The 56,497-nt window shown below is 46.3% G+C and carries 59 protein-coding genes and 3 tRNA genes (2 of these 62 running past the window's edge); 46 read left to right on the forward strand and 16 right to left on the reverse strand.

The genetic code is table 11. The annotated features are described in order from the left end of the window. The 15 genes from ICV89_RS04680 to ICV89_RS04750 all read left to right on the forward strand — a co-directional run. A protein-coding gene (locus ICV89_RS04680) for a CoA transferase subunit B (RefSeq protein ID WP_215310116.1) crosses the window boundary here: on the forward strand, nt 1-341 show its 3' portion. The gene continues 310 nt to the left of window position 1, outside the view; the window shows 341 of its 651 coding nt (coding positions 311-651); the start codon falls outside the window, past its left edge; it ends in the stop codon at nt 339-341. A 65-nt stretch (nt 342-406) separates the two neighbouring features. Continuing rightward, nucleotides 407-2,227, forward strand: coding sequence for an alpha/beta fold hydrolase (locus tag ICV89_RS11005; RefSeq protein ID WP_215310118.1), 1,821 nt, complete (start codon nt 407-409; stop codon nt 2,225-2,227). Between the two features lie 15 nt (nt 2,228-2,242). Next, nucleotides 2,243-4,264 carry a bifunctional (p)ppGpp synthetase/guanosine-3',5'-bis(diphosphate) 3'-pyrophosphohydrolase gene (locus tag ICV89_RS04690; protein WP_215310120.1) on the forward strand — a complete coding sequence of 674 codons (2,022 nt, stop codon included), beginning with the start codon at nt 2,243-2,245 and terminating at the stop codon, nt 4,262-4,264. Between the two features lie 19 nt (nt 4,265-4,283). After that, nucleotides 4,284-4,360, forward strand: a tRNA-Val gene (locus ICV89_RS04695). Between the two features lie 113 nt (nt 4,361-4,473). Beyond that, on the forward strand, nt 4,474-6,396 hold the full coding sequence (gene thrS / locus ICV89_RS04700) for a threonine--tRNA ligase (RefSeq protein ID WP_215310122.1): 1,923 nt from the start codon (nt 4,474-4,476) through the stop codon (nt 6,394-6,396). 33 nt (nt 6,397-6,429) lie between these two features. Next, nucleotides 6,430-6,963, forward strand: a complete 534-nt coding sequence (gene infC / locus ICV89_RS04705; RefSeq protein ID WP_370624483.1) for a translation initiation factor IF-3 — start codon at nt 6,430-6,432, stop codon at nt 6,961-6,963. A 138-nt stretch (nt 6,964-7,101) separates the two neighbouring features. Then, entirely contained in the window at nt 7,102-7,299 is a 198-nt protein-coding gene (rpmI, locus tag ICV89_RS04710) for a 50S ribosomal protein L35 (protein ID WP_046330084.1), read from the forward strand. 25 nt (nt 7,300-7,324) lie between these two features. Then, nucleotides 7,325-7,690, forward strand: a complete 366-nt coding sequence (rplT, locus tag ICV89_RS04715) for a 50S ribosomal protein L20 (protein WP_015421011.1) — start codon at nt 7,325-7,327, stop codon at nt 7,688-7,690. Nucleotides 7,691-7,720: 30 nt separating this feature from the next. Next, nucleotides 7,721-8,767, forward strand: a complete 1,047-nt coding sequence (gene pheS, locus ICV89_RS04720; protein ID WP_215310124.1) for a phenylalanine--tRNA ligase subunit alpha — start codon at nt 7,721-7,723, stop codon at nt 8,765-8,767. A 31-nt stretch (nt 8,768-8,798) separates the two neighbouring features. Beyond that, entirely contained in the window at nt 8,799-11,258 is a 2,460-nt protein-coding gene (gene pheT, locus ICV89_RS04725; RefSeq protein WP_215310126.1) for a phenylalanine--tRNA ligase subunit beta, read from the forward strand. 42 nt (nt 11,259-11,300) lie between these two features. Next, nucleotides 11,301-11,624: an integration host factor subunit alpha gene (locus ICV89_RS04730; protein ID WP_046330087.1), complete on the forward strand. Its 324-nt coding sequence runs from the start codon at nt 11,301-11,303 to the stop codon at nt 11,622-11,624. Beyond that, a complete protein-coding gene (locus ICV89_RS04735; protein ID WP_215310128.1) occupies nt 11,602-11,952 on the forward strand; it encodes a MerR family transcriptional regulator in 351 nt (116 codons plus the stop codon). The genes ICV89_RS04730 and ICV89_RS04735 overlap by 23 nt, the downstream gene beginning before the upstream one ends. 25 nt (nt 11,953-11,977) lie before the next feature. After that, nucleotides 11,978-12,054: transfer RNA gene (locus ICV89_RS04740), tRNA-Pro, on the forward strand. A 22-nt stretch (nt 12,055-12,076) separates the two neighbouring features. Then, nucleotides 12,077-12,478 carry a PaaI family thioesterase gene (locus ICV89_RS04745; RefSeq protein ID WP_215310129.1) on the forward strand — a complete coding sequence of 134 codons (402 nt, stop codon included), beginning with the start codon at nt 12,077-12,079 and terminating at the stop codon, nt 12,476-12,478. Between the two features lie 204 nt (nt 12,479-12,682). Then, nucleotides 12,683-12,967: an H-NS family nucleoid-associated regulatory protein gene (locus tag ICV89_RS04750; RefSeq protein ID WP_215310131.1), complete on the forward strand. Its 285-nt coding sequence runs from the start codon at nt 12,683-12,685 to the stop codon at nt 12,965-12,967. A 91-nt stretch (nt 12,968-13,058) separates the two neighbouring features. On the opposite strand, the gene ICV89_RS04755 is transcribed toward ICV89_RS04750, so the two are convergent. Next, on the reverse strand, nt 13,059-13,760 hold the full coding sequence (locus tag ICV89_RS04755; protein ID WP_215310132.1) for an excisionase family DNA-binding protein: 702 nt from the start codon (nt 13,758-13,760) through the stop codon (nt 13,059-13,061). A gap of 294 nt (nt 13,761-14,054) precedes the next feature. Between ICV89_RS04755 and ICV89_RS04760 the strand changes: the two genes are divergently transcribed. The 9 genes from ICV89_RS04760 to bamC all read left to right on the forward strand — a co-directional run bounded on the left by ICV89_RS04760 (nt 14,055) and on the right by bamC (nt 25,479). Continuing rightward, a complete protein-coding gene (locus ICV89_RS04760) occupies nt 14,055-16,910 on the forward strand; it encodes a 2-oxoglutarate dehydrogenase E1 component (RefSeq protein ID WP_215310133.1) in 2,856 nt (951 codons plus the stop codon). 42 nt (nt 16,911-16,952) lie between these two features. Continuing rightward, nucleotides 16,953-18,146 carry a 2-oxoglutarate dehydrogenase complex dihydrolipoyllysine-residue succinyltransferase gene (gene odhB, locus ICV89_RS04765; protein WP_215310134.1) on the forward strand — a complete coding sequence of 398 codons (1,194 nt, stop codon included), beginning with the start codon at nt 16,953-16,955 and terminating at the stop codon, nt 18,144-18,146. A gap of 11 nt (nt 18,147-18,157) precedes the next feature. Next, nucleotides 18,158-19,594, forward strand: a complete 1,437-nt coding sequence (gene lpdA / locus ICV89_RS04770) for a dihydrolipoyl dehydrogenase (protein ID WP_215310135.1) — start codon at nt 18,158-18,160, stop codon at nt 19,592-19,594. Beyond that, nucleotides 19,595-20,698, forward strand: coding sequence for a cell division protein ZapE (zapE, locus tag ICV89_RS04775; protein ID WP_215310136.1), 1,104 nt, complete (start codon nt 19,595-19,597; stop codon nt 20,696-20,698). A 9-nt stretch (nt 20,699-20,707) separates the two neighbouring features. After that, the gene (locus ICV89_RS04780) at nt 20,708-21,556 is read left to right on the forward strand and encodes a 3',5'-nucleoside bisphosphate phosphatase (protein ID WP_215310137.1); all 849 of its coding nucleotides are present in this window, start codon (nt 20,708-20,710) and stop codon (nt 21,554-21,556) included. A gap of 53 nt (nt 21,557-21,609) precedes the next feature. Continuing rightward, the gene (locus tag ICV89_RS04785) at nt 21,610-22,812 is read left to right on the forward strand and encodes a tryptophan--tRNA ligase (RefSeq protein ID WP_046330106.1); all 1,203 of its coding nucleotides are present in this window, start codon (nt 21,610-21,612) and stop codon (nt 22,810-22,812) included. 9 nt (nt 22,813-22,821) lie between these two features. Next, nucleotides 22,822-23,385: a bifunctional 2-polyprenyl-6-hydroxyphenol methylase/3-demethylubiquinol 3-O-methyltransferase UbiG gene (locus ICV89_RS04790; protein ID WP_251370915.1), complete on the forward strand. Its 564-nt coding sequence runs from the start codon at nt 22,822-22,824 to the stop codon at nt 23,383-23,385. Between the two features lie 76 nt (nt 23,386-23,461). Then, complete coding sequence (gene dapA / locus ICV89_RS04795; protein ID WP_215310323.1) at nt 23,462-24,334, forward strand: 4-hydroxy-tetrahydrodipicolinate synthase; 873 nt, start codon at nt 23,462-23,464, stop codon at nt 24,332-24,334. A gap of 44 nt (nt 24,335-24,378) precedes the next feature. Further along, nucleotides 24,379-25,479: an outer membrane protein assembly factor BamC gene (gene bamC, locus ICV89_RS04800; protein ID WP_251370916.1), complete on the forward strand. Its 1,101-nt coding sequence runs from the start codon at nt 24,379-24,381 to the stop codon at nt 25,477-25,479. 70 nt (nt 25,480-25,549) lie between these two features. On the opposite strand, the gene ICV89_RS04805 is transcribed toward bamC, so the two are convergent. Further along, nucleotides 25,550-25,738, reverse strand: coding sequence for a hypothetical protein (locus ICV89_RS04805; protein ID WP_215310139.1), 189 nt, complete (start codon nt 25,736-25,738; stop codon nt 25,550-25,552). 96 nt (nt 25,739-25,834) lie between these two features. Then, the gene (locus ICV89_RS04810) at nt 25,835-27,079 is read right to left on the reverse strand and encodes a cupin domain-containing protein (RefSeq protein WP_215310140.1); all 1,245 of its coding nucleotides are present in this window, start codon (nt 27,077-27,079) and stop codon (nt 25,835-25,837) included. 44 nt (nt 27,080-27,123) lie between these two features. Here ICV89_RS04810 and ICV89_RS04815 point away from each other — a divergent pair, with 44 nt between their 5' ends. Further along, the gene (locus ICV89_RS04815) at nt 27,124-27,711 is read left to right on the forward strand and encodes a peptidylprolyl isomerase (protein ID WP_215310141.1); all 588 of its coding nucleotides are present in this window, start codon (nt 27,124-27,126) and stop codon (nt 27,709-27,711) included. A gap of 9 nt (nt 27,712-27,720) precedes the next feature. On the opposite strand, the gene cysE is transcribed toward ICV89_RS04815, so the two are convergent. Both cysE and ICV89_RS04825 read right to left on the reverse strand, forming a co-directional pair. Next, nucleotides 27,721-28,488 carry a serine O-acetyltransferase gene (gene cysE / locus ICV89_RS04820; RefSeq protein WP_215310142.1) on the reverse strand — a complete coding sequence of 256 codons (768 nt, stop codon included), beginning with the start codon at nt 28,486-28,488 and terminating at the stop codon, nt 27,721-27,723. 28 nt (nt 28,489-28,516) lie between these two features. Further along, nucleotides 28,517-29,266: an RNA methyltransferase gene (locus ICV89_RS04825; protein WP_215310143.1), complete on the reverse strand. Its 750-nt coding sequence runs from the start codon at nt 29,264-29,266 to the stop codon at nt 28,517-28,519. Nucleotides 29,267-29,396: 130 nt separating this feature from the next. On the opposite strand from ICV89_RS04825, the gene ICV89_RS04830 reads away from it, so the two are divergent. After that, complete coding sequence (locus ICV89_RS04830) at nt 29,397-30,185, forward strand: inositol monophosphatase family protein (RefSeq protein WP_215310144.1); 789 nt, start codon at nt 29,397-29,399, stop codon at nt 30,183-30,185. Between the two features lie 13 nt (nt 30,186-30,198). Here the strand turns inward: ICV89_RS04830 and ICV89_RS04835 are convergent, their stop codons facing one another. From ICV89_RS04835 to ICV89_RS04845, 3 genes are read right to left on the reverse strand one after another with little or no spacing between them, the layout of a single operon-like run. Next, nucleotides 30,199-30,987 (reverse strand): UDP-2,3-diacylglucosamine diphosphatase, encoded by a 789-nt coding sequence (locus ICV89_RS04835; RefSeq protein ID WP_215310145.1) that lies wholly within the window; start codon nt 30,985-30,987, stop codon nt 30,199-30,201. Then, nucleotides 30,984-31,487, reverse strand: a complete 504-nt coding sequence (locus ICV89_RS04840) for a peptidylprolyl isomerase (protein ID WP_215310146.1) — start codon at nt 31,485-31,487, stop codon at nt 30,984-30,986. The genes ICV89_RS04835 and ICV89_RS04840 overlap by 4 nt, the downstream gene beginning before the upstream one ends. Nucleotides 31,488-31,532: 45 nt before the next feature. Then, the gene (locus ICV89_RS04845) at nt 31,533-32,327 is read right to left on the reverse strand and encodes a tetratricopeptide repeat protein (RefSeq protein ID WP_251370917.1); all 795 of its coding nucleotides are present in this window, start codon (nt 32,325-32,327) and stop codon (nt 31,533-31,535) included. 88 nt (nt 32,328-32,415) lie between these two features. Between ICV89_RS04845 and cysS the strand changes: the two genes are divergently transcribed. The 6 genes from cysS (at nt 32,416) to ICV89_RS04875 (ending at nt 38,260) form a co-directional block, all read left to right on the forward strand. After that, nucleotides 32,416-33,837 carry a cysteine--tRNA ligase gene (cysS, locus tag ICV89_RS04850; RefSeq protein WP_215310148.1) on the forward strand — a complete coding sequence of 474 codons (1,422 nt, stop codon included), beginning with the start codon at nt 32,416-32,418 and terminating at the stop codon, nt 33,835-33,837. Nucleotides 33,838-33,853: 16 nt separating this feature from the next. Beyond that, on the forward strand, nt 33,854-34,510 hold the full coding sequence (locus ICV89_RS04855) for a DNA-3-methyladenine glycosylase (RefSeq protein ID WP_251370918.1): 657 nt from the start codon (nt 33,854-33,856) through the stop codon (nt 34,508-34,510). 9 nt (nt 34,511-34,519) lie between these two features. Further along, entirely contained in the window at nt 34,520-35,491 is a 972-nt protein-coding gene (locus ICV89_RS04860; protein WP_215310149.1) for an acetyl-CoA carboxylase carboxyltransferase subunit alpha, read from the forward strand. After that, entirely contained in the window at nt 35,457-36,770 is a 1,314-nt protein-coding gene (tilS, locus tag ICV89_RS04865) for a tRNA lysidine(34) synthetase TilS (protein WP_215310150.1), read from the forward strand. The genes ICV89_RS04860 and tilS overlap by 35 nt, the downstream gene beginning before the upstream one ends. 83 nt (nt 36,771-36,853) lie before the next feature. After that, entirely contained in the window at nt 36,854-38,104 is a 1,251-nt protein-coding gene (locus ICV89_RS04870; protein ID WP_215310151.1) for an aspartate kinase, read from the forward strand. A gap of 61 nt (nt 38,105-38,165) precedes the next feature. Then, nucleotides 38,166-38,260: transfer RNA gene (locus tag ICV89_RS04875), tRNA-Ser, on the forward strand. Between the two features lie 68 nt (nt 38,261-38,328). Here the strand turns inward: ICV89_RS04875 and ICV89_RS04880 are convergent. The 6 genes from ICV89_RS04880 to ICV89_RS04905 form a co-directional block, all read right to left on the reverse strand. Continuing rightward, nucleotides 38,329-39,291 carry a tripartite tricarboxylate transporter substrate binding protein gene (locus ICV89_RS04880; protein ID WP_215310152.1) on the reverse strand — a complete coding sequence of 321 codons (963 nt, stop codon included), beginning with the start codon at nt 39,289-39,291 and terminating at the stop codon, nt 38,329-38,331. Nucleotides 39,292-39,363: 72 nt separating this feature from the next. After that, nucleotides 39,364-40,200: an SDR family NAD(P)-dependent oxidoreductase gene (locus ICV89_RS04885; RefSeq protein ID WP_215310153.1), complete on the reverse strand. Its 837-nt coding sequence runs from the start codon at nt 40,198-40,200 to the stop codon at nt 39,364-39,366. After that, nucleotides 40,201-40,941: an SDR family NAD(P)-dependent oxidoreductase gene (locus tag ICV89_RS04890; RefSeq protein WP_215310154.1), complete on the reverse strand. Its 741-nt coding sequence runs from the start codon at nt 40,939-40,941 to the stop codon at nt 40,201-40,203. Between the two features lie 2 nt (nt 40,942-40,943). Next, nucleotides 40,944-41,729: a citryl-CoA lyase gene (locus ICV89_RS04895; protein ID WP_215310155.1), complete on the reverse strand. Its 786-nt coding sequence runs from the start codon at nt 41,727-41,729 to the stop codon at nt 40,944-40,946. A gap of 10 nt (nt 41,730-41,739) precedes the next feature. Then, nucleotides 41,740-43,260 carry a class I adenylate-forming enzyme family protein gene (locus tag ICV89_RS04900; RefSeq protein WP_215310156.1) on the reverse strand — a complete coding sequence of 507 codons (1,521 nt, stop codon included), beginning with the start codon at nt 43,258-43,260 and terminating at the stop codon, nt 41,740-41,742. 28 nt (nt 43,261-43,288) lie between these two features. Next, nucleotides 43,289-44,281: a tripartite tricarboxylate transporter substrate binding protein gene (locus tag ICV89_RS04905; RefSeq protein WP_215310157.1), complete on the reverse strand. Its 993-nt coding sequence runs from the start codon at nt 44,279-44,281 to the stop codon at nt 43,289-43,291. 367 nt (nt 44,282-44,648) lie between these two features. On the opposite strand from ICV89_RS04905, the gene ICV89_RS04910 reads away from it, so the two are divergent. The 6 genes from ICV89_RS04910 to ICV89_RS04935 are packed head-to-tail and all read left to right on the forward strand — an operon-like array spanning nt 44,649 to nt 50,565. Next, nucleotides 44,649-45,800: a branched-chain amino acid ABC transporter substrate-binding protein gene (locus tag ICV89_RS04910; protein WP_215310158.1), complete on the forward strand. Its 1,152-nt coding sequence runs from the start codon at nt 44,649-44,651 to the stop codon at nt 45,798-45,800. Between the two features lie 46 nt (nt 45,801-45,846). Beyond that, entirely contained in the window at nt 45,847-46,779 is a 933-nt protein-coding gene (locus ICV89_RS04915) for a branched-chain amino acid ABC transporter permease (RefSeq protein ID WP_215310159.1), read from the forward strand. A gap of 2 nt (nt 46,780-46,781) precedes the next feature. After that, a complete protein-coding gene (locus tag ICV89_RS04920) occupies nt 46,782-47,924 on the forward strand; it encodes a branched-chain amino acid ABC transporter permease (protein ID WP_215310160.1) in 1,143 nt (380 codons plus the stop codon). Next, nucleotides 47,921-48,706: an ABC transporter ATP-binding protein gene (locus ICV89_RS04925; protein ID WP_215310161.1), complete on the forward strand. Its 786-nt coding sequence runs from the start codon at nt 47,921-47,923 to the stop codon at nt 48,704-48,706. Before ICV89_RS04920 ends, ICV89_RS04925 begins: the two co-directional genes overlap by 4 nt. A gap of 2 nt (nt 48,707-48,708) precedes the next feature. Then, a complete protein-coding gene (locus tag ICV89_RS04930; RefSeq protein WP_215310162.1) occupies nt 48,709-49,416 on the forward strand; it encodes an ABC transporter ATP-binding protein in 708 nt (235 codons plus the stop codon). A gap of 6 nt (nt 49,417-49,422) precedes the next feature. After that, nucleotides 49,423-50,565 carry a M20 family metallopeptidase gene (locus tag ICV89_RS04935; protein ID WP_215310163.1) on the forward strand — a complete coding sequence of 381 codons (1,143 nt, stop codon included), beginning with the start codon at nt 49,423-49,425 and terminating at the stop codon, nt 50,563-50,565. Here the strand turns inward: ICV89_RS04935 and ICV89_RS04940 are convergent. After that, nucleotides 50,562-51,899, reverse strand: a complete 1,338-nt coding sequence (locus ICV89_RS04940; protein WP_251370919.1) for an amidase — start codon at nt 51,897-51,899, stop codon at nt 50,562-50,564. The two genes, ICV89_RS04935 and ICV89_RS04940, sit on opposite strands and share 4 nt — an antisense overlap. Nucleotides 51,900-52,057: 158 nt before the next feature. Between ICV89_RS04940 and ICV89_RS04945 the strand changes: the two genes are divergently transcribed. From ICV89_RS04945 to ICV89_RS04970, 6 genes are all read left to right on the forward strand, one after another. Next, nucleotides 52,058-52,237, forward strand: a complete 180-nt coding sequence (locus ICV89_RS04945; protein WP_046330120.1) for a hypothetical protein — start codon at nt 52,058-52,060, stop codon at nt 52,235-52,237. A 1-nt stretch (nt 52,238) separates the two neighbouring features. Further along, nucleotides 52,239-52,535 (forward strand): hypothetical protein, encoded by a 297-nt coding sequence (locus tag ICV89_RS04950; protein ID WP_215310164.1) that lies wholly within the window; start codon nt 52,239-52,241, stop codon nt 52,533-52,535. A 45-nt stretch (nt 52,536-52,580) separates the two neighbouring features. After that, nucleotides 52,581-53,021: a Smr/MutS family protein gene (locus tag ICV89_RS04955; RefSeq protein ID WP_215310165.1), complete on the forward strand. Its 441-nt coding sequence runs from the start codon at nt 52,581-52,583 to the stop codon at nt 53,019-53,021. A gap of 65 nt (nt 53,022-53,086) precedes the next feature. Beyond that, complete coding sequence (locus ICV89_RS04960) at nt 53,087-53,422, forward strand: YqjD family protein (RefSeq protein ID WP_215310166.1); 336 nt, start codon at nt 53,087-53,089, stop codon at nt 53,420-53,422. Between the two features lie 6 nt (nt 53,423-53,428). Next, entirely contained in the window at nt 53,429-53,800 is a 372-nt protein-coding gene (locus ICV89_RS04965; RefSeq protein ID WP_215310167.1) for a phage holin family protein, read from the forward strand. Further along, on the forward strand, nt 53,797-54,078 hold the full coding sequence (locus tag ICV89_RS04970) for a YqjK-like family protein (RefSeq protein WP_215310168.1): 282 nt from the start codon (nt 53,797-53,799) through the stop codon (nt 54,076-54,078). Before ICV89_RS04965 ends, ICV89_RS04970 begins: the two co-directional genes overlap by 4 nt. An 8-nt stretch (nt 54,079-54,086) precedes the next feature. On the opposite strand, the gene ICV89_RS04975 is transcribed toward ICV89_RS04970, so the two are convergent. Further along, nucleotides 54,087-54,605 (reverse strand): adenine phosphoribosyltransferase, encoded by a 519-nt coding sequence (locus tag ICV89_RS04975; protein WP_215310169.1) that lies wholly within the window; start codon nt 54,603-54,605, stop codon nt 54,087-54,089. 11 nt (nt 54,606-54,616) lie between these two features. On the opposite strand from ICV89_RS04975, the gene ICV89_RS04980 reads away from it, so the two are divergent. Further along, entirely contained in the window at nt 54,617-55,180 is a 564-nt protein-coding gene (locus tag ICV89_RS04980) for a 5'-methylthioadenosine nucleosidase (protein ID WP_215310170.1), read from the forward strand. A 36-nt stretch (nt 55,181-55,216) separates the two neighbouring features. Beyond that, a protein-coding gene (locus ICV89_RS04985) for an AMP-binding protein (protein WP_215310171.1) crosses the window boundary here: on the forward strand, nt 55,217-56,497 show its 5' portion. It continues 387 nt past the right edge of the window; the window shows 1,281 of its 1,668 coding nt (coding positions 1-1,281); the start codon lies at nt 55,217-55,219; its stop codon lies beyond the right edge, outside the window.

Raw genomic sequence — 56,497 nt, forward strand, 5'->3', positions numbered from 1 at the left:
CGATGCAGGTGAGTGAACATGGTGACTTAGCGAACTGGATGATTCCCGGCAAGATGGTGAAGGGTATGGGCGGCGCCATGGACCTGGTTGCTGGCGTAAAGCATGTGGTTGTCTTGATGGAGCACGTTGCTAAGAAAAAAGACGGCACAGAAGAAATTAAGATTCTGCCTAAGTGCACTCTGCCATTAACTGGAGTGGGCGTTATTAGCCGCATCATTACTGACCTTTGCGTACTTGACATTACACCAAAGGGTTTGAGCTTGGTGGAGCTGGCTCCTGGTGTAACTAAGGAAGAGGTCATATCCAAAACAGGCGCCCCTATAGACGTCGCAGGTTTCTGACCTTTTTTGATGGATAGTGAAATAATGGGGTCAATGACCCCATTTTCTTTTTTAAAGATTCCTTTATGAGCGTTGTAGATCACTCACTTCATGCACACAAGCAGGGTGATGCTAAGCATGCCCATAGCAAGGAAGTTTCCAACCAAAATCTTTTGCTGATTGCCTTGGTGCTCACACTCGGTTTTTCAGGGGTTGAGGGTGCCGCCGCTTACTTTGCGAATTCTTTAGCGCTGATATCGGATGCTGGCCACATGGTGACAGATGCTGCCGCACTAGGACTAGCCTTGTTGGCGCAAATCATTTCTCGTCGTCCGCCATCGCCAAAACATTCGTTCGGATTTGGAAGGGCTGAAGCCTTGGCAGCTTTTGTCAATAGTATTGCGATGCTGGCCTTAGTGGCATGGATTATGGTTGAGGCAATCAGTCGATTCTATGATCCGCATAAAGTCGATGGCTTAACTGTCACGATAGTGGCAGCCATAGGCCTACTAATGAATATTGTGGTGGCATGGGTACTGTCGCGCGATAAAAAGAGTGTCAACACTCGCGCTGCCTTGGTTCACGTCATGGGTGACTTGCTAGGCTCTATAGCCGCTCTGATTGCGGGTATTGTGATTCAGCTTACTGGATGGATGCCGATTGATGCCATCTTATCTATTTTGGTTTCCCTCTTAATTTTGAAGTCCACCATTTCTATTTTGAAAGAGTCTTATCACTTCCTTATGGAAGGGGTACCTCTACACATAGACTATTTACAAGTCGGCCAGGATTTAAAAAAGGTGCCAGGTGTTTTGGCAGTGCATGATCTGCATGTTTGGGAGATGACTCCCAGCTTTCCAGCGCTGATCGGCCATATTGAAATTGAGCGTATTGGCGAATGGCCTGAAATCATGGCGCGTATCAATGAGATGCTACTGAATAAACACGGAATTGATCACGTGACTTTGCAGCCAGAAGTTCCTGGCATGGCAGATGAGCGTACGCATGATGAACACCTCAATGCTGAGATTAAAAAGCCGCATGTTATTCAGCATGGCGATACTTTTTATGTGACTTGTACTAGCCCCGATGGCCCGCATCGGATGGCTTACCATGCTTGGGGTAATCCGAATAATGCCAAGGTCCTAGTTTGTGTTCACGGTCTGACACGCAGGGGAAGTGATTTCAAAACCCTGGCAGAGGCAATGAGTCAGGACTATTACGTTGTTTGTCCTGATGTGGTGGGCCGAGGTGATTCTGATCGACTTCAGAATCCTATGCTCTACGCTGTTCCCCAATACGTTGCGGATATGGCAAGCTTAGTTGCGCATCTCGGCGTTGCGCAAGTAGACTGGTTTGGTACCTCAATGGGTGGTTTGATTGGCATGGTCTATGCCGCAATGCCTAAGAGTCCGATTCGTCGCATGCTGATTAATGATGTAGGTCCACGCATTGAGCCTGAGGCCATCAAGCGCCTAGGTTCTTATGTTGGCCAGCCTTTTAGCTTTTCTCATCGTGCAGATGCTCTGCAGCGCCTCAATGAGATCTGCGCGTCTTTTGGTAGTCATACCCCAGAGGAGTGGGAGATTTATAACGGTCCCATGCTCGTTCAAAAAAATGGACTTTGGGTAATGCATTACGACCCTAATATTTCTGTGCCGTTTGCATCGGTTAATCCGATTATGGCAAAGGCGGGAGAAATGGCGATGTGGCATGCTTTCAAGCAAATCCATATTCCGATGTTGATCGTGCGAGGCGGTGAGTCAGATTTGCTTTCCGCTAAAACTGTAGCCGAGATGTGCAAGGTCAATCCTTACATTCGGAGTATTGAAATTCCGGGAGTTGGGCATGCACCCGCCTTTGTAAAGTTGGAGCAAGTGGCTTTAGCAAAAGAATTCTTCAGTTAAGGATTTGAATCGCCCATGTCAAATGCTTCTTCTGCATCTGAGAGCATCAAAATTATTGATGGTTGGTACGGTGAGCCTTCTGAAAATCATGCATCTGGCGTTCTCAGCATACTGAAGCTGCTTCACCTAGATCAAGCAACGCTCACCGCTGCACATAATATTGCCCGCACCCATGGCAAAGAGTCACTCACCAAACTGATTGGCGATGAGTCAGCCAGACTGTTGATTGGCTACCGGGGCCTGAGACAGGCTCAAGCCAAGCTGGTGCGCAATGATGGCGGTCTGAGTATTTCTGGGCAAGAAGAAATGCTGAGAAAGATGTTGCTCGCTTTTGGTGATGATCTACGCGTCGTTCTCATTTATCTTGCTTCACGCTTGCAAACACTGCGTTGGATTACGCATGAAAAAATTGAGATGCCAAAAGCTTGGGCGCAAGAGATTCTTAATATTGATGCATCACTTGCGAATCGCCTCGGTATTTGGCAAATGAAATGGGAGATGGAGGACTTGGCATTTCGAGTTCTCTCTCCAGAAACCTACCGCGACATTGCCAAGATGTTAGATGGCAAGCGTATTGAGCGCGAATCTTTTATTAATCAGATTGTTACTAAGCTTAAAGAAGAATTAAATGCTGCCCATATTGAGGGTGAGGTTCAAGGTCGCCCAAAGCACATCTACAGCATTTGGAAAAAGATGCAGGGCAAGTCATTAGACTTTGCCAATCTCTATGACGTCAGGGCATTTAGAGTTTTAGTAGATGACGTTAAATCCTGTTACGCAATTTTAGGAATAGTACATAACGTCTGGCAGCCTGTGCCACGGGAATTTGATGACTACATTGCTAGGCCAAAGCCAAACGGATATCAATCTTTGCATACCGTAGTGATGGATGAGCATGGGACAGCATTTGAGATTCAGGTACGTACTAATGAAATGCATCAACAGGCTGAGTATGGATTGGCTGCTCATTGGCGCTACAAGGAGGGTGCTTATATTGGCGCTGCAACTCCGCCAAAAAATAAGTCCAATGATGCAAATCCAAGTCATCAAATTGGCACCCACAGTGCGGCAGTTGCCTATGAGCGCCAAATTGCTTGGGCAAGACAACTTATCTCTTGGAAAGAAGATGCTTGGGAGCAACTCAAACACCATGAGATCGATGACCATATCTATGTGCTCACTCCATTAGGAAAAGTCATTTCCTTAGAGAAGGGTTCATCGCCTATCGACTTTGCATACGCAGTTCATACCGACCTCGGTCACCGTTGTCGAGGTGCTCGAGTAGATGGTGCGATGGTGCCTTTAGATACTTCATTGCAGAATGGTCAAACGGTTGAAATCGTCGCTGTAAAACATGGCGGCCCCTCGCGAGATTGGATTAGTCCTAGCCGCAATTACTTGCGCTCACAGCGTGCTCGCACACGTGTACGCGCTTGGTTCAATGCTTTGGATGATGAAGAGGCGGGGTCTAAGTCTAATGACGCCAAGCTGGAGCAAAAGACAGAAGCGAAGGTCATTGCTCCAGCCCCGGAAATTGTTCTTAAACAAAGTGCTCGTAAGCAAGGTCAGGCAAGTGATGTGTTGGTGGTGGGGGTAGATTCATTGATGACCCAGTTGGCGCGGTGCTGCCGGCCGGTACCACCCGATGCGATTGCCGGTTTTGTGACCCAGGGTCGCGGTGTGTCGATCCATCGACGCTCTTGTAGAACGTTTAGAGGTTTATTGGAGCGAGCTCCTGAGCGCGTTATCCAAACTGCCTGGAATGATTCTGTGCTTGAAACGGCCGCCGGAAATGATCCTCGGCGTGTATTTCCTGCAGATTTAGCTGTTACCGGGCTGGATCGTCCTGAGCTGATGCGCGAGTTGTTTGAGATTCTGACAAGGCAGGGTGTCCACGTGATTGATCTTCGTAAATCTGCCAAGCGAGGCCTTGCTCAAATACTATTGACAGTGGAGATTAAAGACTCAGAAGCCTTGCGGCTCATCCAAAACGCCCTAGAAGAAGTCAAAGGGGTGACTCAAGTACGCCGCCGGTGATAAACTCTATGGCTTATATAGGCTCGTAGCTCAGCTGGTTAGAGCACCACCTTGACATGGTGGGGGTCGTTGGTTCGAGTCCAATCGAGCCTACCAACGAATAAAGACCCAAAAGTGCGCGGTTGCCGAAAAGCTCCCGCGCTTTCTTTTTGGTAGATGTTGTGCAGTAAATCAGTCTCTTGACTGAATCTTAAGAAGATGGAGCGGTCATGCTTGTAGTTACTCTGCCAGATGGATCTAAACGTGAGTTCGAAGCTCCCGTACGCGTTCTTGATGTTGCCCAAAGCATTGGAAGCGGTCTTGCTAAAGCTGCCCTCGGCGGCATAGTGGACGGCAAGATGGTAGATGCCAGTTTTGTGATTGACAAAGATAGTCAGCTGGCAATCATTACCGATAAAAGCCCAGAAGCGCTGGAGATTGTGCGTCACTCCACGGCGCACTTATTAGCTTATGCTGTTAAAGAGCTATTCCCAGAGGCGCAAGTCACTATTGGCCCTGTCATCGAAAACGGTTTTTATTACGACTTCTCGTTTCACCGCCCATTCACACCGGAAGATTTGGTAGCAATTGAGAAGAAAATGGCTGAGCTGGCTAAGAAAGACGAGTCAGTGATTCGTACAGTAATGCCGCGTGATGAGGCTGTGAAGTTCTTCAAGGATCAAGGCGAAAACTACAAAGCGGAAATTATTTCTAGCATCCCACAGGGTGAAGATGTGTCTTTGTATGCTGAGGGCAAGTTTACCGACTTATGCCGCGGACCCCATGTGCCATCCACTGGCAAGCTCAAGGTATTCAAGCTTCTGAGCGTTGCTGGTGCTTACTGGCGTGGCGATAGCAAAAATGAGATGTTGCAACGGATCTACGGTACAGCTTGGCTGAAAAAAGAAGATCAAGATGCGCATTTGCATATGCTTGAAGAGGCTGAGAAGCGCGACCACCGTCGCCTTGGTAAGTTCTTAGATTTATTTCACTTTCAAGCTGAAGCGCCTGGGTTAATTTTCTGGCATCCAAAAGGCTGGTCTATTTGGCAAGAGGTTGAACAGTACATGCGCCGTGTTTATCAGCGCGAAGGCTACCAAGAAGTAAAGGCCCCACAAATTTTGGATCGTGGTCTTTGGGAAAAGTCTGGCCACTGGGATAACTACAAAGAAAACATGTTTACAACGGAGTCGGAGAATCGTGCATATGCATTAAAGCCGATGAACTGCCCAGGACATGTGCAGATTTTTAATTCCGGCTTACATAGTTATCGTGAGCTGCCGTTGCGATACGGCGAGTTTGGTCAGTGTCACCGCAACGAACCGTCGGGTGCATTGCATGGTTTGATGCGCGTCCGTGGTTTCACGCAAGATGATGGCCATATTTTCTGTACTGAAGATCAGATTCAGTCTGAAGTGGCTGCGTTTGATAAGGCAGTTCGTGAGGTTTATCAAGATTTTGGCTTTACTGAAGTTGCCGTCAAGCTCGCCTTGCGCCCAGTAAAACGCGTTGGCGATGACGCTATTTGGGATAAAGCGGAGGCTGCCTTACGTGGCGCCTTGACCGCTTCAGGCCAAGAATGGGAAGAATTGCCAGGAGAGGGTGCTTTTTATGGTCCGAAGATCGAATATCACCTTAAGGACTCGATTGGCCGTACTTGGCAGTGCGGTACGATTCAGGTGGATTTCTCGATGCCAGCCCGTTTAGGCGCTGAATATGTCACCGAAGAGAACACTCGCAAGGCTCCAGTGATGCTTCACAGAGCAATTGTCGGCTCTTTGGAGCGTTTTATCGGCATTTTGATCGAAAACCATGCTGGAAATATGCCAGTTTGGCTTGCCCCGACTCAGGCTGTAGTCCTTAATATCTCGGATAATTCTGCTGCATATGCCCAAAAAGTCCAGCAATCTCTGAAAAAACAAGGGTTTAGAGTCGAATCGGATTTGCGGAATGAGAAAATTACGTATAAAATACGCGAGCACGCATTACAGAAGCTCCCATTTTTGTTAGTTGTAGGGGATAAAGAAGCGGAAAGTAATTCGGTGGCCGTTCGTGCCCGTGGCGGAGTGGATTTAGGGGTAATGCCTCTTGATGCCTTCGTTGCCCGACTCCAGCAGGATATTTCTCAGAAAGTCGGACCCGAGCTTAGCTAGGGGTGGAATGGTTTTTATTGTTTTTTTAAAGGAATTAAGAAGATCGCTACTGATAAATCGCAGCGCATAAATCGGGAGATTACTGCTCCTGAAGTGCGTCTGATTGGACTGGATGGAGAACCCATCGGTGTAGTTAAGTTGAGTGAAGCCCTGGCTTTAGCAGAAGAGAAAGAGACCGATTTGGTTGAAATTGCTCCGACGGCTGTGCCACCTGTAGTCCGGATCATGGACTTCGGCAAATTCAAATACCAAGAAGCCAAACGTTTGCATGAAGCTAAGCTCAAGCAAAAAGTGATTCAGGTGAAGGAAGTTAAATTCCGTCCCGGCACAGATGATGGTGACTATGGTGTGAAGCTACGCAATCTAATCCGCTTTTTGGAAGATGGCGATAAGACAAAGATTACGCTGCGGTTTCGGGGTCGTGAAATGGCTCACCAAGAAATCGGAGTCAGAATGTTGGAACGTTTGAAGTCAGACCTGATTGAGCATGGTCAAGTAGAACAGTTTCCAAAGATGGAGGGTCGCCAAATGGTGATGGTGTTGGCCCCCATTCGTAAGGCTAAGTAATAAACCAAATCGCAAGATGAGGTTTGTTGTTTAAGTAGGGAGGGGTCGTAGACCCTGGTAGCAAGAAGTGCTTCTAGGTACAGGAAGCGTAACCGTCGGTTACCACCTAAGTTGCACATGCAGAAGAAGGGGTGCTTTATGCCCAAGATGAAGAGCAAGAGTAGCGCTAAAAAGCGCTTCACGGTTCGCGCAGGCGGAACGATCAAACGAGGCCAGGCTTTCAAACGCCACATCCTCACCAAGAAGACCACAAAGAATAAGCGTCACCTACGTGGTACTACCGAAGTTGCGAAGGCAGACGTTAAGTCAATTCGCTCTATGCTTCCTTACGCTTAACCTCAGACTAGATTAGGAGAATTAAATGCCAAGAGTCAAACGTGGGGTTACAGCAAGAGCCCGTCATAAGAAAATCACCGATGCCGCAACAGGCTATCGTGGACGTCGTAAAAACGTATTTCGTATTGCTAAGCAAGCAGTTATGCGTGCTGGTCAGTATGCATACCGCGACCGTCGCAATAAGAAACGTGTATTCCGCGCATTGTGGATCGCTCGTATCAACGCGGCAGTTCGTCAACATGACATGACCTATAGCGTATTCATGAATGGTATGAAGAAAGCTGCGATCGAGCTCGACCGCAAAGTGCTTTCTGATATGGCCATTGCTGACAAGGCGGCTTTCGCTGCTTTGGTTACTCGGATCAAATCCGTAGTAAGCGCTGCAGCTTAATTCTTAGTTCATTTAAAAAACTAAGCTGCAATGGTTTCTCTCGACCACATTGTCGAGGATGCTAAACGTGATTTCCTCGGAGCTGCCGATTCGGCGGCTCTAGAGGACGCGAAAGCCAAGTATCTCGGTAAGTCAGGTGTTCTCACTGAGCGTTTAAAAGCGCTTGGTGGAATGTCGCCTGATGAACGTAAGAGTGCTGGCGCCCAAATTAATCAAATCAAAACTCAAGTAGAGACTGCATTGCAGGAACGTCGTCAAGCATTGGCTGATGCGGTATTGCTGCAACGGCTTGCAGCGGAATCCATTGACGTCTCTTTGCCTGGTCGTGGCCAATCTGTAGGCAGCTTGCATCCTGTGATGCGTACCTGGGAGCGCGTTGAAGAGATCTTCCGCTCTATTGGTTTTGATGTAGCTGACGGCCCTGAAATTGAAACTGATTGGTTTAACTTCACCGCCTTAAATAGCCCTGAGAATCATCCTGCGCGCTCCATGCAGGATACCTTCTACATTGATGGCAAAGATTCCAATGGAAAGCCTTTGTTATTGCGTACGCATACTAGTCCGATTCAGGTTCGTTATGCGAGTGAGCATGTCAAGAAATATGCTCACGCCGCTGTGATGCCGCCAATTAAAGTGATCGCACCAGGCAGAACCTATCGCGTAGATAGCGATGCAACCCACTCACCGATGTTTCATCAAGTTGAGGGCTTATGGATTGCAGAGAGTGTTTCCTTTGCTGATTTAAAAGGTGTGTACACCGATTTCTTAAGAACTTTTTTCGAGACCAATGAACTACAAGTTCGCTTCCGTCCTTCGTACTTCCCATTCACTGAGCCTTCAGCAGAAATCGATATGGCTTTCGGAAGCGGCAAGCTAGCTGGCCGTTGGCTAGAGATTTCTGGTGCTGGGCAGGTTCATCCAAATGTATTGCGCAATATGGGTATTGATCCAGAGCGCTATACCGGTTTTGCTTTTGGCTCTGGCTTAGAGCGTTTGACGATGTTGCGTTACGGCGTGGATGATTTACGCCTTTTCTTTGAGAACGATCTCCGTTTCTTAGCGCAATTTCCGGCTTAACCGGCCAACCTTCTAATAGTAGATAGCGCATATGCAATTTTCTGAATCTTGGTTACGCCAATATGTAAACCCTTCGCTGGATAGCGATGCCTTAGGCCATGCAATGACGATGGCAGGCCTCGAGGTGGAAGAGCAGCATTCAGTAGCGCCTGCATTCACGAAAATTGTAGTTGCTCAAATTCTTTCTGCTGAGCAGCATCCTGATGCAGATCGCTTACGTGTTTGCAAAGTTGACGCAGGAACTGGCCAAGAATTACAAATAGTATGTGGTGCACCGAATGCACGCGCTGGCATCAAAATTCCTTGCGCCATGGTTGGCGCAGAGTTGCCGCCAGCAGAAACTGGTGGCAAGCCTTTCATGATTAAACTTGGCAAGCTACGCGGTGTAGAAAGCCAGGGTATGTTGTGCTCCGGCCGCGAGCTCGGTTTAGGCGATGACCATGAAGGCATTCTCGAGTTGCCAGCGGATGCACCAGTTGGCGAGGATATCCGAAAGTATCTAAACCTAGACGACCAGATCTTTGTTATTAAGCTAACTCCTAACAAGGCTGATTGTTTATCTCTAATGGGTATGGCACGTGAAGTGTCGGCAATCACAGGCGCTGCCTTGTGTGCACCCAAGTGGACGCCAGTAAACGTCACTATTGCCGATAAGCTCAAAGTGACCGTTGAAAATTCAGATCTTTGCGGACGCTTTGCAGGACGCGTGATTCGTGGCGTTAATCCTAAAGCACAAACACCAGATTGGATGATTCAGCGACTTTGCAATGCTGGTCAAAGAAGTATTTCTCCATTGGTGGATCTTTCTAACTATGTCATGTTGGAAATGGGGCAGCCGACCCATGTATTTGACATTGATAAATTGACTGGTGACTTATCTGTTCGTTGGGCGAAGACGGGTGAAGGTCTTGAGTTATTGAACGGCCAGACGGTGACTTTGCAAGGTCCAGATTCTGCGGGCAAGATCCAGGATGCTGGTGTGGTTGCCGATCAAAATGGTCCTGTAGCGTTAGCTGGGATTATGGGTGGCAATCATTGCGCCGTGACTGATGACACTAAAAATATTTATGTTGAGGCCGCTTATTGGCAGCCTTCGGCAATTCAGGGGCGTGCTCGTCGTTTTAATTTCAGTACCGATGCGGCTCATCGCTTTGAGCGTGGTGTTGATCCACAAAATACGGCTAACTGTCTGGAATATTTAACCGCTCTGATTGTTGAGGTATGTGGTGGTCAAGTTGGCCCAATTGATGATCAAGTATTAGCTATTCCTGAGCGCAAACCAGTCAGTATGCGTTTAGCTCGTGCTATGAAAGTCATCGGTATCCCACTCACGACTGAAATTGTTGCTGATGTATTTAAGCGTCTCGGTTTTGAGTTCAAGCAAGAAGCGGGTGATCTATTTGTTGTAACACCGCCAAGCTATCGCTTTGATATCGAAATTGAAGAAGATTTAATTGAAGAAGTCGCACGCATGTACGGCTTTGAAAATATTCCTGATGTACCACCAATCTCCTCTTTAAAGATGAGCGCTAAGGCGGAGGCAAAGCGCGGCGTGCATTTATTGCGCCAGCGTTTAGCCCTACAAGGCTATCAAGAAGCTGTGAACTTTGGATTTACTGATCTAGAGAGTGAGCAACGATTGGTTGCGGCCACTGAAAAAGATCTCATTGCCGTACTCAATCCGATTGCTAATCAGTATGGTGTTATGCGCAGTAATCTGTGGGGCGGTTTATTGGCTAACCTGAAGTCAAACTTAAATCGTGGTGCTGGCCGTGTCCGTTTATTTGAAACGGGTCGCGTATTTAAGCGTGATGCCAGCGTACAAGAAGAGGCTGGCAAGGTTGCAGGATTTCATCAGCCGCAGCAGCTTGGCGGCTTGGCTTACGGCTCATTTGTAGCGGAGCAGTGGGCAAGTGCTGATCGAGCAGTCGATTTCTTTGATGTAAAGGGTGATTTGGAGCGTGTGCTCGATCCATTGCATTTCACGACTGAGGCTGCCGTTCATCCTGCACTACATCCAGGTCGCAGCGCACAAATTCACCTGATAACCTCGACTGGAAAACACCATATTGGCTGGATTGGTGAATTACATCCTGGCTTACAGCAAACCTACGAGTTGCCACAGGCTCCAGTTCTGTTTGAAATGGATTTAGAGGCTATTCGCAATTTAGGTATTCCACAGCCGGAAGAGTTGAGTAAATTTCCTGCTGTACAGCGAGATCTAGCGGTGGTGGTAAAGCAAGCTGTTTCTTCACAGACTTTGCTTGATGCAATGCATGCTACGAAGCAGAATTTTGTTAAGGCAATTGAGTTGTTTGATGAGTTCAAGTCAAAGACTGGCTCTAGTAGTATGGCTGACGACGAGAAAAGCTTAGCCTACCGTGTAACCTTACTCAACTCGCAGGAAACCCTGCAGGATGCTCAAATTGAAGCGGTTATGAGTGCTTTATTAGCGACACTTGAGAAAAATTGCGCAGCTCGTCTGCGCTAGGTTTAATATTAGCAACAGATCTTGTCAGAAGAGACTTTCGCCATGAATGATTTAGTTAGCAACGATACCGTTACCAAGAATGAGCTCTCGGAAGCCCTCTTTGATCAAGTTGGCCTGAACAAGCGTGAAGCTAAGGACATGATTGATGCCTTCTTTGATCGTATTGGCAAGTCTCTGGAGACTGGTGTTGAGGTGAAGATTTCTGGATTTGGTAATTTCCAGTTACGCAATAAATCTGCTCGCCCAGGTCGTAATCCGAAAACTGGTCAAATGATTCCAATTGCCGCTCGTCGCGTTGTGACATTTCATGCAAGTCAAAAGCTCAAGGATGTAGTTGAGTCTCATGCTCGAGAAAACAGCATTTGATGCTGGGACGGTGCTGCTGAGTTCGCAGCTCCCCCCAATTCCCTCTAAGCGTTATTTCACGATCGGTGAGGTATCTGATCTTTGTGGCGTCCGTTCTCATGTATTGCGCTATTGGGAGCAAGAGTTCACTCAGTTAAGTCCACAAAAGCGTCGCGGTAATCGTCGCTACTATCAACACCATGAAGTTGTCTTAATTCGGAAGATTAGGGCGCTTTTGTATGAAGAGGGCTTCACAATCAGTGGTGCCCGCAATCGTCTTGATGAGGCTCGTGGCGAGCTTCGCTTGCGTGATGAGTTGCAAGCTGTCCTGCAAATTCTCTCCAAATAGTTACTGATACAATTTCGTTTCTCGTCGGGGCGTAGCGCAGCCTGGTAGCGTACATGCATGGGGTGCATGTGGTCGGAGGTTCAAATCCTCTCGCCCCGACCATTCATTTGCACATCTCCTTCCTATGACATCAAACTCAAACAACACTACGTATTTTGGATTGACCATCCCATTTTTGGCGCACTTGGGAGTTGTTCCTGAGTATGCTGAAGGCGGTAAATCACGTATCAGCCTGGTCATCAAACCAGAATTCGAGAATAGCTTTCAGATTGCTCATGGTGGTGTTGTGATGACCCTGTTGGACTTTGCGATGGGAGCGGCAGCTCGCAGCACTGTGAACCAGCAACTTGGCGCCATGACAATTGATATGAACGTTAGCTTCTTGCGCCCTAGTACTGGCAAGATTGTGGTGGAGGGTAGCGTTCTCAAGTTTGGAAAAACGATTTATTACTGCGAGGCCGTAGTATTGAACGAGGCCGGCGAAGTTACCGCTAAATCTAGCGGGACATTTATGCTGAGACGGTAATGTTTATATAATCATTATAAATATAGTATTTATAATGATTATGCTGGTTATCTGATTAATTACTGCAATATAGGCTTATTTCTATAAGGTTATAAGCAGCATTTGAATATATATCATGATGACTTCAATATATGGATATAATAGTTAATCAGGAATAGCTAATCCTTTGTTATTCCATCAATCGATTATCTGGATAAACTAAAAATGTCATCTTATAAAGAGTTGTTAGCTCAACGTGATTTGTTGGATAAGCAGATTAAAGAAGCGGTTTTACGTGAAAAGGCCGACGGTATTGCTAAGGCCAAGCTCATTATTGAGCAGTACGACTTAACAGCATCAGACTTATTCAGTCGCAAAGCGGGTGCCCGTAGTTCTGGTGGCAAGGTTGCTCCAAAGTACCGCAATCCTTCTACAGGTGATACCTGGACTGGTCGCGGTAAGGCGCCAAAATGGATTGAAGGTAGAGATCGCAGTAACTTTTTGATCTAAAGCATTGATTTAATTAGACTTATTATTTAAAAAAAGCCGCTCAGTATCAAAATTGAGCGGCTTTTTATGTTTTAAAGAACTGGTTTAGTGTCTAGGCGCATTTTCTATTGAGCGCCTGGATAAATATAGGCTCTAAGAGTTCGTGGCGATTTTTATCTCCCACGGTGTTTTCAAGTTCTGGATTAGTAGCTGGATAGCCAATAATCAGCGGATTTTGGTCAATTAGGCCATTTTCAAGCTCCTCCTGAAGAACTTCAGGGTAGCGCGACTTCACCCCAACCGTATTTTCATCAGCTAAGCCTATTACCCCCGGATGAAGGCGAATAAATCCTTCATCCACTAAAATAGGAATACGCTGTGTGTCCTTGTTTTTGCTCAAATAATGGATGAGATGCACCTGCTCAACTGGTGGAATCAGGGCGTCTAGAAATATCAGGTCGGGGGCAATTGAAACTGCCTTCATTAGACCCTCAAGACTATCTACAGATACCTCCATATCCACTTTTAACTGCCAACATTGAATAGATTCGATTAATTCATGGCTATTTTCAGCTCTTCTGAATATGCCCATTGCAATACAGTTTTGGGTAGTTTTTTGACGCATGGCTCTTTTACGGCGTGCTAGCTGCTGATCTAGAGAGCTTGCCAAGATGCGTCGGTGACCCCCACGCGTCTTCCAGGCGATTAATTCACCTAATTCAACCATTTTCTGGACGGTGCCAAGTGACACCTGCAGTACTTTTGCGCTTTGACGGGTGCTTAGATATTCCAATTCTGGGGTAATCGCTTTCATATGTCCCTAATCTCATTAATTTATTTGGAGATTTAGAGAATACGAATCAAGTCTGTGGGAATCTGTCAGGCATGGTTTAAATCCGAGTAGGAAAATTCTTATTTGGACCTTATAAAGTAAGGATAAGCCTCTAAGCCCTTAAATCAGGGAAAGCCCTTTATGAATCAATGGGTAATCGTGTTAAATTAGAGTGTAAGAGTATTCGCACAGATCAATTCGTAAAGCGGTTTAGCCGCTGAGCGAATGGTTTTAACCACAGTCTTTATTCGGGAAACCCGATGAAAGGTGAGCATCATGATGCAAGATCAAAGAGATAGCTCCTATCTCTTCGGTGGAAACGCCCCTTACGTAGAGGAACTCTACGAATCTTATTTGCACGATCCAGGCTCTGTAGCCGATCATTGGCGAGATTATTTTGATAATGTGAAGCAAGTCCCGGCGTTCGATGGTTCGTCTAGGGCTGATGTCGCCCACGGTCCTATTGTTGCTTCCTTCGCTGAGCGGGCTAAGCAAGGTCCCATCAGAACAGTTTCTGATTCGGCTGACTCTGAGATGGGGCGCAAACGCGTTGCCGTTCAGCAGTTAATTGCCGCATATCGTAACGTTGGTAACCGCTGGGCTGATATTGATCCTTTGAAGCGAATCGAGCGCAAGGATATTCCAGAGCTAGATCCTGCTTTTTATGGTTTTACTGATGGCGATATGGATATCGTCTTCAATACGAGCAATACTTTCTTTGGCCGCAACGAAATGACCTTGCGTGATTTGCTGCAAGCATTGCGTCAAACTTATTGCGGCACCTTGGGTGCTGAGTACATGTTTATTGCTGACCAGACTATCAAGAAATGGTGGCAAGAAAAATTAGAGTCAATTCGTTCAACTCCTAGATTTAATATGGATGAGAAACGCCATATTTTGGATCGCGTGACTTCAGCAGAAGGTTTGGAGCGCTATCTTCAAGCAAAGTATGTTGGTCAAAAGCGTTTCTCCCTTGAAGGCGGTGAGAGCTTTATTGCCTGTATGGATGAGTTGATTCGTGAGTCCGGCTCTAAAGGCGTGCAAGAGATTGTGATTGGTATGGCCCATCGTGGCCGTCTGAATGTGCTGGTGAATGTTTTAGGAAAAATGCCTTCAGATCTTTTTGCTGAGTTTGAGCATAAGGGTCCAGAAACATTGCCTGCGGGTGATGTGAAGTATCACCAAGGTTTCTCGAGCGACATTTCTACTCCAGCGGGACCTGTTCATCTATCGCTTGCATTTAATCCCTCTCATTTAGAAATCGTGAACCCGGTAGTAGAGGGCTCCGCACGCGCTCGCATGGAGCGTCGTGGTGATATGTTGGGTGAGCAAGTATTGCCAGTATTAGTGCATGGAGATGCCGCTATTGCAGGTCAAGGTGTGATGCAAGAAACCTTAGCAATGGCAGAGGTGCGCGGCTATTACACTGGCGGTACGATTCATATCGTGATTAATAACCAAATTGGTTTCACCACATCCGATCCTCGTGACTTGCGTTCTAGTTTGTATTGCACAGACATCATGAAGGTGATTGATGCGCCTGTATTGCATGTGAACGGTGATGATCCGGAGGCGGTTGTTCTAGCTACCAAACTAGCTGTTGAGTTCCGCACACAGTTCCACAAAGATGTGGCTATTGATATTGTTTGCTTCAGAAAGCTGGGTCATAACGAGCAAGACACTCCTGCTATGACGCAACCTTTGATGTACAAAATCATCGCAGCTCATCCGGGCACACGTAAGTTGTATGCGGATAAATTAGAAGCTCAAGGTGTTTTGCCTGCTGGCACCGGTGAACTGATGGTCAAAGAGTATCGCGCGGCGATGGATGCTGGTAAGCAGACTTCAGACCCCGTTCTCAGTAACTTCAAAGGTAAGTTTGCGGTCGATTGGTCACCATTTCTCAATAAGCGTTGGACTGATGAAGCTGACACTGCCATTCCATTGACCGAGTGGAAGCGTCTAGCAGAACGAGTTTCTACCGCTCGAGAAGGATTCAAGGTTCACCCCCTGGTTGAAAAGGTCTTAAAAGATCGTGCCGCCATGGGCCGTGGTGAAACTAATGTTGACTGGGGCATGGGTGAGCATATGGCTTTCGCATCCCTAGTGGCTAGTGGCTATCCAGTTAGATTATCTGGCGAGGATAGTGGTCGTGGTACTTTTACTCATCGTCATGCAGTTTTGCATAATCAAAACCGCGAAAAATGGGATACAGGGGTCTACATTCCTCTGCGCCATATCGCTAAGGATCAAGCTCCTTTTTTAGTGATTGATTCCATCCTCTCCGAAGAGGCTGTGCTGGGTTTTGAGTATGGTTATGCCGCTGCAGAGCCAAATACACTGACTATTTGGGAAGCTCAGTTCGGCGACTTTGCGAACGGCGCTCAAGTAGTGATCGACCAATTTATCGCTTCGGGAGAAGTGAAATGGGGTCGTGCAAACGGCTTGGTCATGATGTTGCCTCACGGCTATGAGGGTCAAGGGCCGGAGCACTCATCTGCACGTTTAGAACGCTTTATGCAGTTATGCGCTGACACAAATATGCAAGTGATTCAGCCAACAACTGCATCGCAGATCTTCCACGTCTTGCGTCGCCAAATGATTCGTCAGTTCCGCAAGCCGCTGATCTTAATGACACCAAAATCATTGCTACGTAATAAAGAAGCTGCCTCGCCATTAACGGAGTTTACAAAGGGTGGTTTTCATACCATTCTTCCCGAGCGTGATGAGAGTATCGATGGCAAAAAGGTCACTCGATTAATCATGTGTTCTGGCAAAGTCTATTACGACTTAGCCAAAGTACGTGCTGATAAAAAACTAGAGGATGTAGCGATTATTCGTTTAGAGCAGCTCTATCCATTCCCGCATAAGGCATTGACTGTTGAGTTAAAGAAATATCCAAACTTAGAAGAGGTGGTGTGGTGTCAAGATGAGCCACAAAACCAAGGTGCTTGGTTCTTTGTTCAGCACAATATTTTGGAGAATATGTCTGAGGGGATGAAGTTGGCATATGCCGGCCGTCCAGCTTCTGCCTCACCAGCTTGTGGCTACGCCCATCTCCATCAAGAACAACAGAAGTCACTTCTCAACGCAGCATTCGCAAAACTCAAGGGTTATGTCATTACGAAATAATCGTAGACCTTACTCACATATAAATACTAAACAGGATTAATCATGGCTATTTTTGAAGTTAAAGTCCCCCAGCTCTCCGAGTCAGTAGCAGAAGCTACTTTGTTGCAATGGAAAAAGAAAGTCGGTGATGCGGTCGGTCAAGATGAGATCTTGATTGAAATTGAAACTGACAAGGTTGTGCTGGAAGTTCCTTCACCATCTGCTGGCGTGATTACAGAAATCGTTGTTGCTGATGGCGGTACCGTTGTTGCTGAGCAATTGATTGCGAAAATTGATAGTACGGCTGTTGCTGCAGCGGCTCCTGCCGCCGCTGTACCAGCACCTGCAGCTGCACCAACCAAAGCTGCGCCTGCAGCAAAATCATCTGGTGCTGCTGCACCTTCTGCAGCAAAAATTTTGGCCGAAAACAATATGACCACAGGTCAAGTTGCAGGTTCTGGCCGTGATGGTCGCGTGACGAAGGGTGATGCACTTAATGCTGTCGCTGGAGGCTCAACCTCCGCTGCATTGCCGAGCGCACCAATTCCGCTGGGCAATCGCCCAGAAGAGCGCGTGCCAATGAGCCGCTTGCGTGCTCGTATTGCTGAGCGTTTACTCGAGTCTCAAGCAAACAACGCCATCTTGACTACTTTTAATGAAGTCAATATGGCCCCAGTAATTGCCATGCGTAACAAGTACAAAGATCAGTTTGAAAAAGTGCACGGCGTTAAGTTGGGCTTTATGTCCTTCTTTGTGAAAGCAGCTACCCACGCATTGAAGAAATTCCCATTATTAAACGCATCTGTTGACGGTAATGACATCGTGTATCACGGCTACTTTGATATTGGTATTGCAGTGAGCTCACCACGAGGCTTGGTAGTCCCAATTCTGCGCGATGTGGATCAAATGAATTTGGCTGATATCGAGAAGAAGATTGCTGAGTTTGGTGCAAAAGCTCGCGAAGGTAAGCTGTCATTGGAAGATTTAACCGGGGGTACATTCTCCATCTCTAATGGTGGTGTGTTTGGTTCGATGCTTTCTACCCCAATTATTAATCCTCCGCAGTCTGCGATTTTGGGTATTCATGCAACTAAAGAGCGTGCGGTTGTTGAGAACGGTCAAATCGTGATTCGTCCGATTAACTACTTAGCTTTGTCATATGACCACCGCATTATTGACGGTCGTGAGGCAGTACTTGGCTTGGTTGCCATGAAGGACGCATTAGAAGATCCTTCACGTCTTCTCCTTGATTTGTAAGAGGGAAGAATATGAGCCAATCATTTGACGTAGTAGTAATCGGTGGCGGCCCCGGTGGTTATATCGCTGCGATTCGTGCGGCGCAACTCGGCTTTAAAGTTGCCTGCGCCGAATCAAATGCTTATGACGATCCAAAGGGTGAGACACGTCTTGGTGGAACTTGCTTAAATGTCGGTTGTATTCCTTCTAAAGCTTTACTTGCCTCTTCAGAAGAGTTTGAGAAGATTAGCCATCATGTAGCCGATCACGGTATTACCGTTGGATCGGTGAAGTTAGACTCTGGCAAGATGATCGCTCGTAAGGATGCGATTGTGACTAAGATGACTGCTGGTATTCAGTTCTTGTTCCGTAAAAACAAAATTACCTTACTAAAAGGCCATGCGTCTTTTGAAGGTAAGAGTGCTGACGGCTACCAAGTCAAAATTGACGGTAAAGATAAAGAAGTAGTTAGCGCTAAAAATGTGATCATTGCTACTGGATCTAAAGCACGTCACTTGCCAGGCATTCCGGTTGACAACGTGTTGATTAGTGATAACGAAGGCGGTCTCAAGTTTGATTCTATTCCGAAGAAGCTTGGGGTCATTGGCGCAGGTGTCATTGGCTTAGAGCTCGGTTCGGTATGGCGACGTGTTGGTTCTGATGTGACTATTCTTGAGGCGCTCCCAACTTTCTTAGGCGCATGTGATCAAGGTATTGCAAAAGAAGCTCACAAGATCTTTACTAAGCAAGGCCTCAAAATCAATATGGGCGTCAAAATTGGTGAAGTGAAGGCAGATAAAAAAGGTGTTGTTGTTAACTATACCGATAGTGAAGGTAAGGCTCAGAAATTAGAATGTGATCGTTTAATCGTTTCTGTTGGCCGGGTTCCAAATACGGATAAATTAGGTCTCGATAAGATTGGTCTGAAAGTGGATGAGCGTGGTTTCATTCCAATTGATGATCACACTTGCGCAACAGCAGCGCCTAGCGTTTACGCTGTGGGTGATGTGGTACGTGGACCTATGTTGGCTCATAAGGCTGAAGATGAAGGTGTGCTCGTTGCTGAAACGATCGCAGGTCAAAAGCCACATATTGACTACAACTGCATTCCTTGGGTGATCTACACCGATCCTGAAATTGCCTGGGTTGGTAAAACCGAAGAGCAACTCAAACAAGCTGGTATTGCCTACAAAGCCGGACAGTTTCCATTTGCAGCTAACGGTCGTGCATTAGGTATGGATCGTGCGGATGGTTTCGTCAAAGTATTGGCCGATGAGAAAACAGATGAAATCTTAGGTGTTCACATCATTGGACCAAATGCATCGGATTTAATTGCTGAAGCGGCCGTAGCTATGGAATTTAAAGCAGCAGCTGAAGATATTGCTCGTATCTGTCATCCACATCCAAGCCTATCGGAAGTGGTTCGCGAGGCTGCATTAGCGACGGATAAACGTGCATTAAACATGTAATTGAAAGCATTAGAGTTTTATCATCAAGAGTTAAAGGCGCGCGGGTATCAAAGTGATCCCGCGCAGCTTGCTGCCATTGAGCGCTTGCAGCGCTGTGAAGATGAGTGGGTTGCTTATAAAGAAATCCGCAGCAGCGGTTTAAAAAAGAAACTCTTTAAACCAAAACTCCCTCGCGGCGTCTATTTGTGGGGCGGAGTAGGTCGGGGCAAATCTTTTTTGATGGATGTCTTTTTTGCGGCATCTCCCCTAGAGAAAAAGATCCGCATCCATTTTCATGAATTTATGCGAGAAGTGCATCGTGAACTTCATGAGCTCTCTGGTATGGCAGATCCACTAGATGAACTTGCCAAAAGAATTGCCAATAGATATCGACTCATCTGTTTTGATGAGTTTCACATCAATGACATAGCTGATGCCATGATTTTGTATCGCTTGCTGAGCGCGCTCTTCGAAGACCGCGTCCAGTTTGTGATGACCTCAAATTATCAACCCAGTCAGCTTTACCCCAACGGCTTGCATCGCGATCGCTTGCTACCGGCCATCAAGCTATTGGAAGAGCAGCTCGATGTGATGAATGTCGATGCTGGTAATGACTATCGTCGCGTGCAGATGGCTCAAGTTGAGGCCTATTTAACACCAGTGAATGCCGCAACTCATGCGGTTTTGATGCAAATGTTTCAAACCTTAATTGGCAATCAAAAAGAAACTGTCCGTCCAGTGTTGCGGATTGAATCCCGCGAACTCAGACCTCTGCATATGGCCGAGGGGGTGGTTTGGTTTGATTTCCAAACCTTATGCTGTGGCCCCAGGTCACAAAATGACTATTTGGAGATTGCCAAGCAGTTTCACACTTTAATTTTGTCTGGGGTGCCCTATATGCCCCCTAGAATGACTAATGAAGCCCGCCGCTTTATTTGGCTGATTGACGTCCTCTATGACCATAAAATCAAGCTAATCATCTCTGCAGAGGTCCCGGCGGTCGATTTATATACCGAGGGCCAGATTACCAGTGAGTTTTCTAGAACGGTTTCTCGTTTAATTGAGATGCAGTCTCGTGACTATCTAGATGCGCCTCGTCGGGTAATTGACACCAGCTTGACCTAAAATAGGGTCATGACTAGCAATTCGAGCCTAAACGCAGATTTACACTGCCATTCCGTTGTTTCTGATGGAACGCTAACGCCTGAGCAGTTGGCTGAGCGAGCCTTTGCTAATGGCGTGCGTTTATGGGCATTGACCGATCACGATGAGCTAGGTGGTCAAGAGAGGGCGCAGCTTGCTGCAAGCGCACTTGGTATGGACTATCTGCCTGGGGTCGAGATTTCCGTAAGCTGGATGGGGCAAACCATCCACATCGTTGGCTTGGGAATTGATGCTGCCCATGCAGGAATTCTAGAAGGCTTGCGTCGCACTCGCGAAGGTCGCGGTAATCGTGCAAAGCAGATGGCCGAGCAATTATTAAAAGCCGGGATACCTGGCGCCTATGAAGGCGCATTGCATTTTGCGGGCAATCAAGAACTCATTTCTCGTACACACTTTGCGCGCTTTCTGGTAGAACAGGGCGTTTGCAAAGATACTGAGCAAGTCTTTAAAAGATATCTGGTTGAAGACAAGCCGGGCTACGTTCCGCATCTTTGGGCAACACTAGATGATGCAGTTGCTTGGATTAAAGGGGCAGGAGGTGCTGCTGTGATTGCACATCCTGGCCGTTATAAGTTAAGCGCTATGCAGATGGATGAACTCTACAAGCACTTTAAAGAAATTGGCGGCATGGCGATTGAAGTCATTACCGGCAGTCATAGTCCAAATCAATATCAAACCTATGGCAAGATTGCTCAGCACTATGGATTTTTAGCTTCTCGAGGATCAGATTTTCATGACCCAGAGGAAAGTTATATTGACCTTGGCACCTTGCCTCATTTGCCAGATCACCTCACTCCAGTGTGGTCGCTGTTTCATTAAGCGGCCTCTCCACACTTAACCCTTTTAAATACTCTTAAAGAATAAAGATCAAGATGTTTGCAGAACGCGTTCTCTCTGGCATGCGACCAACAGGTAGCTTGCACCTCGGCCATTACCATGGTGTTTTAAAGAATTGGGTTCGATTGCAATCTGAGTATCCCTGCTACTTTTTTGTCGCAGACTGGCATGCCTTAACGACCCACTATGAAACTCCGGATGTGATCGAGAAATCAGTATGGGATATGGTGATTGACTGGTTAGCATGCGGCGTTGATCCAAACCAAGCGACTTTATTCATTCAGAGCAAAGTGCCTGAGCACGCAGAACTTTTTTTATTGCTGGCGATGGGTACTCCTTTGGGTTGGTTAGAACGCGTTCCAACATATAAGGATCAAATCGAAAAACTTAAAGAGAAAGATTTGCAGACTTATGGTTTCTTGGGCTACCCCTTACTGCAAGCCGCTGATATTTTGATGTACCGCGCTCAATTTGTACCGGTAGGTGAAGATCAAGTACCGCACGTAGAGATGACCCGTGAAGTAGCGCGTCGTTTTAATTATCTCTACGGTCGCGAGCCTGGCTTTGAAGAGAAGGCACTAGAGGCGGTCAAGAAATTGGGTAGTAAGCGCGCCAAAATGTACGCTGAATTGCGTGTCGCTTTTCAGGAGCGGGGAGATGAAGAGGCTCTAGAGCAAGCTCAAGCGCTATTACAAGAAGCGCAAAGTCTGTCGATGGCCGATCGCGAGAGATTATTTGGTTTCTTAGAGGGTGCTCGCAAAATTATTTTGCCTGAGCCACAAGCTTTGTTAACGACTGCATCCCGCATGCCGGGTATTGATGGGCAGAAGATGTCCAAGTCTTATGGCAACACGATTAGCATTCGCGAAAAACCTGAAGAGGTAATTCGCTCAATCCGCACCATGCCAACTGATCCTGCTCGGGTGCGCAGAACGGATCCAGGTGATCCTGCGCGTTGTCCTGTGTGGCAACTTCACACCGTATATTCGAATGAAGATACCAAAACTTGGGTTCAAAAAGAATGTCAATCTGCAGGTATCGGCTGCTTAGAGTGCAAGCAGCCCGTGATTGATGCCATTCTTGCCGAGCAGCAGCCCATGTTTGAGCGTGCCCAGAAATACCTGGATGATCCCAGCTTATTGCGCTCCATCATTGCAGATGGATCCGATAAAGCGCGTAAAGTTGCCCAAGAAACAATGCGTGAGGTCCGAGAATCCATGGGCCTAGCGTACGACTAAGGCCGCCACTTGACTGCAAAGCATGACGCAATTGCAGCTGCCTCGCCTTGGGTTCGACGTTTTGCTGCGGCGATACCAAAAGATGGGGTAGTGCTTGACCTAGCCTGCGGCTCCGGTCGGCATACTGCATTACTGGCTTCCTTAGGCCATCAGCTGATGGCGGTTGACCAAGATATTTCTGCTCTTGAGTTGCTGCAAAGTGCTACAGTCCAAATCCAGAAGCTTGATTTGGAGGGCTCAGATTGGCCCTTACTAGGTCGTCAGTTTTCAGGCATTGTGGTGACGAATTATCTTTATCGCCCATTTCTGGAGGAATTACCCAAGATGCTGGTCGAGGGTGGCGTCCTCATCTATGAGACTTTTGCCGATGGGAATGCGGTATTCGGTAAACCCTCAAACCCCAATTTCCTGCTTAATCCAGGGGAATTACTGGCTTTGGCACAGCGTTCAGGCCTGAAAGTGATTGCCTATGAGGATATTTACCTCGATCAACCTAAACCAGCTATGGTTCAGCGGATTTGTGCCGTAAAAGGGCATTTAAAAGGGTGCATTCCGTTACAATTTGTTGGTTAACATTCAGAAAATTCAGACACATTCAGTGACTAATACAACACAATCTAAAGCCAATAAAAAGCCTATCGCAGGCAGTATGCCTGCCATTGTGACGCCGATGTTCGAGGACGGAAGCCTGGATTTCCCTGCTTTACGTTCCTTGCTAGATTGGCATGTTGCCGAAGGTTCTGATGGCATTGTCATCGTTGGTACTAGCGGGGAATCTCCGACGGTGTCTGTAGAAGAACACTGTGAGCTGATTAAAGTGACCGTAGATCATATTGCCGGGCGTATCCCGGTAATCGCTGGTACTGGTGGCAATTCCACTACCGAGGCAATTGAGTTAACCCACTTTGCTAAGTCGGTTGGTGCTGATGCCAGCCTCCAAGTGGTTCCTTATTACAACAAGCCGACTCAAGAGGGGATGTATGCCCACTTCAAAAAAATTGCGGAGTCGGTTGATTTGCCTGTCATTTTATATAACGTTCCTGGTAGAACGGTTGCTGATCTTGCTGGTGAGACCACTGTTCGCCTAGCAGGAGTCCCAGGAATTATCGGCATTAAAGATGCCACTGGAAGTATTGAGCGCGGCACTTTGTTGCTAGCTGATCTAAAGCGTGCCGGACATCAAGATTTCTCTGTATTTTCTGGTGACGATCTGAGCGCGGCAATGCTGATGCTCATGGGTGGCAAGGGTAATATTTCTGTAACGGCCAATATTGCACCCCGTTTGATGCATGAGCTTTGTCAGGCTGCAATGTCCGATGATGTCGTCAAGACGCGCACAATTCAATATCAATTACTGGCTGTTCATAAAGCTATGTTTACTGAGGCAAATCCAATTCCTGTGAAATGGGCCCTGCATCAAATGGGTAAAGTGACCTCAGGCATTCGATTACCTTTAACCCCTTTGAGTGTTGCCTTGCGCGAACCTTTGAAGGCTGCATTGAAACAGGCTGGCTTACTATGATGAATTCGATGCAACTCCTGCGCCAACACTGTACAACTCTACTAATGATCTCTTTAGTAGGTGTTGTTTTGTTTGGCTGTAAATCTATAACAACGAATGATACTGTCGACTACAAGTCTTCTGGTGCTGTGCGTGGACCGAATTTATCTTATCCACCAGACCTCATTACCGCCCAAGCTGATCGTCGTTACATTGTTCAGGATGGTTCTGCCACCATGTCTGAGTACAACGCAGCGGTAAAAAAATCGGTACAGACTCGCAAGAATGTCATGACTGGTATTCCGGGTATGCGTATCGCTCGTGATGGGGAGCGTCGTTGGTTGATAGTAGAAAAGCCAGCTCCAGAGCTCTATCCGCAAATTAAAGATTTCTGGCAAGAGAATGGTTTTCTTTTGGTGATTGATTCACCCTCTACCGGCATTATGGAAACGGATTGGGCGGAGAATCGCGCTAAGATTGCGCAAGACTTTATTCGCAATATTGTTGGTGGTGCCCTAGATTCAATTTATGACACTGGTGAGCGTGATAAGTACAAGACTCGTCTTGAAGTCAGCAAGCCTGGTGAAACGGAAATTTATATTACTCAACGTGGTGCAATTGAAAAATGTACAACGGACAGTACTGGCGCTTGTATATCGACTATCTGGACTGCACGTCCCAATGATCCTGAACTTGAGGCGGTATTCTTGGCTCGCTTGATGGAGCGTTTGGGCATGACCCAAGAAATGGCCAAGGCTCAGGTTGCAGCCCCATTAGGCCCAAAGACGCCTAAGGCGAAGTTGGTTCAAGAGGGTGTGAATACTGCTCATATTGAAATGGCTATCGGCTTCGATCGCGCATGGCGTGATACTGGGCTTGCCTTGGATCGCTCCAACTTTACCGTTGAAGATCGTAATCGCGCGAACGGTGTTTACTATGTACGCTATGTCAATCCCAAGGATTTGGGTGACACCAAAGGATTTTTCACTAACCTGTTCAGCAGCAAGGATGACTCTAGCTTGAAAGCTAAGAAATACCTCGTGGTGGTCAAATCGACTGGTGATAATTCTTCAAGTGTGTATGTTCAGAATGCAGATGGCAAGCCCGAAAATACCGCAGCTGGATTGCAACTCTTAACATTACTGACAGAGCAAATGGCTAGATAGTATTGAAGCTAAGAAAAATTTGTTAATAAAAAAGCCGCTAATAAGCGGCTTTTTTTCTTCAAGAAGAAGATTACTTCTTAGCGTCAGCAGCAGGTGCAGCAGGAGCGGCTGGAGCAGCAGGTGCAGCAGCAGGAGCGTCAGCAGCTGGAGCGGCAGCAGGTGCAGCAGGAGCGGCTTCAACAGGTTTTGCTTCTTCTTTTTTACCGCAAGCGGCCAAAGCGATTGCCAACATTGCTACGAGTGCTAGTGACTTCTTCATTTGTGATTTCCTCTTAAAAAATATCATTAATAACCGGTTATTAATACTTGGTAAGTACAGGGTTAGACCCTAAGTACTTTCCAGCATTCATTATAGCTATCTACTAATTGAGCCTTCAAAAATCAGCCATCCGGCTTCAAAAGCATCAAAAAGGCTGTCATTTATTCCAATTTTCCCCAAGGAGCCCTTGAACTGTTTGCTACTTGCCAGTGAGCGCCAGGCCGCTTGTACAGAGGCGGTTTGACCATGGGTCATTTCCTCGCCATTGCAGTAAATTCTTGAGCCTAAAGCGAGCAGCCTTGTATAGGGGTGTGCTTGTAAAACTTGCTTGGAAAGTTGGCGTCTAAATTGTTCTGGCGAGAGTGCATTGCCCGTTCCATCAAAGTAGGCCTGTGGCTTTGGTTCGCTCAGATAGGCAGCGATGCCGGGGAGAAACGTGTCTACGCAATCAAGTTTTAGGCCTTTCAACTTTTGCTCTACTTGTGCAATGATTTCTGCTGGAAGCTGTTCTGCACAATGCGTTGCTACTTGCTTAGGGTCTGCAAAGCGCTTATTTAGCTCAGGAATATCCTCTAGTGATTCAGCTAAACGCCATAGACCCTCTTGTAAGATTTCTTTATAGCTTTGCGATCTAAAGCCAACTGACCAAGTTTGACAGCCTGCATCCAACGCAATGCCATCATGAGCAACATGTGGGGGTAAATAAAGCATGTCACCTGGTTCCAGATCCCACTCCTGCCCCACTCTAAAGTCCTGCAGAATTTTCATGGGCAGGTTTGGATTAAGGGTTAAATCTTTTTGCTCAGAAATGCGCCAACGTCTACGTCCCGACATCTGAATTAAAAAGACATCATAAGAATCAAAGTGGGGGCCAACGCCGCCGCCTAGTCCTGCGATGCTGATCATCAGATCATCTAAGCGCGCATCCGGAATAAAGCGAAACCAAGATAGTACTTTTGCAGCTGCAGGATGTTTTGCCTCCATGCCTTGGAGTAGCAGTGTCCAATTCGCCTTATCGATGGAGGGAATCAATTTCTTTTTAAATGGGCCGTGGGCAAAAGTCCAAGGCTTTGCCTTAATTAATCTAGACTCCACTGCATCATCGCCTGCTATTTTGAACAACTCTTCAGGGGAAATCGCGCTAGCCAGGGGCTCGCCTATTTTTTTGGCAAGCACAAACGCGGGGATGGCGCCGCGCACTAGCAGTGGCTTCTTATGCCAATAGGATTTCATAAACTGTTGAGGGCTATTGCCTCCCAGAAGAGCCCATGGGCGATCTAGCGGTAGGTTTTGGGGTGCCTGTGGTGGATCGTAGGCCTTGCTCAAGTAAAATGCTGTCATATCAGTAAGAAGCTGTTTAAAACACAATGTTGAATGAATTACGCATGAAGATCGAAAAAAATACCGTTGTATCCCTGCGCTACAAATTAACTGATGCGCAAAATAATATTATCGAGGAACCAGACTCTCCGATGGTATACCTGCATGGCGGATATGAGGGCACTTTTCCCAAAATTGAAACCTTATTGGATGGCCAGGATGTCGGCTATGAAGCTAGTATCCAGCTTGAACCTAGCGAAGCCTTTGGAGAGTACGACCCTGAATTACTCAAGATTGAGCCGCGCGCACGCTTTCCTGAACCTTTGGAGGTTGGCATGCAGTTTGAGGGCGTTCCTGATGAAGAGGGGGAAGACCCCGGTGATGAAGATGAGGAGCCCTTAATCTACACCGTAACGGATGTGGCTGATAGTCAAGTCGTCTTAGATGGGAATCATCCGCTTGCTGGTATGGCTTTACGCTTCTGGGTTCAAGTGGAGGATATCCGAAACGCTACAGATGAAGAGATTGAAAATCGACACCCTGTCGGTGCAGAAGCATTTGCATTTGGGATGCCGGATGATTTAGATGATGGCGAGGATGACGCTTCTAATGAAATCTCTCATCCTGGCAGCTCATCACCAACTCTGCATTAAGACTAGGGATTACTCCTTAAGCCACTCTTTTAGGACTCCAAGATCACGCTTGGTATCACTGGATTCATCCGCATGTGATGACGGCATATTGCTCAATTTGGCTAGCGCTTTTTCAAGTGCAGCGATCTTAGCTTCTTGTTCTAGAGTGGCATCAATTAAACCTTTTAATGCCATAGAAACTGGATCATCTACGTTTGGTGTTACCCCATAGGCTGAGAAATATTCTTTAGCCTTGCTATCTGGAGAGCTAGCTTGGGGTAAATCAGGATGCAATATACGAGCAGGAATTCCGACGGCAGTTGCTCCCGCTGGGATTTCTTTTAGCACTACAGCATTAGATCCAACACGAGCGCCATCACCTACGGTAAAGCCCCCAAGAACCTTAGCTCCTGCACTGATGACTACGCCTTTGCCTAGTGTGGGGTGACGCTTTACACCTTTATATAGAGAGGTCCCGCCTAAGGTAACGCCTTGATAGATGGTGCAGTCATCACCAATTTCAGTAGTCTCTCCAATCACAATGCCAAGACCATGATCTAAAAATACCCTGCGACCGATCTTGGCTCCAGGATGAATTTCAATACCGGTAATGAAGCGGGCTAGCAGCGATAGCAAGCGGGCTATCCACTTCAAACCCAAGTTCCATAGACCATGAGATATCCGATGTATCCAAACAGCATGTAAGCCTGGATAGCAGGTAATGACCTCTAAGCGATTTCTTGCAGCAGGGTCACGAGCAATGATGGAGTCGACTTGGTCGAAAAGCGAATTAAGCATATTTGGATTTTAACGGGTAAAGCCCAATCTATTTTTTCAAGAGCATCTGTTTGGCAATGCCACGGAGTAGGTCGATTTCTTCTTTATGGAGGCGCGTTCTGGCAAATAGCGCTTGTAAGCGGGGCATGAGCTTTTTGGGATTAGCGGGATCAAGGTAGCCAATAGCCTCTAAGCCCTCGCGCCAGTGCTCTAGCATGGCCGCTACAGCTGCAGGATCCGCATAATCTACCGCCTTAGTAGTGTAGTCTGATGACAAAAGTCCCAAATCCTCTCCGAGGGATTCTCTGAGGGTAAAGGCACAAACCATGATCGCTTGGGCTAAGTTTAGGGAGGGGTAGAGTGGGTTCGCATCAAGCCATACGCGGTGAGTACACAGTGAGAGGTGGTGGTTATCTAGTCCTGTGCGCTCTGGCCCAAAGAGAAGGGCGACTCGCTGATGACCCGCGATAGCCGCCTGAACCAATGGGCGAGCATCTTGCCAATTTAATGCTGGCGGCCCAAATTCACGATCACGACTGGTGAGCCCCAAGACAAGAGTGCAGCCTTGAACGGCTGATTCCAAGGATGAAGTCTCTTGACTAGATTCCAAGATATCGACTGCGCCACTGGCTAGAGCAATAGCCTCAGGCGTCTGGGCAACCCCTGCAATTTTCGGTGAAATCAGGTGCAGATCACTAAAGCCCATGGTTTTCAGTGCGCGAGCAGCCGACCCCACGTTTCCGGGGTGGCTGGTTTCAACTAAAACCCAGCGTAGTAACTGTGCTTGTGAGGCCTTCATATCAACAGGAGTTCTCTAGTGGCTTGGGAGTTAGATATAGCAATCGTTTAGAATCAGTGTGTTAGCTCCTTATTGTCCCGCAGTTTGCAATCCGGTGAGCTTGTTCTTATTTAATTTGTCCATCAATACTATGCATCCCATGTTAAATGTGGCCGTTAAGGCTGCCCGTCGTGCCGGAACCGTGATTAATAGAGCCTCTCTCAATTTAGAGCGACTTCAGGTTGACCGCAAACAACATAATGATTTCGTAACTGAGGTGGACAGACAGGCTGAAGCAGCCATTATCGAAACGCTCAGCGAAGCCTATCCTTCGCATGGATTCTTAGCCGAAGAAACTGGTGCCCAAAACACGGACGCTGAAAATGTTTGGATCATCGATCCGCTGGATGGGACAACTAACTTCATTCACGGTTTCCCGCAATATGCAGTCTCTATTGCATTGTCTGTAAATGGGGCAACCCAACAGGCCGTAGTGTATGACCCGACTCGTGATGAGTTATTCACTGCTACGCGTGGTGCTGGTGCTTATTTAGACCGTCGGCGTTTACGTGTTGCCACGCAAGATCGTTTGGCTAATTCCTTATTGGGCACAGGCTTTCCTTATCGTGAGGATCAAGATCTGGAAAAGTATTTAAAAATCTTCGCAGATATGTCGCGCCAATGTGCCGGCCTGCGTCGTCCTGGAGCCGCATCTCTTGACTTAGCCTATGTAGCTGCTGGTCGTTATGATGGGTTTTTTGAGAGCGATCTCAAGCCATGGGATATGGCTGCAGGAGCTTTACTGATTACTGAGTCTGGCGGACTTGTTGGTAACTACCGCGGTGAAGAAGGCTTCCTGCAAAGCGGTGAAGTGATGTGCGCGAACCCACGCATTTTTGCTCAGATGGTGCAGTGCTTATCTAAATATTCCACCTGCTAATGAGGCGGCAGTATTAAGTCTTGATCAGATCGATGTAACGTACACCGTCTTGATTAATCAATAGGGCGCTTGCACGCGGTCGCCCACTCTCCGGGTGATCTAAATCCCAGTCTGATAAGACCCAGCGTTGCCATTCTTGATCTTGTAGATGCTCTTGATGGTGCTTAGGGAGATGGGTGTGACCATGTATCAATTGATTCCCGGCTTGATCTCTGAGAACTGCTGCGCAGGCAGCCAAGGTGACATTTGTTTTGGCTTGCGCACCTTCAACTGAAGATTTCATTGACTGTTGATATTGCACACTGCTATTACTGCGTAGATGATTGGCAATAGAGCGACGCCAGTTCAAAGGCATTTTCAAGAATACTTTTTGGATCCAAGGTTTGCGAACCCAGCTACGGAAAACTTGATAGCCAATATCTGCCGTGCAAAGAGAGTCACCGTGACAGAGAACATATTCAGATCCAGCAATACTGATCTTGCTGGGATCAGACATTAGGGTCATGCCGGTTTTACTTAAAAAATGCTTGCCAACTAAAAAGTCACGATTACCGTGAAGGTAATAGGTTTTTACTTTAGTTGACAGCGTTGCAAGCGCATTTTTTACCTCTTGTTGAAAAGGTGAATGTAGCGCGGCATCATCCCCAACCCAATACTCAAATAGATCGCCCAAGATCAATACCGCTTCTACTTTAGGGGCATCTTTTTCACAAAAATCAAAGAAGCGTTGTGCCGTCAAGGGCATTGACGGCGTGAGATGTAAATCAGAAATGAGCAGTGCGCTCGCGAATTGCGGAATCATTCCTCGAGAACACTGGCCTTTTCAATGAGGACGTCTTCTGCAGGAACATCTTGATGAAAGCCGGAATTACCAGTTTTAACTTTACGAATAGCGTCAACCACATCAAGACCATCGGTGACTTTGCCAAAAACAGCGTAACCCCAACCTTGAGCATTAGGGGCGGTATGGTTTAAGAAATCATTGTCGTTGACGTTAATGAAAAATTGCGCAGTAGCAGAGTGTGGGTCGCTAGTGCGAGCCATAGCTACTGTGCCACGTTCGTTCTTGAGGCCGTTGTTTGCCTCATTCTCAATTTGGGCGCCAGACGATTTTTCTTTTAAGCCAGTAGTCATGCCACCACCTTGAATCATAAAATTATCAATCACGCGATGGAAAATTGTGCCATCGTAGTGACCACTTTTGACGTACTGCACAAAATTAGCAACAGTCTTTGGCGCTTTAGCAGCATCCAGTGTGAGGGTGATGTCGCCCTTATTTGTCTTAAGCAGAACCTTAGTCATGATGAATTCACTTTCTCTGTGTTGGAGGATAAAAATACTAAAAAATTATTTTGAGACGGGTGCCATGGGTTCAACCACCTTTTTTGGTGGTTTCAGTATCTCCATCAATGCTTTTGCACGATTGGTGTATTGACGCTGATTTAAGACTGCATCCTTTGCGGCATTGTCATAGGCTTGCGTAGCAAGGCGAATATAGACCTCACCCAAGTTAGCAGAGGCAACTGTATAGCTCGGACGTAATTTCAAGGCGAGCTCTAAATAATCTCTTGCCTCGATCCAGCTACCTTGATTTGCGGCTAGCGCGGCTAAGTTGTTATAGGGCTCAGGTAGTTCCGGAAATTGCTGGGTAATCTCAATTAGGGTCTTTTTAGCCTCTACCCACTGACGCATTTCTATCTGCATACGTGCTTTGACGTAACGTAACTGCACATTACCCGGCGTTTTCTTTAGTTGCTTATTAATACTTTCGATGGCTTCAGGATATTTTTTGGCTTTGACTAACTTTTCAATATCGGACGGTACCCCATTTTTAGTGACGGGATCGGGCTCAATAATTAAAAAGGATAAAAACGGCACAGCGACAGAGTCTGACAGCTCAGCGTTAAATTGATCGTATCCAGCGTCGTTGCCAGCAAGTCTTGGAGGGTCATTGGGGCCATAAGATCCCAGATAGGGTGCTTGGGTGCCTTGAGCACTAGCGGGGGCGCTATTTAACGCCTTAATTTCAGCCTCTGCTAACTGTTGTCCAGGGGTGCTGCAGCCCGTGAGTGACAAAATGGCAAAAATGGCGCACAAGCCACCCAGCTGGGCTGGACGTAGTGAAAAATGGTTAGCTGACATAGGGTGTGGGGTGAAAAACGGGCTCATTCGATATACTCAGCGCTCAGTCTAACAAATTGGCGCTACTTGCCCACCCTTTATAGCCTCTATGCTGCAAATCTATAACACTCTCAGTCGTTCCAAGCAGGCCTTTAAACCCATTGAACCAGGCAAGGTGAAGCTGTATGTCTGCGGAATGACGGTTTATGACTTTTGCCACATTGGTCACGCCCGAGTGATGATTGTGTTTGATATGGTGGTGCGCTGGTTACGTGCCAGTGGCTATGAGGTTGTGTACGTCCGCAATATTACCGATATCGACGATAAGATTATTAATCGTGCGATTGAGAATGGTGAGCCCATTTCCCTGCTAACGCAGCGTTTTATCGATGCCATGCATGCCGACTCAAATGAATTGGGCTTAATGCACCCCGACCATGAGCCTCGCGCAACCGATTACATCGTGCAAATGCAGGGCATCATTGGTCGCTTGATTGAAAAAGAATTGGCCTATCAAGGTGAGGATGGTGATGTCAATTTCGCCGTTCGATTGTTCCCAGAATATGGTCGTCTTTCTGGTAAATCTTTGGATGAATTAAATGCCGGTGAGCGCGTTGCTGTTGGTGGTGGCAAAAGAGATCCATTGGATTTTGTTCTATGGAAAAGCGCTAAACCGGAAGAACCTGCGGATACCCGTTGGAAATCTCCCTGGGGTGAAGGTCGCCCTGGATGGCATATTGAATGTTCTGCGATGTCATGCGACTTATTAGGTGAGCATTTTGATATCCACGGTGGTGGAGCTGATTTGCAGTTTCCACACCATGAGAATGAGATTGCCCAAAGCGAGGGGGCTCTATACGGTCAAGATCACCAGGCTAGCGATGAGCCTTTTGTCAATTACTGGATGCATAACGGGCATATTCGGGTAAATGAAGAAAAGATGTCCAAGTCATTGGGTAATTTTTTCCTCATTCGTGATGTCTTGAAGCGCTTTGACCCTGAGGTCCTGCGTTTCTTCATGCTACGTGCCCACTATCGTAGCCCAATTAACTATAGTGATGCACAGCTTGAAGAGGCGCGCGCTGGACTGGTTCGTCTGTACACGGCTTTAGCGCAAGTGACAACAAGCGATAAGCCTGTAGATACCCATTCATCATGGTCTCAGCGCTTTACTGATGCGATGAATGATGACTTTAATACACCTGAGGCGATAGCAGTTCTGTTTGATTTAGCTAGTGAAGTGAACCGTACTCAGGGTGAAGAGAAGGTACAGTTAGCTAGCATTCTCAAAAGCTTGGCTGGAGCTCTGAATTTCTTGCAACGTGACCCAATCATATTTTTGCAAGAAGGATCCCGTGGTGGCGATGCTAGCTTATCTGCCGCTGCTATTGAAGAGCGGATTGCGGCACGAGTGGCTGCAAAACTGGCTAAAGATTTTGCTCAAGCTGATTTAATTCGCAAGACTTTATTAGATCAGGGCGTAGTATTGGAAGATAAGCCCGGTGGAATTACCGAATGGCGCAAAAGCTAATTGAAGAATATCTATTTTGAGTAAAGTTGCACAGCAAGTCATCATTGAAGAAGTTGCCCCCGATTATTGGGAGCAAGCTTGTACTGAGTTGATGAAGCATGATCGTATTTTAAAAAAACTGATTCCAAAATATGGCTCAGGTTTTTTGCAAACACGTGGTGATGCATTTACTACGCTAGCTAGAGCTATCGTTGGCCAGCAAATTTCGGTTGCTGCAGCTCAATCTGTCTGGACTAAAGTTTTACTCGCATCTAAAAATAAGGTAAACCCTAAAAATATTCTTGCCTTAAGTATTGAGGATTTGCGTGCAGCGGGATTATCGGGCCGTAAGGTGGAGTACATCCGTGATTTGGCTGAACACTTTGATTCTGGCCGTTTACATGCAAATCAGTGGAAAGGCATGGAAGATGAGGTCATCATCAAAGAATTGTGCGGGATTCGGGGAATTGGTCGCTGGACAGCGGAAATGTTCCTGATTTTCAATATGATTAGACCTAATATTCTCCCCTTAGACGATGCTGGGCTGATTAAGGCCATTTCCCTCAATTACTTCAGTGGAGAGCCTGTGAGCAGGCATGAAGCCCGTGAAGTAGCTGCAAATTGGGTCCCATGGCGCACGGTAGCCACTTGGTATATGTGGAGAAGTATCGACCCCAAGCCCGTTGAATATTAAAATCGAACTATGAAAACGACTTTCCTGGATTTTGAGCAGTCAATCGCTGAATTAGAGTCAAAGATTGAAGAGCTCCAATTTGTGCAAGATGAATCATCAGTAGATATTTCTGATGAGATCAAAACGCTGACTGAAAAAAGTCAGCAACTAACTAAAGATGTCTATGCCAATTTAAGTCCATGGCAAGTTTCCCAAGTGGCGCGTCATCCTCAGCGTCCTTACACATTAGATTACGTCAGTGCATTGTTTACCGATTTTCATGAACTCCATGGTGATCGTAATTTTGCAGACGATCAATCCATTATTACTGGCTTAGCTCGTTTTCAGGATCAGCCTTGTATGGTCATTGGCCACCAAAAAGGCCGCGATACCAAAGAGCGTGCTTTAAGAAACTTTGGTATGAGTCGCCCTGAGGGTTACCGAAAAGCAAAGCGCGTCATGCGCTTGGCAGAAAAATTTAAATTACCGGTATTTACGTTTGTCGATACGCCAGGTGCCTTTCCTGGGATTGATGCAGAAGAGCGTAACCAGTCTGAAGCGATTGGCCATAATCTTTATGTTCAAGCCGAACTAGAAGTACCGATCATCGCCACCATTATTGGTGAGGGTGGTTCCGGTGGCGCACTAGCGATTGCGATGGGTGATGTAGTGTTGATGTTGCAAAACTCTACTTATTCAGTAATTTCACCAGAAGGCTGTGCATCCATTCTATGGAAGACTGCAGATAAGGCACCTGAAGCTGCTGAGCAATTGGGCTTGACCGCACAACGTTTAAAAGCGATTGGCTTAATCGATAAGATTGTCCCTGAGCCTATTGGTGGCGCACATCGTGATTACGACACGATGATGAATAATATGCGTAAAGCTTTGGCTGATTCACTAAAGACTTTTGATGGGATGAAGGTGGATGCGCTTCTAGAGCGTCGCCATGAACGCTTGATGAGCTATGGCAAGTTCAAGGAAATCGAAGTCAAGTCTTAAGGCGGCTTCACCAGCAGCCAAACGTATTGGGCTTGCCTTAAGCGGTGGGCTTGATTCTGTTGTGTTGCTCGATACTGTTTGTAAAGCAGTCAAAGCTAATTCTCATGACCCAACTGAGATTTGGGTATTTCATATCCATCATGGATTGCAAAAGTCTGCTGATCAATGGTTGGAGTTTTGTGAGCGTCTAGCCAAAAAATACCAGGTGCATTTTGATTTCCGTCTACTGCATTTTGCTAATTCAGCTCAGGGCAATATTGAAGCTCGAGCGAGGGCGGAGCGCTACGATGCTTTGACTGATTTATGTATCGAACATGGTGTCGAAGATTTGTTGCTTGCGCACCATCAAAACGACCAAGCTGAAACTGTGCTCTTGCAACTCCTACGTGGCTCTGGGGTGGCTGGTCTCTCTGGCATGCCTCTCCATCGCACCAACGTAAACCAAGGCAATCCAATTACTCTTTGGCGCCCATTGCTCAATCAAAGCAGAGCAGAGTTAGAAGCCTACGCTAAGGAACATAAACTTCGATGGGTAGAAGATCCTAGCAATCAAAACACGCGCTATCGTCGCAATGCTATTCGTAAAGAAATCATTCCAAAGTTAGAGAAAATTCAGCCTGGTGCAATTGCCAACCTAGCTCGCAGTGCTGCTTTACTAGCTCAATCCCAAGTGTTACTCGATCGTCTAGCTAAGCAAGATGGGAAAGGTATTTTTCAGGGTAACAAGCTCAAGCTAGCGCCTCTCTTAGCCTTTGCAAAGACAGATCAACCAGCGGCGAATAATGTGATGCGCTATTGGTTGAAGTTAAATGATCTAGCAATGCCATCTCAGGAACGTCTTGAGTCTTGGTGGAGAGACCTGAAGCTTGTAAAAGCCGACTCCAGCTTGGAGTGGCAGCATGATGAGGCAAATATTTATTTATGGCGCGGAGACTTGCGGGTCACTCAATCCTTGGCAGGGCGGTGGGTTTTCCAAAATGTGCCAGCACGAAGCAAGTTACTTGGCCTGTCTGCTGATTGGGTCAATACAGCTCAAGAGCAAGGCTTGATTGAGGAAAGACTGCGCCAGGGTGCAGAAAAGCTTCAAGTCAAGCCTAATACCCCGCGCAAAACGCTCAAGAACCTCTTTCAGGAATCAGATACGCCACCTTGGGAGCGACAGGCCCCGCTTCTGTATATCAACGACCAGCTCGTAGCCATTGCTGGGGTAGGGGCGAGCTACCCGCATCTGGTCTCGATTGGCAAGCGAGTGCTCCCTGTATGGCTTGAGAAGCCATAGCAAAGCATAAAACCCTGTAAAATAAGCCCCTTTTAGACCCTAGGGAATGTAATTCCCTGTAAATAGACAATACAACGGTTTTTATGGCTCTTATCGTTCATAAGTATGGTGGCACCTCAATGGGCTCGGTTGAGCGCATTCAAAATGTCGCTAAACGCGTTGCTAAGTGGATGCGTGCAGGTCACCAGGTGGTTGTGGTGCCTTCAGCGATGTCCGGCGAAACCAATCGTTTGCTTGGCTTAGCAAAAGACATTAATCCTGATGCAAATCCTCGCGAACTCGATCAAATTGCCTCCACGGGTGAGCAAGTTAGCTCTGGCTTATTGGCCTTAGCATTGCTGCGTGAAGGTGTTGATGCAGTGAGCTATGCCGGTTGGCAGGTAACTGTCCATACTGACTCCTCATTTACTAAGGCACGCATCAAGAGTATTGATGACAAAAAAATCCTTGCTGATCTCAATGCAGGGCGTGCCGTAGTAGTCACTGGTTTTCAGGGGGTTGACCCTAATGGCAATATCACTACCTTAGGCCGTGGCGGCTCTGATACATCGGCTGTTGCAATGGCTGCAGCGCTTAAAGCTGATGAGTGCTTGATCTACACCGATGTGGATGGTGTCTATACGACTGATCCGCGTGTTTGTGAAGATGCGCGTCGCTTGGATAAGATTACCTTTGAAGAGATGCTAGAGATGGCAAGTCTAGGATCAAAGGTATTGCAAATTCGTTCAGTTGAGTTTGCCGGTAAGTACAAAGTTAAAACCCGTGTTCTGTCATCGCTGACAGATCCACTGATGCCCTTAGACCAAGAGATGAAGTCGGGCACCTTGATTACATTTGAAGAGGACAGCACTATGGAAGCCGCAGTTATTTCCGGCATCGCCTTTGCGCGTGATGAAGCAAAAATTACCGTTCTGGGGGTTCCTGATCGCCCAGGTATCGCCTATCAAATCTTGGGTCCGATTGCAGATGCCAATATTGATGTGGACATGATTATTCAGAATCAATCATTTGAAGGTAAGACAGACTTTACTTTTACAGTTCCGCGCGCTGATTATCAAAAAGCATTGGACTTGCTCAAGAAGAATGTGCAAGCCCATATTGAAGCAAAAGAAATTAATGGCGATCCCAAGGTCTCTAAAGTATCTGTAGTTGGTGTCGGCATGCGCTCTCATGTAGGTGTTGCTAGCAAAATGTTCCGCACATTGTCGGAAGAGGGCATTAATATCCTCATGATTTCTACTAGCGAAATCAAGATTTCAGTGGTGATCGACGAGAAATACATGGAGCTAGCTGTGCGCGCCTTGCATAAGGCGTTTGAGCTTGATCATAAGTAAAAGAAACCCCTTGGAAGCGGTTATCCGTTAAACTGTGGGGCGTTGTATTAGTTTGAAATACGGAGACGTGGCCGAGCTGGTCGAAGGCACTCCCCTGCTAAGGGAGCATCGGGGCTAAAACTCTGATCGGAGGTTCGAATCCTCTCGTCTCCGCCAAGTGCTATAGAAGAGCCCCTAACCACGGGGCTCTATTTTTTTGACCTCTGACATTGCATTAATGGAGTTTAGTCAAGAGAAGCTCCCGATGCTTTAACAATCTTCGCCCAGCGCGTAATGTCTTCTTGAAGCTGTTTGGCAAATTCTGATGGAGTCGTGTTCGCAAGCTCTACCCCAGTGGCCTGCAGTTTTTCTCTCAACTCGGGATTAGTCAGGGTTAACTGCATCTCTTTTTGTAATTGATTGATGACGGCCTTCGGCGTGCCTTTAGGGGCAAATAAACCTATCCAAAGTGTTCCAGAGAAACCTGGAATCTTTTCTGATATGGATGGGACATCAGGCAGAAGGGGTGAGCGCTTTGCAGAGCTCACACCAAGGGCAATTAATTTTTGAGTATTGATGTATTGCAAAACAGATGGCAAGCTCGCAAAAGCAATTTGAATTTGCCCACCCAAGAGATCATTGAGTGCTGGTGCAACCCCTTTATAGGGGATATGTTGCAAAGTTATCCCGTAGCTTTGATTGAGCATTTCACCTAAGAGGTGATTTAGCGTTCCATTGCCAGCTGATGCAAATTGGTAAGTCTCCGGGGGTTTTGATTTAACCAGCTTTAAAAAATCATCTAGATTCTTAGCTGGAAAATTAGCATTCACTACTAGAACATTCGGAACTGAACCGACCATGGCTAGAGGAATAAAGTCATTGACTGGATCGAAACCTGGATTTTTATAGAGGGCAGGATTAATTGCTTGGGCGCTACTAATGGTCATTAAAAGCGTGTGACCATCCTTTGGGGCATTGGCAACAAACTGAGTGCCAATATTACCGCCAGCACCTGGCTTATTCTCGACAATCACAGAGGATTTGATTTGCTCTCCTAGTCGCTGCGCAACTACTCGACCCACAATATCATTTGTGCCGCCAGGTGCTTGGGGAACAATGATGGTGATGGGTTTATTTGGATAAGCAGTGGCCGAGCCGCAAAACAGGTAGAAACAGGTGAGGAGTCCTAATTGTAGGAGGCGGTTCATTGGAGTCCCTTTGATTTGGAAGAAGCTTAAAAATATCTTAATATGGCTTAACTGGAAAATGGGTGCCTACCCTTAGTTTTGCTGGGTGTATCTACCGGTAAGGCCGCCATCTACAACCAGCTCAGTGCCCGTGATGTAGGCAGCTGCATCCGATACTAGGAAGGCGCAGGCATGAGCCACATCCCATGCTGTTCCTGATCGACCCATAGGCACCTGCTTATCCCTCGCAGCACGAGCCTCATCCAGACTATTTTCAGAGAACATCTTGGCTACGGTATTGGCAATGCGTGGGGTATCAATTAAACCAGGCACCACTGTGTTGGCGCGAATGCCTTGACTGGCGTACTGTTGAGCAATCATCCGAATAAATTGGGTATTCGCTGCCTTGGTAACGCTATAAGCCAGATGCGGGTAGCCCAAATAGCGCATACCCGCTACCGATGAGATCGCGATAATATTTCCCGTGCCTCGGGATGTCATCTCAGGCAAGACCTCTTGGGCTGCCAGTAAGAGGCTACGAACATTCACCTTATGAATGCGATCAAAATCTTCGGCGCTCGTTTCCATGGGCCCGCCAACTTTTCCAATACCTACGTTGTGATGCAAAACATCAATAGGTCCAAATTGATTGCGAGCTTCACTAAAGAGTCGCTTCACCTGATCTTCTTCAGAAACATCGCCGACAAAAGTCTGAGCAGTACCACCTTCTTGCAGAATGATCTTGGTGGTTTCTTCTGCGGAGACTGCATCTCGATCAACTACGCAGACTTTGGCGCCCAGTCTGGCGTAGGTGACACAAGATGCTCTACCAATACTCCAGCCCGGTCCGGCTGAACCGCCGCCAGAGACAAAAATGATGCGACCGGTGAGGTCAAGTGGTAAGCCGGCAGGATGTGTAATTGAGCTCATTTATTGGTGTAGTCCTACAGTCATGCCACCACAAACATATACTACTTGGCCAGTAGTAAATCCGGCGCGTTGATCTAGTAGTGAGGCAGCAATATGCGCCACTTCCTCTGGTTGGCCAATGCGACCCAAGGGTACGCTGTCTAAAATGCGTTGCGTAGCAGGTGCACTCGGAGGGTTTGCACTCTGAAAGAGCTCTGTGGCAATGGGGCCGGGTCCAATGGCATTCACGGTAATACCATCAGCCGCAAGCTCTAAAGCCAATGTGCGCGTCAACCCCAGCAAGCCTGCCTTAGAAGTGGCATATGCAATGCGCTCTTCTTTACCCAAGGCGGCACGACTAGAGATATTCACAATACGCCCAAAATGAGCGGCCTTCATGGCAGGGAGGAGTCCCTGTACGCAAATAATGGCTGCTGCGACATTCACATTCATCACTGCATAAAAATCTTCAGTGCTTGTTTGTTCAATTGTGGCGGGGCGCACAATGCCTGCATTATTTACTAAGCGGGTGATTGGGTGCTTCAATGTCGCCTCTATCAGAGCGCTCCGTAATACTGTTTCATTTGATACATCAACCTCATAGAAGTTCTCATGAGCAAAGCTTTCTTTAGGGGCTATCTTGTCAAAGTTAATGACATGCATACCATCGGCAATCAAGCGCTTAGCAATTGCTCGTCCGATGCCACGGCTAGCGCCGGTAATCAATACATACTCTTTTGCTACTTGATTTTGAGAGTCCATTTCTAGCCAATCTTATTGGCACCATCCACGAAGGGAATGGCATGTTCAACGGTATCCCAAATAAAACGACCAGAGGGACTTTGTTGTTCTTCAACGATATGTGCCACCAAACCAGCTGAGCGCGAAATGACTGCAAAGCCACGCATGACTGCAGTAGGAATGCCAATCTCACCAAGCAATGCAGCTACCGCACCAGTTGCATTGATCGTAATTGGACGACCTGCCACTGTGTCGACTGCTTTCGATAGGATTTCCAGTGCGCGGATCTTATTACCGTGGAGATCTGGTTCAGCCCGACCCATTTCCAATAATTTATAGGCACGTGGGTCTACAGGTTTATGGAGATGATGCCCAAATCCTGGAACTGCTGCCTTAATAGACTTGTAATGTTGCGCTATCTCCAGTGCTTCAGCTTCAGGGTTACTTGCCGCTGTAATTCGATCTAATAAGCCAGAGCAATTTTCCATGGTGCCAATGAAAGAGCTCCCGACAGCCAGCAAGCCAGCTGATACGGCTCCTTGAAGATTTTCTGGTGCGCTCATGTAAATCAATCGCGTCGCAATTGCACTGGGTGTGAGGCCATGTTCCATGAGAACAATGAGTACAACGTCAGTGATTCGGATATCTACAGGTCGTGGAGTTCTTCCTAAGATTTGCATCAACATCACTTCGGTAAATGTTTTTTTACCCATCAAGTCTTCGACAAGGTCTGCATCGCGATAGTGCAGACTGGTAAGAGTATGGGTGCACAAACTAGTTACTGGCGTTTTGTTGGATGAATTAGTCATGATTACTTGATTAAGAATTTGTTGAGGAATGAAGAATATCTTGAAGGACGGCGCTCTTGAGTAACTTACCTACATTAGAGCGAGGCAAACTCTCATAAAAGTGGATACGTTTTGGTGTCTGAACCGGCCCCAAGAGTTCGCGCACAAAAGAAATGAGGGCTGCCTCATCAACCTGTTGGCCGGGGCGAAGTTGTACTGCTGCTTGCACGCTTTCTCCCCACTTATCATCTGGAACGCCAAAGACCAGACATTCGTGAACGGAGGGGTGTTGAGTTAAAGCATTTTCAACATCTACTGGATACACATTAAATCCTCCAGTAATCACGATATCCTTGAGGCGGTCTTTTAGATAGAGGTAGCCACGCTGATCAATCAAACCGCGATCTCCAGTGTGCAACCAGCCATTAATGATTGTTTCCGCAGTTTTTTCTGGCATACGCCAGTAGCCTGTCATGAGAAGATCACCGCGTACCACTACCTCACCAATTTCGCCTGTTGGTAAGAAACTTCCATCAGGCGCCATGATTGCGACATCACTAAACCAGGTAGCGCAACCAACTGCAGCCCAATTTTGAGGATCTTCAAAATCCTCTGGTTTCATAATGGTTAATATTTGAGGGGCCTCAGTTTGACCATAAGTAGTGCAAAGTACGGGACCAAAAAATTCACGGACAATACGCACTTTTTCAGCGGGCATTGGTGCGCCACCATATATCAGTCTGCGTAGCTTGGGAAAATCCTTGCGCGAGGCATTGGGTAATGCCATCAACATGTACAGCATTGTTGGTGGCATAAAGGAGGCAGTGCCACCACGCTCTCTAAAGGCTGTGCGAACAACTTCAGCACCAGCCCCATCTAGGATCACATGGCATCCGCCTTGCGCTAGGATGGGCAAAATATAAGTTGATGTGCCATGAGTAATGGGCGCAGCGACAATATAGCGATCATGTTCATCAAAGCCCCACGACTGAATCTGGTTGGTTATATTAGCCAGCCAGGCGCGATAGGGTTGCATCACTCCTTTTGGAGCGCCCGTAGTACCACCAGTAAATTTGATCGCTTGGGTTGCATCTAAAGGTAAATCAAAAGATGGTAGCGGGGCGCTATCATGCAGTTGGATCAAGCCACCCATCGTTTTGTTTGATGTCTGCCCATCATCCATGCCGGTAAGAATAAAAATACCTGGGGCATCGGTTAATAATTCACCTAAGGCTTGATCATGAATGACTAGGCTCGGTTCTGTGATGTCGATAATGCGTCGTATTTCAGGTCGGGTACTTTTAGGGTTGAGCGGAACCCATACTTTGCCTGAGGCAAGCACCGCCAGTAAGGCGATGATGTGATCCGCGCTATTACCGGAGCAAATTGCGACGCGACTTTGAAGCTTGGGATCTAATTCCACAAGAGCACTAGCAAGCGCATTCACTTTGGATGCCAATTCTTCATAGCTAATCGGGCCGGTAGGCGTATCAATGGCTATACGATTTGGCCAGCGCAAAGATGCTCGCCAAAAGAAGTCGATTGGAAACATGCTGGGACTTCCTTCTTTCTGGTGTGTTTTATTCGGCTTTTGCGCCAGATGCTTTCACTACTTCACGCCAGCGTTTTACTTCGGCTGTTGCAAAGTCACGCATTTTCTCTGGGGAGCCTGGTTCAGGTGTAGCCCCCAATTCTTGAAGGCGTTGGCGGACATCTGGTGCTGTGAGGGCCTTATTCAGTGCAGCATTGAGCTTTTCAATGATCGGCTTCGGAGTTCCTGCAGGGGCAGCCAAGGCAAACCATGACTGCACGTCAAAATTGGGGTAGCCAGATTCAGCAAGTGTAGGAACTTCGGGCAGCAATGGGGATCGTTGTGCGCTGGTAATGCCAACTGGACGCAGCTTGCCACTTTGAATATGAGGCATTGCAGAAGGGGCGTTATCAAACATAGAGTCTACCTGACCCCCAAGTAAGTCTGTGACAGCAGGAGCGCTACCCTTATACGGTATATGCAGCATTTGGATTTTGGATTGCATCTTAAACATTTCACCGGAGAGATGAATCGATGAGCCGCTACCAGAAGATGCAAAAGTGACACCATCTTTTGATTCCTTGGCATAACGCACATATTCTGCGACTGTTTTAATTGGAAGGTTTGGGTTAACCACCAAAATATTGGGGATCTTGGCAATCATGCCAATCGGATCTAAATCTTTGAGTGCGTCGTATCCTAGTTTTGGATATAGCGACATATTGATGGTGTTGGCAATTGAAAAGGCGTAAAGGGTATAACCGTCAGCTGGTGACCGTGCAACGATTTCTGCGCCTACATTGCTATTGGCGCCAGGCTTGTTTTCCACAATCACAGACTGACCCAATGTAGTACCCATTTTTACTGCAACTAAACGTGCCAATATATCTGTAGCCCCTCCAGCGGAGTAACCCACAATGATCTTGATGGGCTTATCAGGCCAACTGACGTTCGTTTGGGCGTTCGCTACTCCTATCGTTGAGCAGGCTATGGCAGTTAGTAATACAAGTAACCCTCTACGCTTCTCGAAATATAAAGACATGACACTCCTCCTGAATTCAGTTCTTTCACCACCCCAGATTGATATCTGGCCATGGTTCATTTATAACACCGCCAATTACCCGAGAACTCTGAGCTCGTAGATTCTTGAGAACATCATTGGCCCTCAAATTTGGTGCAATGTGTACAAATACAGTTCTTTCTGCACCACTATAGATAGTGATGGGGTGCAGAGTGATTGATCAACCCCATATACTTTAAGAAATCACACTTGTTTGTTTATGAGCCATAGGGATAATTATCTAGGGTTAACGAGCATAAGAAAGGGGTGATTCAGATCAATATTTATAAAACAAAATATTGATACACTGATTCGTAGATTGTTATAAAAAATTCCTAGGAGATTAGTTATGAAATCCATTGTTTCAGCTTTAGTTCTCGCTTTTTGTTCCAGCCTTTCCTTAAGCGCTTCAGCTAAAGACACTGTAAAGATAGCCTACATTGGGCCTTTGACTGGCGGCGTATCTGCTAATGGCATTGGCGGTCGAAACTCGGCTGATCTTGCGGTTCGCCTCCGTAACCAGGATCCCAACGCTAAATATAAGTATGAACTTGTATCTGCAGATGATGAATGCAAGCCAAACGTTGGCGTTCAAGTTGCTACAAAGATTGCTGCTGATAACTCAATCATTGCTGGCGTAACTCACTATTGCTCAGCAGTCGCAATGAGCACTGTGGATGTTTATCATAAATTTGGCCTGCCAGTAATGGTCTGGGGAGCAGTATTGCCAGAGATTACGTATGGCAACGACTATAAAGAGATTCATCGTGTCAATGGCACCATGATTAATCAGAATGAGGTCGCGGCTAAATTTCTTACAGGCCTGGGTTATAAAAAGTGGGTCATTATTCATGACACTACAGATTACGGTAAGGGCCATAACAAATACTTCACTCAATATTTAACCAAAAATGGTGGGCAAATTTTGGGTACTTTCGGCGTTACCGCTGATCAACAAGACTTTACTGCTGAGTTGACGAAGATTAAAGACTTGAAACCTGAGGTTGTTTATTTTGGCGGCCTAACTCCAATCGGTATTCGTATTCGTACACAAATGGATCGCCTGGGCATCAAGGCTGTATTCGAAGGAACATCTGGAATTAAGTCTGATGCCTATATTGAAGGTTTAGGCAAATTGTCAGAGGGCTCACTTTCTTTCATCGAGGGCGCTCCTTGGGAGAAGCTGCCAGGCGGCTTGGAATTTACAGCCAAGTACAACCAACAGAAATATCCAGACGCGCCTGAAGCTTATGGCCCTTTTGCATATACAGCTGCTAACTTGATTATGGATGCCATTGAAAAAGCTGGCCCAAATCGGAAGAAGGTAATGGATGTTCTTAACAAGACAAATAACGTTGATACGATTATCGGCAAGGTTAGTTTTGATGATCGCCGCCAGAACATCGTCCCATTAATTTCTAAGTACGTTGCACAAGATGGTAAGTGGGTTGTTTGGGAAGATAGCTTGTATGCCAAGAAGCAGCGTAAGTTAGGGCAATAAGCTTATATTTACTGTTTTGTAACCGAAGTAAAGAGGGTAAAAGTGCATGTCGTTTGATATATTTTTGCAGTATCTGCTTAACGGCTTAATGTTAGGCGTCATTTATGCGATTGTTGCAGTGGGTTTTACTCTCTACTTCGGTGTTTTGGATGTAATTAAGTTTTCGCACGGCGATATTTTGATGGTGGGTGCTTTTGCTGGACTCACTGCTTATATTGGCATAGCGGGTACCTTTGACTCCCCATGGCTGCAACTATTAATACTTGTCTTAATTAGTGTCTCGGTGGCAGCATTCTTGGGTGCTCTGATTGCGCGTTACTTAATTCTGCCTTTGCAAAAGGCTCCCCCCATTAATACATTGCTCGTCACGTTGATGTTGGGCTTAGCCTTACGCGAAGCAGTGCGCCTTTTTTACCCAAATGGCTCTAATCCAAAACCTTTCCCAAGACTTCTGCCAACAGATGGGATCGCGCTTGGGGAGTTTACCTTGCGCTCAGACAGCCTCATTTTGTTGCTAACGGGAATCATCTGTATTGTGGCTGTTCAAAGGTTGATTACCCGCAGTAAGATCGGGTTGGCTATCAGAGCAGTGGCACAGGATAGCGAGACGGCTCGAATCATGGGTATTAACTTTCGTCAAATTGTTTTAATCACATTTATGCTTGGGTCTGCCTTGGCGGCACTGGCTGGCTTAATGAATGGCTTGTATTACAACGAAGTGAACTTCAGCATGGGGCTTTTGCTAGGCGTCATTGGTTTTTCTGCAGCTGTTGTAGGTGGCCTTGGAAATTTTTACGGGGCAATTGTGGGTGGCTTTCTTTTTGCGGCACTGCAGACTATTGGCGCTGTGTTGCTACCAGCGATTTTCCCTGATGTTCCTAGTGCCTATAAGGATGTATTTGCATTTACTGTAATTATTATCATCATGGGATTAAAGCCAACCGGTTTGATTTCTGAAAAATCAAGCGAGCGAGTGTAAGAATGAAGTTACTAATTACTACTTTTATATTGAGCTTGCTCTACAGTATTTTATTGCTGGGATCAGAAAGTCAGATTGAGGTTGGCGGCCTAGTCTTTTTGGCTTTTGCTGTTAGTGTTGTTGGTAAAAAAATGGGTCTGATGGACCTCTTGGCTGCTGCCGTGCGAGAACATCCGCAGTTCCCGGCATATGCTTCTGTTGCTGGCGTGCTCATTACCATGGTGGTGTTTCATAACTCTCACTTTGCTTTACTAATGCTGGCTACAGTGCTTATTTACTCTGTAGTTTGTCTCGGTTTAAATATTCAGTTTGGGTATGTTGGAATAGTTAACTTTGCTGGAGCAGCTTTTTTTGGCATCGGGAGCTACACAGCGGCAATCTTAGCAACCTATACTGCCGTTCCACATATTTTGATCTTAGTACTGGCCGCATGCGTATCTGCCTTGATTGGATCAATTCTCATTTATCCAGTCTTGAGAACCCGAGGTCACTATGCGGCTTTGGTAACCATTGCATTTGGTATTTTATTTAGAAATTTTCTAGAGGTAAACGATAGTTTAGGCGGCCCTCAAGGAATGAAGATTCCAGCCATGAACTTATTTGGCTGGAATCTCTCGAATGGAGTTGAGATCGCTGGATATGAGATTTCCTTCTATATCCCTTATTTATTAATTGCTTTAGTCCTGTTAATTTTAAGCTTCAAGCTTACTCGTAATTTAGAGCGCTCATGGATAGGATTAAGTATGGACATGGTGCGTACTGATGAGATTGCCGCTTCCACATTTGGTGTCAAGATTGCGCATTGGAAAATTGTGGCATTCACATTGGGTAATTTGATAGCGGGTATGGCTGGTGCCCTATATGGAATGATGACTGCTTATGTAGCTCCCAATAATTTTACTTTTGCCGACTCGTTGATAATGGTCTCCATTGTTATTTTGGGCGGAATTGGCAATCCTTGGGGCATCATTCCTGCTGCAGCTATTGTGGTTATCCTTCCAGAGAAGCTGCAGTTTATTCAGGAATATCGTTTTTTGCTGTACGCAATTGTTGTGATTTTAATTTTGTTATTCCGTCCTGATGGCCTATTACCTCGAAGAATCCGAGAGTATTTCCCTGGCAATAAAGCGGGGGGTGAAAAATGAGTCAAGTTAAAAATAAAATTCTGGAGGCTCACAATCTAACCATGCGCTTTGGTGGTGTTACAGCGCTGGATTCTCTGAATTTGCATGTAAATGAGGGCGAGGTTCTCGGCCTTTTGGGTCCAAATGGCTCCGGTAAAACTACATTCTTTAATGTGATCACTGGTCTTTATAGAGCAACCGCTGGCAATGTGACGTTCAGGGGGCGTGATCTTACTGATGCGAGTGCTCAGGAAGTCTATCGTGAGGCAATTACGAGAACCTTTCAACGCTCTAGACTGTCTTTGCCCCTCACTGTTTTTGACAATATTGCGATTGGTGATAATCGCCGTCTAAATACTGGATTAATTTTTAATCTCTTCAAGCGAAAGCAATTTAGACAGGAGTATGACCATGTGGTGGAGCAGGTAAATCAACTACTCCTAACCTTTAATCCGAAATTAGCGGGAAAAATATTCGAGCCTGTTGCCAGCCTACCGATGATTGACCGCCGTCGTATCGAGATTTGTCGCGCCTTAATTAGCGAGCCAGATCTTTTGTTGCTAGATGAGCCCTCTGCTGGAATGACCCATGATGAAACTGTTGAGGTGATGGATGATATTTTGCAGGTTCGTAGCAAAATAAAGCCATTCACAATCATTTTAATTGAGCATGAAATGGGCTTAATTCAGCGCATGACTGAGCGTTGCATTGTATTAAATTACGGTAAAAAAATTGCTGAGGGCACCTACGATGAGATTGTTAATAATCCTGAGGTTCAGGTGGCCTACTTAGGACAAGAGTGATCATGAACTTGCTAAATATTCATAATATTTATACGGCTTACGATCGTATTGATGTTCTCGAGGATGTATCAATCGAAGTTAAACAAGGCGAGATCACCTGCATCTTGGGCGCAAATGGCGCAGGAAAATCAACTTTAATTCGATCTATCTTAGGATTAACGCCAGCAAATCGGGGTCAAATTCTATTCAAGGGTGAAGACATCACGCATTTACCATCCCACAAAATTATTGAGCAAGGCATTGCCTGCGTTCCAGAGGGGCGCCGTGTTTTTCCTCGAATGACGGTTGATGAAAACTTGTCTGCTGGCGCTTATTTAGTCAAAGACAAGAATGTAATCGAGGAACGTCGCTTACATGTGAAGACGCTATTTCCTCGATTGGCTGAGCGCTCTTCGCAAGTAGCTGGAACAATGTCAGGTGGTGAGCAGGCTATGCTGGCTATTAGCCGCAGTTTAATGAGTTCGCCTGATCTGCTGATTTTTGATGAACCTTCATTGGGATTATCGCCGCTATTTGTTAAAGAGAATTTCAAAATCATCAAAGAAATAAATCAGATGGGAACTACTGTGCTCTTAGTCGAGCAGAATGTACGCCAAACTTTGGCAATTGCGCATCGAGGGTATGTAATCTCTAAAGGTCAAGTTGTTGCCAAGGGTAATGCAAAGGAACTTGCCGATAACGCGGAAGTTCAAGCCGCCTATTTTGGATAACTTACTGTGAACGCTAAACTAAACCCCGTCGCATTAACTCAAGAGCTCATTCGTTTTAATACGGTGAACCCGCCTGGCAATGAAGATCAAATTTGCGAATACTTGAAAACTCTCTTAGAGTCGGCGGGCTATGAGTGTCGTCTGATTGAGTTTGCCCCAAGACGAACAAGCTTAGTTGCAAAAATTGGATCTTGTAGCGCTGATAAACCGAGTATTTGCTTTACAGGCCACGTTGATGTTGTGCCCTTAGGTGCGCGTCCTTGGAAGTTTGAGCCCTTTGCTGGCCTGATTAATGATGGCAAGCTCTATGGTCGTGGTTCAAGCGATATGAAAAGCGGTATCTCTGCATTTGTAGTAGCGGGTATAGAGATGGCACATCAAGCTAAGCAGGGTGCTGGTGTGACTATGATCATTACTGCAGGTGAAGAAACAGGCTGTGAAGGTGCATTTCATCTTGCTGCCAATAAAGAGATTGTAGATTTCTTAGGCCCGGCCGGTTGCTTTGTTGTTGCTGAGCCTACCGCTAATGAGCCGCTGCTTGGTCATAAGGGCGCCTACTGGCTAAGAGCTAAAACGGAGGGAGTAACTGCTCATGGCTCGATGCCCGAGAGAGGCGATAACGCATTCTATAAGCTTGCTAAAGCAGCATTAAAACTGGAGCAATTTAGTTTTGATACACCCCCACATGAAATGATGGGGCAGGGAACATTGAACATTGGTACTGCTAAAGCTGGATTGAACATCAACTCTGTTCCAGATGCTGCAGAAATGACCTTAGATATTCGTACGGTAGCTGGGCAAAGCCATTCTCATATTTATGGTTGTTTATGCAAGGCCTTAGGCCCAACAGTGCAACTTGACACCATTATTGATATTGAGGGTGTTTTTACTCCAGCCAATGATCCGTGGATGGAGAAAGTATTTGAGCATTGCACAAAACTGAATGGTATTCGGCCAATAGAGAAAACGGTATCTTATTTTACGGATGCATCAGCTTTAAAATCCGTGATCGGCAACCCTCCCACTGTTATTCTAGGCCCGGGCCAACCTGAGATGGCGCATCAGACCGATGAATTTTGCTATGTCGATAAGATTGAAGATGCGACTAAATTATTTGCCAACCTTATTTCCGATTGGCAAAAACCCTAAGACTGCCCACCCGCCGTCTTAATGCATTCTTCAGCAAACTGTGCGATGTTGAGCAATTTTTCATCTTCTCTGTAATTGCCAATAAGTTGAATTCCTAGCGGTAGCCCATTGCTTGATTTTGTGACAGGGAGTGCAATTGCTGGTGCACCAATAAAGGTCCAAAGAGAGCAAAAGATGGGATTTCCAGTAAAACTGAGACCCTTAGGCGCTTCTCCTGTTGCTGGAGCCGCCAATATCGCATCAAATCTTTGAAAATATTCAGCCAGAGAGAGACGTAATTTTGCCTGGAGATTTTTTGCCTTGATGTAATTGCCGACCGAACAGGCATTTCCTTTCTCGATGAGTTCTCTCATGTCCAGGCTTAGTAAATCTGGAAATTTCTCCAAGTGCTTTTCATGAACTACCGCAGCTTCACATGCCATTAAAACTGCTAAAGCCTCTATCCCATCCCAGTAAATTTGTGGGAGTGTGATTTCTTCCGTGCTGACACCAGACGCATTAAGTGATGATTCAGCTATCTTTACTGTTTTGATCTGCTCTTGGCTTAATAATTCATCAAAGGGTGTTTTTAGGATGCCAATTCGAGGCTTGTGATTTTTTAGAGTCTCACTTAGTGGTTTCTGAGTCAGCTCCTCTAAAACAATTGCATCTTCCTCATCGATGACGGTATTGCGGAGTAAGTTAAATGCAAATCTCGCATCCGCCACAGATCTTGTAAAAAATCCGATATGGTCTAGCGAGCCAGAAACCGGGTGGACGCCTTTACGTGGAACGCTTCCAAAGCTGGCTTTATAGCCAACAACACCGCAAAATGATGCTGGCCTAATAATCGATCCAGCAGTTTGGGAACCCAAGCCTAAGGGCACAATTCCGCACGCTACAGCGGCAGCCGAGCCGCTTGATGAGCCCCCGGGAGTATGGGCGCTATTCCATGGATTGGTTGTGGCGCCGGCATGACGCCAGGCAAATTCAGTTGTTACGCTTTTGCCAAAGATAACGCCACCTAAACTACGGATTTTTTTGACAATTTCAGCATCTTCACTCGGGACAAAATCCTTATATATCGCTGAGCCATTGCTTGTAACAAAATCCTTCGTTGCAATGATGTCTTTTACAGCCACCGGAATGCCCATTAATGGACCCGTTCCCGATTGGCGCTGCAGCTCTTGTAATGATGCTCTTGCCGTAAACGCCTTTAATTCCGACTCAACTTGTTCTGCTCGCGCTATACATTGCGCCAAATAATCATCAACTTTGAGCTGTTTTTGTTGTATTTGTTGGCATGCCTGCAATAAATCTAAGGATGGCTTCATGAGTTTTGCGTTTGTATTCATTTAATCACCTTACTTTATCACCGTCGTCGTCCTATCGCTCTTCTAGGCATCTCAACATCCCTTTCCCTATTAAACCTGCTATTTCAATCCTAGCAAAATTATAAATAAAGTTCACAACTTCACAACTTCTGTAGTATAGTATTGCCAAAGGAGGCAAAATGAGAAGAGCGATACCAAAAACACATCAAGCTTTAGATTGGATAGGGAAGGGAATGACCGCAGCTCAGGCAGCTAGAAAGATGGAAATTTCAGAATCTAGCGTCTATGCCGCCTTAAGAAAAACAAAAGCAAAAGATTTAGGTTGTTGTCCAACATGTGGTCATAAATTAAGGAAATAAGATGAAGAAGACTCTATTGGCCGTTGTCTCAATTTCTGTAGCTGCGTTGGCATACGCAAATACCTCATCGGATTCTTCGGAGCTGCTAAACCAGCAATGCAAGATTTCTGCTGAAGCAGTTTCTACATTAAAGGGCTTGCGCTATGGCAATACCTCTATTCGTAAGGATGTAGGAGGCTTGATTAACTTAAATCTTAAAGTCCAAGAGAACAAAGATGCAGCGCAAACAACCCTGAACCGAATGGTTGATGATCAGGCCAACTCAACATCTGCTTTAGAGGCTAAGTATTGTTCTTAATAGTGTTTGAATAGGTTATTGCCCAATCATCTGTAAAGGCGTTTAATGGCCCATTCATTTGAATGTCCAGAATGTGGCAATCCCCGAGGAATGCTTGGGGAATGTCGTCAATGCGGAAGTCAGGAGCTTCCTTTACCGCATAGTGACACGATGGTATTGAATTTAAAATTTGATAATCCAAGTGCTGAGGAGGCTTTGGACCGCTTAACTATTGGGCTACGTCGAGCCTCAGAAGTGGGCATCAAGGCAATGATACTGATACATGGCTATGGAGCCAGTGGTGAGGGTGGCAAAATTAAATGGGCTGTCCATGATGCTCTAGAAAATAACTATTTCTCCGACCGTGTTGATGAATATCACTTCGGTGAGCAAACCGCATTTGGTAGCGAGGCTTACCATGCACTTTTGAGAAGAAGGCCTGGATTAAAAGCTTATCTAAAGCACTTCAAGGAGGGAAACGCTGGGATGACGGTATTAATACTGTGATTTCAGTCGGAATTGCTTAGAATGGACTACCACATCAAATTCGATGACATCAGCAAGGAGCGGCAATGACTGCTAAAAAATCAACAACCGTGCATGAAGATCTTCAAATCAATTCTGAAAACTTAATTGGTGATTTCAAGGCGCTTATGGCGGATGCTGAGGATCTCATTAAGGCAACGGCAAGTCATAACGATGGGCCGCTTGGCGAAATCCGTTCAAAGGCCATGGAGACGCTCAACAGCGCCAAAGAAAGTCTTTCCTCTGTTGAAGGCACTGTGACTGAAAAGGCCAAAGTTGTCGCTGAGCGCACTGATGAGTTTGTCCATAGAAATCCCTGGGAGGCGGTAGGTGTTGCTGCTGGGATTGGCTTGTTGGTTGGTCTATTTATTCGTCGTCGCTAGGAATTCATGTCACAAGAAAATCTTTTCTCTTCACTAAAAAATCTTGTCTCCACAGGGGCATCCATTGCTCAGACCCGTCTAGAGTTGATCTCTACTGATGTGCAGATTGCGCGTTCTCAGTTTTTGAGTCTTTTGGTTATGGTGATCTTTACATTGTTTTTCTTGTTCTTTGGATTAGTAATGCTGGCTTTACTTATTGTGATTTACAGCTGGGAGACTGATCGGGTCTTAGCGCTAAGCTTGCTAACTAGTGGCTTCTTGGTAGTGGGCATCATTTTGGCGCTGGTAGTCTTGCGCTCACTCAAAACCATGCCTAAATTATTTGAGGCAACGATTACAGAGTTGGCTAAGGATCGCCAGGAACTTGCAAAACGATGAGTCAAAAACTGTCAGAACTTCAGGCAAGGCAAAGGCTGCTGCAAGAACGAGCAGCCCAAGAGCGTGCTGACTTCGCTCTGCATTTTGAGCCTCTTGAAAAGCCACTGTCTTGGGCTGACAAAGGCATAGATACTTTTAATTTCATGAAGAGCACACCGATCTTGTGGACTAGTGCTTTTGCCGTATTGGCACACTACCAGCCTAAGTTAGCTAGCAAAGTGCTTGCTGTAGGCTGGGGTACTGTCAAACTTCTCAAGGGTGTTAAGAGCCTTTTGTAAAACTATCTTTAGGCAATAAAGACTGTCTTATTGGCTATTCCGTTCTGGGTCAGGACTTCGCCTCCACGTAAACCAGCAATTTCTAAAAAAGTGATGGCACCAGCAACTTGAAAGCCGGCCTTTTTGAGTAATTTACTGGCTGCGATGATAGTTCCGCCGGTGGCCAGTACATCATCCACAATCAGCACTCGTGAATCAGCTGGCATAGTAGACTCCTGAATTTCTAGGGAATCGGAGCCGTACTCCAAGCCATAGGATTCTCGATGGCTAGCTAAAGGCAGCTTATTGGGTTTCAGGGCTAAAGCGAGGCCTTTATGGGCTTTGTAGGCGAGGGCGGTGCCAAAGATAAAGCCACGTGATTCAATGCCTAAAATATGGCTGTAATCAAATTGCTGAGCAAGTGCCTCTAGCTGTATCGTAGCCTCTTTAAATGCACTCGGATCGGCTAATAAAGGGGAGATGTCCCTAAAGAGGATGCCTGACTTAGGAAAGTCGGGGACTCCAGGTAGATAATCTAATAAATTCATTGTTGGCTGATATGAAAACACAATTGCTCATTATTACCGCATTAGAGTCCGAGCTGGATAAAAGCGCACTACCGGCGGGTATCGATATTGTGTATTCTGGGGTTGGCAAAATCAATGCAACCGCGGCAAGTATTCAGGCTATTCATCAATATCAGCCTCAGAGGATTGTGAACTTTGGTACCGTTGGAAAAATTAACCCCGCTCTTCAGGGTTTATTAGAAATCGGCAAAGTAATACAGCGCGACATGATGACAGACCCTCTGGCGCCTCGAGGCCAAACTCCGTTTTGCCCCAAGCCATCCCAATACCTGTCTCTTGGCGGTGAGCATACTTGTGGTACTGGCGATAGTTTTGTTACTGCCCATGATCCTTGGCTAACATCTCAGGGTGTAGATGTGGTGGACATGGAGTTGTTTGCGATTGCTAATATCGCACATCAATTTCACATTCCATGGCATTCATTTAAATACGTGACTGATGATGCCAACGCTGACTCTGGAAACGAATGGACTCACCGCGTCAATCATGGTCAAGAGCTGTATTTAGATAAGCTCAAAGAGCTGATGAGCGCTTAAGGTGCGCCCAACACTATTACCAAATTAATCTTGAAGATGAATACTCAAAAACCTTGGCTGAAAAACTATCTCGAGGGCGTTCCCCATGAGATCGATTTAGCGGGCTATTCATCGATCGCTGATTTGATAGAGGATTCTTTTAAAAATTACCCCAATCGGATAGCAATGGAGTCGATGGGGTACACCATCAGCTATCGTCAACTCGATATTCTGTCCAAGGACTTTGCAGCTTATTTACAAACCTTAGGTCTTGAAGCGGGCTCGCGTATCGCCATCATGTTCCCGAATGTTCCGCAATACTTAATTGCAATGCTAGGGACTCTACGTGCAGGGTTTGTCGTAGTCAATATCAATCCGCTCTATACCGCTCGCGAGCTGGAGCATCAACTCCAAGATAGCGGTGCATCCATCTTGGTGATGTTAGAAAACTTTGCTCACGTATATCAGGAGATTGCCAATCTAGGACTTATAAAGAAGGTTATTGTCAGTAGCCCAGGAGAGAGTCTAGGGCCGAAGGGTGTCATCATTAATTTGATTGCTCGCCATATTAAAAAGCTGATTCCGCATTGGAGCTTTCCTTGCGTTAAATTGAATCAAGCTCTCAAAATTGGCGCTGGCCATGGCTTCACTAAACCAAACCTAAGGCAGGACGGTATTGCTTTTTTACAATACACGGGCGGAACTACAGGGGTTTCTAAAGGCGCAGTTTTATTACACCGCAACATATTAGCCAATATAATTCAGATTGAATCTTGGCTCGACCCTGCTTTAAAAAATCGGCAGCAACAGTTAGTTTTTTTATGTGCCTTGCCGATGACCCATATCTTTGCACTGACTGCCTGCGGTCTGCTTGGAATGCGTAAAGGCGCCAAATTGTTATTGGTCGCCAATCCACGTGATATTACTGGCTTTATTAAGCTGCTGATAAAGCACCCGGATATCAATATTTTTCCAGGCGTTAATACGCTTTTTCATGCCTTGATACATCGTCCAGAATTTAAACGTGTGCGCCTACCCAATCTTTTGGTCACCATTGGCGGTGGCATGGCAGTTCAAAAAAAGACGGCGGAGCTTTGGCAGAAAATGATGGGAGTGCCGATTGCTCAAGGGTATGGGCTATCAGAAACTTCACCGGTGGTGTGTGTCAATACGCCATTCGTAAAAGAATTTACTGGATCCATTGGCATGCCAGTGCCTGGTACAGATGTATTGATACTAGGTGACGATGGCATAGAAGTTCCATTTGGCTCGCCTGGAGAGATTTGCATCAAGGGTCCACAGGTGATGGCGGGCTACTGGAATAGACCAGATGAGACT

The sequence above is a fragment of the Polynucleobacter sp. Adler-ghost genome (genome assembly GCF_018688495.1).
In the GTDB taxonomy this organism is placed as follows: Bacteria; Pseudomonadota; Gammaproteobacteria; order Burkholderiales; family Burkholderiaceae; genus Polynucleobacter.

Excerpts from the sequence above, each read along its gene's own strand:
- ICV89_RS11005 (WP_215310118.1), top strand. The coding sequence starts at position 407 with ATGAGCGTTGTAGATCACTCACTTCATGCACACAAGCAGGGTGATGCT.
- ICV89_RS04690 (WP_215310120.1), top strand. The coding sequence starts at position 2,243 with ATGTCAAATGCTTCTTCTGCATCTGAGAGCATCAAAATTATTGATGGT.
- thrS (WP_215310122.1), top strand. The coding sequence starts at position 4,474 with ATGCTTGTAGTTACTCTGCCAGATGGATCTAAACGTGAGTTCGAAGCT.
- rpmI (WP_046330084.1), top strand. The coding sequence starts at position 7,102 with ATGCCCAAGATGAAGAGCAAGAGTAGCGCTAAAAAGCGCTTCACGGTT.
- rplT (WP_015421011.1), top strand. The coding sequence starts at position 7,325 with ATGCCAAGAGTCAAACGTGGGGTTACAGCAAGAGCCCGTCATAAGAAA.
- pheS (WP_215310124.1), top strand. The coding sequence starts at position 7,721 with ATGGTTTCTCTCGACCACATTGTCGAGGATGCTAAACGTGATTTCCTC.
- pheT (WP_215310126.1), top strand. The coding sequence starts at position 8,799 with ATGCAATTTTCTGAATCTTGGTTACGCCAATATGTAAACCCTTCGCTG.
- ICV89_RS04730 (WP_046330087.1), top strand. The coding sequence starts at position 11,301 with ATGAATGATTTAGTTAGCAACGATACCGTTACCAAGAATGAGCTCTCG.
- ICV89_RS04735 (WP_215310128.1), top strand. The coding sequence starts at position 11,602 with ATGCTCGAGAAAACAGCATTTGATGCTGGGACGGTGCTGCTGAGTTCG.
- ICV89_RS04745 (WP_215310129.1), top strand. The coding sequence starts at position 12,077 with ATGACATCAAACTCAAACAACACTACGTATTTTGGATTGACCATCCCA.
- ICV89_RS04750 (WP_215310131.1), top strand. The coding sequence starts at position 12,683 with ATGTCATCTTATAAAGAGTTGTTAGCTCAACGTGATTTGTTGGATAAG.
- ICV89_RS04755 (WP_215310132.1), bottom strand. The coding sequence starts at position 13,760 with ATGAAAGCGATTACCCCAGAATTGGAATATCTAAGCACCCGTCAAAGC.
- ICV89_RS04760 (WP_215310133.1), top strand. The coding sequence starts at position 14,055 with ATGATGCAAGATCAAAGAGATAGCTCCTATCTCTTCGGTGGAAACGCC.
- odhB (WP_215310134.1), top strand. The coding sequence starts at position 16,953 with ATGGCTATTTTTGAAGTTAAAGTCCCCCAGCTCTCCGAGTCAGTAGCA.
- lpdA (WP_215310135.1), top strand. The coding sequence starts at position 18,158 with ATGAGCCAATCATTTGACGTAGTAGTAATCGGTGGCGGCCCCGGTGGT.
- ICV89_RS04780 (WP_215310137.1), top strand. The coding sequence starts at position 20,708 with ATGACTAGCAATTCGAGCCTAAACGCAGATTTACACTGCCATTCCGTT.
- ICV89_RS04785 (WP_046330106.1), top strand. The coding sequence starts at position 21,610 with ATGTTTGCAGAACGCGTTCTCTCTGGCATGCGACCAACAGGTAGCTTG.
- dapA (WP_215310323.1), top strand. The coding sequence starts at position 23,462 with ATGCCTGCCATTGTGACGCCGATGTTCGAGGACGGAAGCCTGGATTTC.
- bamC (WP_251370916.1), top strand. The coding sequence starts at position 24,379 with ATGATCTCTTTAGTAGGTGTTGTTTTGTTTGGCTGTAAATCTATAACA.
- ICV89_RS04805 (WP_215310139.1), bottom strand. The coding sequence starts at position 25,738 with ATGAAGAAGTCACTAGCACTCGTAGCAATGTTGGCAATCGCTTTGGCC.
- ICV89_RS04810 (WP_215310140.1), bottom strand. The coding sequence starts at position 27,079 with ATGACAGCATTTTACTTGAGCAAGGCCTACGATCCACCACAGGCACCC.
- ICV89_RS04815 (WP_215310141.1), top strand. The coding sequence starts at position 27,124 with ATGAAGATCGAAAAAAATACCGTTGTATCCCTGCGCTACAAATTAACT.
- cysE (WP_215310142.1), bottom strand. The coding sequence starts at position 28,488 with ATGCTTAATTCGCTTTTCGACCAAGTCGACTCCATCATTGCTCGTGAC.
- ICV89_RS04825 (WP_215310143.1), bottom strand. The coding sequence starts at position 29,266 with ATGAAGGCCTCACAAGCACAGTTACTACGCTGGGTTTTAGTTGAAACC.
- ICV89_RS04830 (WP_215310144.1), top strand. The coding sequence starts at position 29,397 with ATGCATCCCATGTTAAATGTGGCCGTTAAGGCTGCCCGTCGTGCCGGA.
- ICV89_RS04835 (WP_215310145.1), bottom strand. The coding sequence starts at position 30,987 with ATGATTCCGCAATTCGCGAGCGCACTGCTCATTTCTGATTTACATCTC.
- ICV89_RS04840 (WP_215310146.1), bottom strand. The coding sequence starts at position 31,487 with ATGACTAAGGTTCTGCTTAAGACAAATAAGGGCGACATCACCCTCACA.
- ICV89_RS04845 (WP_251370917.1), bottom strand. The coding sequence starts at position 32,327 with ATGTCAGCTAACCATTTTTCACTACGTCCAGCCCAGCTGGGTGGCTTG.
- cysS (WP_215310148.1), top strand. The coding sequence starts at position 32,416 with ATGCTGCAAATCTATAACACTCTCAGTCGTTCCAAGCAGGCCTTTAAA.
- ICV89_RS04860 (WP_215310149.1), top strand. The coding sequence starts at position 34,520 with ATGAAAACGACTTTCCTGGATTTTGAGCAGTCAATCGCTGAATTAGAG.
- tilS (WP_215310150.1), top strand. The coding sequence starts at position 35,457 with ATGGCAAGTTCAAGGAAATCGAAGTCAAGTCTTAAGGCGGCTTCACCA.
- ICV89_RS04870 (WP_215310151.1), top strand. The coding sequence starts at position 36,854 with ATGGCTCTTATCGTTCATAAGTATGGTGGCACCTCAATGGGCTCGGTT.
- ICV89_RS04880 (WP_215310152.1), bottom strand. The coding sequence starts at position 39,291 with ATGAACCGCCTCCTACAATTAGGACTCCTCACCTGTTTCTACCTGTTT.
- ICV89_RS04885 (WP_215310153.1), bottom strand. The coding sequence starts at position 40,200 with ATGAGCTCAATTACACATCCTGCCGGCTTACCACTTGACCTCACCGGT.
- ICV89_RS04890 (WP_215310154.1), bottom strand. The coding sequence starts at position 40,941 with ATGGACTCTCAAAATCAAGTAGCAAAAGAGTATGTATTGATTACCGGC.
- ICV89_RS04895 (WP_215310155.1), bottom strand. The coding sequence starts at position 41,729 with ATGACTAATTCATCCAACAAAACGCCAGTAACTAGTTTGTGCACCCAT.
- ICV89_RS04900 (WP_215310156.1), bottom strand. The coding sequence starts at position 43,260 with ATGTTTCCAATCGACTTCTTTTGGCGAGCATCTTTGCGCTGGCCAAAT.
- ICV89_RS04905 (WP_215310157.1), bottom strand. The coding sequence starts at position 44,281 with ATGTCTTTATATTTCGAGAAGCGTAGAGGGTTACTTGTATTACTAACT.
- ICV89_RS04910 (WP_215310158.1), top strand. The coding sequence starts at position 44,649 with ATGAAATCCATTGTTTCAGCTTTAGTTCTCGCTTTTTGTTCCAGCCTT.
- ICV89_RS04915 (WP_215310159.1), top strand. The coding sequence starts at position 45,847 with ATGTCGTTTGATATATTTTTGCAGTATCTGCTTAACGGCTTAATGTTA.
- ICV89_RS04920 (WP_215310160.1), top strand. The coding sequence starts at position 46,782 with ATGAAGTTACTAATTACTACTTTTATATTGAGCTTGCTCTACAGTATT.
- ICV89_RS04925 (WP_215310161.1), top strand. The coding sequence starts at position 47,921 with ATGAGTCAAGTTAAAAATAAAATTCTGGAGGCTCACAATCTAACCATG.
- ICV89_RS04930 (WP_215310162.1), top strand. The coding sequence starts at position 48,709 with ATGAACTTGCTAAATATTCATAATATTTATACGGCTTACGATCGTATT.
- ICV89_RS04940 (WP_251370919.1), bottom strand. The coding sequence starts at position 51,899 with ATGAATACAAACGCAAAACTCATGAAGCCATCCTTAGATTTATTGCAG.
- ICV89_RS04945 (WP_046330120.1), top strand. The coding sequence starts at position 52,058 with ATGAGAAGAGCGATACCAAAAACACATCAAGCTTTAGATTGGATAGGG.
- ICV89_RS04950 (WP_215310164.1), top strand. The coding sequence starts at position 52,239 with ATGAAGAAGACTCTATTGGCCGTTGTCTCAATTTCTGTAGCTGCGTTG.
- ICV89_RS04955 (WP_215310165.1), top strand. The coding sequence starts at position 52,581 with ATGGCCCATTCATTTGAATGTCCAGAATGTGGCAATCCCCGAGGAATG.
- ICV89_RS04960 (WP_215310166.1), top strand. The coding sequence starts at position 53,087 with ATGACTGCTAAAAAATCAACAACCGTGCATGAAGATCTTCAAATCAAT.
- ICV89_RS04965 (WP_215310167.1), top strand. The coding sequence starts at position 53,429 with ATGTCACAAGAAAATCTTTTCTCTTCACTAAAAAATCTTGTCTCCACA.
- ICV89_RS04970 (WP_215310168.1), top strand. The coding sequence starts at position 53,797 with ATGAGTCAAAAACTGTCAGAACTTCAGGCAAGGCAAAGGCTGCTGCAA.
- ICV89_RS04975 (WP_215310169.1), bottom strand. The coding sequence starts at position 54,605 with ATGAATTTATTAGATTATCTACCTGGAGTCCCCGACTTTCCTAAGTCA.
- ICV89_RS04980 (WP_215310170.1), top strand. The coding sequence starts at position 54,617 with ATGAAAACACAATTGCTCATTATTACCGCATTAGAGTCCGAGCTGGAT.